General features: G+C 63.9%; 52 protein-coding genes (1 of these 52 cut by a window edge). 22 read left to right on the forward strand and 30 right to left on the reverse strand.

The genetic code is table 11. From position 1 onward, the window contains the following. The first annotated feature begins 524 nt into the window (after nucleotides 1-524). Entirely contained in the window at nucleotides 525-1412 is an 888-nt protein-coding gene (gene rhtA, locus J5M58_RS11375; protein WP_112253260.1) for a threonine/homoserine exporter RhtA, read from the forward strand. 190 nt (nucleotides 1413-1602) lie between these two features. Continuing rightward, the gene (locus tag J5M58_RS11380; RefSeq protein WP_112253261.1) at nucleotides 1603-1884 is read left to right on the forward strand and encodes a hypothetical protein; all 282 of its coding nucleotides are present in this window, start codon (nucleotides 1603-1605) and stop codon (nucleotides 1882-1884) included. A 38-nt stretch (nucleotides 1885-1922) separates the two neighbouring features. On the opposite strand, the gene J5M58_RS11385 is transcribed toward J5M58_RS11380, so the two are convergent. Next, the gene (locus J5M58_RS11385; protein ID WP_207878151.1) at nucleotides 1923-3731 is read right to left on the reverse strand and encodes an aminopeptidase P family protein; all 1809 of its coding nucleotides are present in this window, start codon (nucleotides 3729-3731) and stop codon (nucleotides 1923-1925) included. Between the two features lie 220 nt (nucleotides 3732-3951). On the opposite strand from J5M58_RS11385, the gene J5M58_RS11390 reads away from it, so the two are divergent. Both J5M58_RS11390 and J5M58_RS11395 read left to right on the forward strand, forming a co-directional pair. Beyond that, nucleotides 3952-5070, forward strand: a complete 1119-nt coding sequence (locus J5M58_RS11390) for a DUF3182 family protein (RefSeq protein ID WP_207878152.1) — start codon at nucleotides 3952-3954, stop codon at nucleotides 5068-5070. Then, complete coding sequence (locus tag J5M58_RS11395; protein WP_207878153.1) at nucleotides 5054-5824, forward strand: S9 family peptidase; 771 nt, start codon at nucleotides 5054-5056, stop codon at nucleotides 5822-5824. The genes J5M58_RS11390 and J5M58_RS11395 overlap by 17 nt, the downstream gene beginning before the upstream one ends. Here the strand turns inward: J5M58_RS11395 and J5M58_RS11400 are convergent. Beyond that, nucleotides 5803-6183: an antibiotic biosynthesis monooxygenase gene (locus J5M58_RS11400; protein ID WP_207878154.1), complete on the reverse strand. Its 381-nt coding sequence runs from the start codon at nucleotides 6181-6183 to the stop codon at nucleotides 5803-5805. The genes J5M58_RS11395 and J5M58_RS11400 overlap by 22 nt on opposite strands. 107 nt (nucleotides 6184-6290) lie before the next feature. Beyond that, complete coding sequence (locus J5M58_RS11405) at nucleotides 6291-7274, reverse strand: GlxA family transcriptional regulator (RefSeq protein WP_112253266.1); 984 nt, start codon at nucleotides 7272-7274, stop codon at nucleotides 6291-6293. An 82-nt stretch (nucleotides 7275-7356) separates the two neighbouring features. Here J5M58_RS11405 and J5M58_RS11410 point away from each other — a divergent pair, with 82 nt between their 5' ends. Continuing rightward, nucleotides 7357-7905, forward strand: coding sequence for a cysteine hydrolase family protein (locus J5M58_RS11410; RefSeq protein ID WP_112253267.1), 549 nt, complete (start codon nucleotides 7357-7359; stop codon nucleotides 7903-7905). Between the two features lie 131 nt (nucleotides 7906-8036). Here J5M58_RS11410 and J5M58_RS11415 read toward each other — a convergent pair whose 3' ends face one another. Further along, nucleotides 8037-8600 (reverse strand): helix-turn-helix domain-containing protein, encoded by a 564-nt coding sequence (locus J5M58_RS11415; RefSeq protein ID WP_112253268.1) that lies wholly within the window; start codon nucleotides 8598-8600, stop codon nucleotides 8037-8039. Between the two features lie 83 nt (nucleotides 8601-8683). On the opposite strand from J5M58_RS11415, the gene J5M58_RS11420 reads away from it, so the two are divergent. The 7 genes from J5M58_RS11420 (at nucleotide 8684) to J5M58_RS11450 (ending at nucleotide 15842) form a co-directional block, all read left to right on the forward strand. Further along, nucleotides 8684-9634: a DMT family transporter gene (locus J5M58_RS11420; protein WP_112253269.1), complete on the forward strand. Its 951-nt coding sequence runs from the start codon at nucleotides 8684-8686 to the stop codon at nucleotides 9632-9634. Between the two features lie 150 nt (nucleotides 9635-9784). Then, nucleotides 9785-12700 carry a monovalent cation/H+ antiporter subunit A gene (locus tag J5M58_RS11425; RefSeq protein ID WP_207878155.1) on the forward strand — a complete coding sequence of 972 codons (2916 nt, stop codon included), beginning with the start codon at nucleotides 9785-9787 and terminating at the stop codon, nucleotides 12698-12700. Next, nucleotides 12700-13044, forward strand: coding sequence for a Na+/H+ antiporter subunit C (locus J5M58_RS11430; protein WP_013971840.1), 345 nt, complete (start codon nucleotides 12700-12702; stop codon nucleotides 13042-13044). The genes J5M58_RS11425 and J5M58_RS11430 overlap by 1 nt, the downstream gene beginning before the upstream one ends. Beyond that, nucleotides 13041-14720, forward strand: a complete 1680-nt coding sequence (locus J5M58_RS11435; protein ID WP_112253271.1) for a monovalent cation/H+ antiporter subunit D — start codon at nucleotides 13041-13043, stop codon at nucleotides 14718-14720. The genes J5M58_RS11430 and J5M58_RS11435 overlap by 4 nt, the downstream gene beginning before the upstream one ends. After that, nucleotides 14717-15205 carry a Na+/H+ antiporter subunit E gene (locus tag J5M58_RS11440; protein WP_112253272.1) on the forward strand — a complete coding sequence of 163 codons (489 nt, stop codon included), beginning with the start codon at nucleotides 14717-14719 and terminating at the stop codon, nucleotides 15203-15205. Before J5M58_RS11435 ends, J5M58_RS11440 begins: the two co-directional genes overlap by 4 nt. Then, complete coding sequence (locus tag J5M58_RS11445) at nucleotides 15202-15480, forward strand: K+/H+ antiporter subunit F (protein ID WP_003259015.1); 279 nt, start codon at nucleotides 15202-15204, stop codon at nucleotides 15478-15480. Before J5M58_RS11440 ends, J5M58_RS11445 begins: the two co-directional genes overlap by 4 nt. Beyond that, complete coding sequence (locus J5M58_RS11450) at nucleotides 15477-15842, forward strand: Na+/H+ antiporter subunit G (protein ID WP_207878156.1); 366 nt, start codon at nucleotides 15477-15479, stop codon at nucleotides 15840-15842. Before J5M58_RS11445 ends, J5M58_RS11450 begins: the two co-directional genes overlap by 4 nt. 12 nt (nucleotides 15843-15854) lie before the next feature. Here J5M58_RS11450 and J5M58_RS11455 read toward each other — a convergent pair whose 3' ends face one another. The 13 genes from J5M58_RS11455 to J5M58_RS11515 all read right to left on the reverse strand — a co-directional run bounded on the left by J5M58_RS11455 (nucleotide 15855) and on the right by J5M58_RS11515 (nucleotide 35002). Beyond that, nucleotides 15855-16067 carry a hypothetical protein gene (locus tag J5M58_RS11455; RefSeq protein WP_207878157.1) on the reverse strand — a complete coding sequence of 71 codons (213 nt, stop codon included), beginning with the start codon at nucleotides 16065-16067 and terminating at the stop codon, nucleotides 15855-15857. Beyond that, nucleotides 16064-16534, reverse strand: coding sequence for a hypothetical protein (locus J5M58_RS11460; RefSeq protein ID WP_003259020.1), 471 nt, complete (start codon nucleotides 16532-16534; stop codon nucleotides 16064-16066). The genes J5M58_RS11455 and J5M58_RS11460 overlap by 4 nt, the downstream gene beginning before the upstream one ends. A 406-nt stretch (nucleotides 16535-16940) precedes the next feature. Next, the gene (locus J5M58_RS11465) at nucleotides 16941-17135 is read right to left on the reverse strand and encodes a hypothetical protein (protein ID WP_112253275.1); all 195 of its coding nucleotides are present in this window, start codon (nucleotides 17133-17135) and stop codon (nucleotides 16941-16943) included. A gap of 178 nt (nucleotides 17136-17313) precedes the next feature. Next, nucleotides 17314-17718, reverse strand: coding sequence for a TraR/DksA C4-type zinc finger protein (locus tag J5M58_RS11470; RefSeq protein ID WP_003259022.1), 405 nt, complete (start codon nucleotides 17716-17718; stop codon nucleotides 17314-17316). Nucleotides 17719-18125: 407 nt separating this feature from the next. Next, complete coding sequence (locus J5M58_RS11475) at nucleotides 18126-18899, reverse strand: enoyl-CoA hydratase (RefSeq protein WP_050704987.1); 774 nt, start codon at nucleotides 18897-18899, stop codon at nucleotides 18126-18128. A 13-nt stretch (nucleotides 18900-18912) separates the two neighbouring features. After that, nucleotides 18913-20040, reverse strand: coding sequence for an acyl-CoA dehydrogenase (locus J5M58_RS11480; RefSeq protein WP_025338375.1), 1128 nt, complete (start codon nucleotides 20038-20040; stop codon nucleotides 18913-18915). A gap of 8 nt (nucleotides 20041-20048) precedes the next feature. Continuing rightward, entirely contained in the window at nucleotides 20049-21242 is a 1194-nt protein-coding gene (locus J5M58_RS11485; RefSeq protein WP_207878158.1) for an acetyl-CoA C-acyltransferase, read from the reverse strand. 11 nt (nucleotides 21243-21253) lie between these two features. After that, nucleotides 21254-22021 (reverse strand): SDR family NAD(P)-dependent oxidoreductase, encoded by a 768-nt coding sequence (locus tag J5M58_RS11490; protein ID WP_207878159.1) that lies wholly within the window; start codon nucleotides 22019-22021, stop codon nucleotides 21254-21256. Between the two features lie 13 nt (nucleotides 22022-22034). Next, nucleotides 22035-23681 (reverse strand): acyl-CoA synthetase, encoded by a 1647-nt coding sequence (locus tag J5M58_RS11495; RefSeq protein ID WP_207878160.1) that lies wholly within the window; start codon nucleotides 23679-23681, stop codon nucleotides 22035-22037. Nucleotides 23682-23802: 121 nt separating this feature from the next. Then, entirely contained in the window at nucleotides 23803-28359 is a 4557-nt protein-coding gene (locus tag J5M58_RS11500) for an NEL-type E3 ubiquitin ligase domain-containing protein (RefSeq protein ID WP_112253279.1), read from the reverse strand. Between the two features lie 118 nt (nucleotides 28360-28477). Beyond that, entirely contained in the window at nucleotides 28478-32965 is a 4488-nt protein-coding gene (locus J5M58_RS11505; RefSeq protein WP_207878161.1) for an NEL-type E3 ubiquitin ligase domain-containing protein, read from the reverse strand. 99 nt (nucleotides 32966-33064) lie between these two features. After that, the gene (locus J5M58_RS11510; protein ID WP_207878162.1) at nucleotides 33065-34084 is read right to left on the reverse strand and encodes an AraC family transcriptional regulator; all 1020 of its coding nucleotides are present in this window, start codon (nucleotides 34082-34084) and stop codon (nucleotides 33065-33067) included. 54 nt (nucleotides 34085-34138) lie between these two features. Then, a complete protein-coding gene (locus J5M58_RS11515; protein WP_112253282.1) occupies nucleotides 34139-35002 on the reverse strand; it encodes a LysR substrate-binding domain-containing protein in 864 nt (287 codons plus the stop codon). A gap of 357 nt (nucleotides 35003-35359) precedes the next feature. On the opposite strand from J5M58_RS11515, the gene J5M58_RS11520 reads away from it, so the two are divergent. Both J5M58_RS11520 and phnX read left to right on the forward strand, forming a co-directional pair. Beyond that, a complete protein-coding gene (locus J5M58_RS11520) occupies nucleotides 35360-36466 on the forward strand; it encodes a 2-aminoethylphosphonate--pyruvate transaminase (RefSeq protein WP_112253283.1) in 1107 nt (368 codons plus the stop codon). Nucleotides 36467-36500: 34 nt separating this feature from the next. After that, a complete protein-coding gene (gene phnX, locus J5M58_RS11525) occupies nucleotides 36501-37328 on the forward strand; it encodes a phosphonoacetaldehyde hydrolase (RefSeq protein ID WP_207878163.1) in 828 nt (275 codons plus the stop codon). A 43-nt stretch (nucleotides 37329-37371) separates the two neighbouring features. On the opposite strand, the gene J5M58_RS11530 is transcribed toward phnX, so the two are convergent. Further along, nucleotides 37372-38436 (reverse strand): AI-2E family transporter, encoded by a 1065-nt coding sequence (locus J5M58_RS11530; RefSeq protein WP_112253285.1) that lies wholly within the window; start codon nucleotides 38434-38436, stop codon nucleotides 37372-37374. A gap of 133 nt (nucleotides 38437-38569) precedes the next feature. Between J5M58_RS11530 and yegQ the strand changes: the two genes are divergently transcribed. The 4 genes from yegQ to J5M58_RS11550 all read left to right on the forward strand — a co-directional run bounded on the left by yegQ (nucleotide 38570) and on the right by J5M58_RS11550 (nucleotide 41950). Then, nucleotides 38570-39904 carry a tRNA 5-hydroxyuridine modification protein YegQ gene (yegQ, locus tag J5M58_RS11535; RefSeq protein ID WP_112253286.1) on the forward strand — a complete coding sequence of 445 codons (1335 nt, stop codon included), beginning with the start codon at nucleotides 38570-38572 and terminating at the stop codon, nucleotides 39902-39904. Between the two features lie 106 nt (nucleotides 39905-40010). Then, entirely contained in the window at nucleotides 40011-40439 is a 429-nt protein-coding gene (locus J5M58_RS11540) for a DUF411 domain-containing protein (protein ID WP_112253307.1), read from the forward strand. After that, nucleotides 40439-40876 carry a YqaA family protein gene (locus J5M58_RS11545; RefSeq protein WP_207878164.1) on the forward strand — a complete coding sequence of 146 codons (438 nt, stop codon included), beginning with the start codon at nucleotides 40439-40441 and terminating at the stop codon, nucleotides 40874-40876. Before J5M58_RS11540 ends, J5M58_RS11545 begins: the two co-directional genes overlap by 1 nt. Nucleotides 40877-40951: 75 nt before the next feature. After that, complete coding sequence (locus J5M58_RS11550) at nucleotides 40952-41950, forward strand: alpha/beta fold hydrolase (protein ID WP_112253288.1); 999 nt, start codon at nucleotides 40952-40954, stop codon at nucleotides 41948-41950. A gap of 31 nt (nucleotides 41951-41981) precedes the next feature. Here the strand turns inward: J5M58_RS11550 and J5M58_RS11555 are convergent, their stop codons facing one another. The 6 genes from J5M58_RS11555 to J5M58_RS11580 form a co-directional block, all read right to left on the reverse strand. Further along, nucleotides 41982-42563 (reverse strand): DinB family protein, encoded by a 582-nt coding sequence (locus J5M58_RS11555; RefSeq protein WP_207878165.1) that lies wholly within the window; start codon nucleotides 42561-42563, stop codon nucleotides 41982-41984. Between the two features lie 14 nt (nucleotides 42564-42577). Further along, nucleotides 42578-43684: a cell division protein ZapE gene (gene zapE, locus J5M58_RS11560; RefSeq protein WP_207878166.1), complete on the reverse strand. Its 1107-nt coding sequence runs from the start codon at nucleotides 43682-43684 to the stop codon at nucleotides 42578-42580. A gap of 204 nt (nucleotides 43685-43888) precedes the next feature. After that, nucleotides 43889-45037 (reverse strand): PQQ-dependent sugar dehydrogenase, encoded by a 1149-nt coding sequence (locus J5M58_RS11565; protein WP_207878167.1) that lies wholly within the window; start codon nucleotides 45035-45037, stop codon nucleotides 43889-43891. A gap of 23 nt (nucleotides 45038-45060) precedes the next feature. After that, nucleotides 45061-45378: a hypothetical protein gene (locus J5M58_RS11570; protein WP_207878168.1), complete on the reverse strand. Its 318-nt coding sequence runs from the start codon at nucleotides 45376-45378 to the stop codon at nucleotides 45061-45063. Between the two features lie 226 nt (nucleotides 45379-45604). Further along, on the reverse strand, nucleotides 45605-46570 hold the full coding sequence (gene speB / locus J5M58_RS11575) for an agmatinase (protein ID WP_112253293.1): 966 nt from the start codon (nucleotides 46568-46570) through the stop codon (nucleotides 45605-45607). A 25-nt stretch (nucleotides 46571-46595) separates the two neighbouring features. After that, the gene (locus tag J5M58_RS11580; RefSeq protein WP_207878169.1) at nucleotides 46596-47675 is read right to left on the reverse strand and encodes an extracellular solute-binding protein; all 1080 of its coding nucleotides are present in this window, start codon (nucleotides 47673-47675) and stop codon (nucleotides 46596-46598) included. Nucleotides 47676-47777: 102 nt separating this feature from the next. Between J5M58_RS11580 and J5M58_RS11585 the strand changes: the two genes are divergently transcribed. Then, a complete protein-coding gene (locus J5M58_RS11585; RefSeq protein WP_112253295.1) occupies nucleotides 47778-48668 on the forward strand; it encodes a LysR family transcriptional regulator in 891 nt (296 codons plus the stop codon). 196 nt (nucleotides 48669-48864) lie between these two features. Here J5M58_RS11585 and J5M58_RS11590 read toward each other — a convergent pair whose 3' ends face one another. Beyond that, nucleotides 48865-51291 (reverse strand): TonB-dependent receptor, encoded by a 2427-nt coding sequence (locus J5M58_RS11590; protein ID WP_207878221.1) that lies wholly within the window; start codon nucleotides 51289-51291, stop codon nucleotides 48865-48867. Between the two features lie 226 nt (nucleotides 51292-51517). Beyond that, on the reverse strand, nucleotides 51518-52639 hold the full coding sequence (locus J5M58_RS11595; RefSeq protein WP_207878170.1) for a sigma-70 family RNA polymerase sigma factor: 1122 nt from the start codon (nucleotides 52637-52639) through the stop codon (nucleotides 51518-51520). A 135-nt stretch (nucleotides 52640-52774) separates the two neighbouring features. Here J5M58_RS11595 and J5M58_RS11600 point away from each other — a divergent pair, with 135 nt between their 5' ends. Continuing rightward, complete coding sequence (locus J5M58_RS11600; protein WP_112253298.1) at nucleotides 52775-53257, forward strand: LEA type 2 family protein; 483 nt, start codon at nucleotides 52775-52777, stop codon at nucleotides 53255-53257. 18 nt (nucleotides 53258-53275) lie between these two features. On the opposite strand, the gene J5M58_RS11605 is transcribed toward J5M58_RS11600, so the two are convergent. Further along, nucleotides 53276-53539, reverse strand: coding sequence for a hypothetical protein (locus J5M58_RS11605; protein ID WP_003256287.1), 264 nt, complete (start codon nucleotides 53537-53539; stop codon nucleotides 53276-53278). 129 nt (nucleotides 53540-53668) lie between these two features. On the opposite strand from J5M58_RS11605, the gene J5M58_RS11610 reads away from it, so the two are divergent. Continuing rightward, on the forward strand, nucleotides 53669-53989 hold the full coding sequence (locus J5M58_RS11610) for a YqjD family protein (protein ID WP_112253299.1): 321 nt from the start codon (nucleotides 53669-53671) through the stop codon (nucleotides 53987-53989). A gap of 22 nt (nucleotides 53990-54011) precedes the next feature. On the opposite strand, the gene J5M58_RS11615 is transcribed toward J5M58_RS11610, so the two are convergent. Next, nucleotides 54012-54629 carry a tRNA-(ms[2]io[6]A)-hydroxylase gene (locus J5M58_RS11615; RefSeq protein ID WP_015269630.1) on the reverse strand — a complete coding sequence of 206 codons (618 nt, stop codon included), beginning with the start codon at nucleotides 54627-54629 and terminating at the stop codon, nucleotides 54012-54014. 153 nt (nucleotides 54630-54782) lie between these two features. On the opposite strand from J5M58_RS11615, the gene J5M58_RS11620 reads away from it, so the two are divergent. Continuing rightward, nucleotides 54783-55646, forward strand: a complete 864-nt coding sequence (locus J5M58_RS11620; protein ID WP_207878171.1) for a universal stress protein — start codon at nucleotides 54783-54785, stop codon at nucleotides 55644-55646. 143 nt (nucleotides 55647-55789) lie between these two features. Here the strand turns inward: J5M58_RS11620 and J5M58_RS11625 are convergent, their stop codons facing one another. Then, nucleotides 55790-55993 carry a formate dehydrogenase subunit delta gene (locus tag J5M58_RS11625; protein ID WP_112253301.1) on the reverse strand — a complete coding sequence of 68 codons (204 nt, stop codon included), beginning with the start codon at nucleotides 55991-55993 and terminating at the stop codon, nucleotides 55790-55792. Next, nucleotides 55990-56557: the 3' end of a formate dehydrogenase subunit alpha gene (gene fdhF / locus J5M58_RS11630; protein ID WP_207878172.1), read on the reverse strand. It continues 2315 nt past the right edge of the window; 568 of the gene's 2883 nt are visible here — the last part of the coding sequence; its start codon lies off the right edge, out of view; the stop codon is at nucleotides 55990-55992. Before fdhF ends, J5M58_RS11625 begins: the two co-directional genes overlap by 4 nt.

Consider the following 56557-nt stretch of genomic DNA (forward strand, 5'->3'; position numbering starts at 1 on the left):
AAATGACTATGTGATTTCTCGCATGGCCACTTGTGATGCTGATAATCTTTGTGACTATCAGTCCGTACTCACAAGCACCCACACGAATTGCTTGATTCGATTTGTTAAAGAGCGTTTGGTTAAGAGCTTTTCGTCTCAACCGAGGCGCGCATTCTACGCTTTCCTCATTTGCTGTCAAGCGTTTATTTTGAAGTTTTTTGCGAGAAACTCGTTTAGCTTCAAACACTTGACTCAACAGGGTGGCTGGCTTCGCTTCGCTACCGCGTTGGAGTGGTGCGCATTATAGGGCGGCTTTTCAGGAGGTCAACCTTTGATTTCAATAATTTAGGTTTTTTTTGAAAAGACTGCGTCAGGGCCGCTTGGTGCTCGCCGCAAGCCCCGCAGCGCCTGTGAGATCGAGCGCCGCCCCCGCGGCGCTCGATCTCACAGGCACCGAAAGTACAACGCCATGCACCTTGCCCCCCACCCTCATAATTGCGCACTATATTGCTCACCCCACCCCGCTCAAGGATCGCCGCGCAGAAATGAACACCCAACCCCGCAGCCTGGCCGCTACCTTCTTCCCGATCGGCTTGCTGCTCATCGCCATGGCATCGATACAGTCCGGTGCCTCACTGGCCAAAAGCATGTTCCCCATCATCGGTGCCCAAGGCACCACCACCCTGCGCCTGATCTTCGCCAGCATCATCATGCTGCTGATACTGCGCCCGTGGCGTGTGCGCATGACCCGCAATACCCTGCGCAACGTCATAATCTACGGCATGGCGCTGGGCGGCATGAACTTCCTCTTCTATATGGCTCTGCAAACGGTACCCATCGGCATCGCCGTGGCACTGGAGTTCACCGGCCCGCTGGCCGTGGCGATCTTTTCCTCGCGTCGGCCGATCGACTTCCTGTGGATTGCCCTGGCCATCGTCGGCCTGTTGTTGCTGCTGCCGGCCGGCCATGGCGGGCAGGCTCTCGACCCGGTCGGCGCAGCCTATGCCCTGGGCGCGGGCGTGTGTTGGGCGCTGTACATCCTGTTCGGGCAGCGTGCCGGGGCCGAGCATGGAATCCAGAGCGCCGCGCTGGGTGTTGTGGTCGCCGCGCTGTTCGTTGCTCCCATCGGTATCGCCCACGCTGGCAGCGCATTGCTCACACCCGCCGTGATCCCCATGGCGCTGGGCGTCGCGGTGCTGTCGACCGCCCTGCCCTACAGCCTGGAAATGGTTGCCCTCACGCGCATCCCGGCACGCACTTTCGGCACCCTCATGAGCATCGAACCAGCATTTGGCGCACTGTCCGGCTTGCTGTTCCTGGGGGAGGTACTGACGTTTACCCAGTGGCTGGCTATTCTGGCGATCATTACCGCATCGGTCGGCACCACCCTGTCCATGCGCAAGGAGCCCAGCCCGGCTGTCGCAGCAGACTGATATGAGAAATATTTTCATTTGAGACAGGATTAGTGATTGTAGCGACCCGTCTCGCTGATTAAGCTGTCACAGAATCATCATCTTTACGCTATCTACTGGACCGAACACGGACGCTGGGGAATTTTCAGGACGAACCGAAGCGATAACGACGGGGTCAGACAACTGATCCGCCCCGCATTTAAGGACAGGAATGAAACGTATTTTGCTCATCCTGGCCATCTTGGCTATTGCTGGATGTGCCGCCACGGCCAAGACTGAGGTCAAAAGGGGCAAGAAGGGCCTGCATATCAATTGTTCCGGCCTGTCTTCCTCGTGGGACAACTGCTACAGCAAGGCCGCTAGCTCCTGCAGCACGCGCGGCTATCGGGTCGTTGCACGCTCGGGCGATAGCGATGAAGAACCCGGTGACTACTTGTTCGGTATCAACCCGGCGGGTTATACCAGCCGCAGCATGATCGTCATCTGCAAGTAGAAGAAAGGGCAGCTTTCAAGCTGCCCTTTTCATTTACCTCACAAGGGCGCGGTACGCGCCTCCAGCCAGGCCAGCGCGTCACCCTTGAGCAAGGGCGCCAGGCGCTCGCGCACACTGGCGTGATAACCGTTCAACCAGTCCCGCTCCTCCCTGGTCAGCAGCTCGGGCACCAGGCAGCGGGTGTCGATCGGGCACAGCGTCAGGGTTTCGAATTTCAGGAAGTCGCCGAAGGCGCTCTTGCCGGCCTCGCGGTTGACCACCAGGTTCTCGATGCGCACACCCCACTGCCCAGGGCGGTATGTACCCGGCTCGATCGAGCTGATCATGCCCACCTGCATCGCGGTCTGCGGTGTGGGCGCGGCCTGGTAGGCAATTACTTGCGGCCCCTCGTGCACATTCATGAAGTAACCCACCCCATGCCCGGTGCCGTGGCCATAATCTACCTGGTCAGCCCAGATCGGTGCCCGGGCAATGGCGTCGAGCAATGGCGACAGCACGCCTCGCGGGAAGGTAGCGCGCGACAAGGCGATCATGCCTTTGAGCACACGCGTGCAATCCTGCTTCTGTGCAAGGCTCGGGTTGCCCACCGGCACCATGCGGGTGATGTCGGTGGTACCGCCCAGGTACTGCCCGCCCGAATCGATCAGCAGCAGGCCATCGCCCTCGATGACCGCATGCGACTGCTCGGTGGCACGGTAATGCGGCATCGCGCCATTGCCATTGAAGGCGGCAATGGTAGAAAAACTCAACGACACGAAGCCCGGGCGGCGGGCACGCGCGGCACTCAATTGCTCGTCGACCGTCAGCTCGGTTACCAGCTGACGACCGAGGTTGGCCTCGAGCCAGGCGAAGAACTCGCACAAGGCCGCACCATCCTGCTCCATTACCTGGCGGATGTGCACCAGCTCGTCATCACTCTTGCACGACTTGCTCAGGGTGCTGGGGTTGAGCCCCTCGACCAGTTCCACCTCGGCCGGCAGGTTATCCAGCAGGCCGCAGGTGACCCGGGCCGGGTCGACCAGCAACCGGCTGCCGGCAGGTATGGCGGCAAGGGCCTTGCCTGCTTCGGTGTAGTCGCGCACTTCGATGCCGTCGACCGCCAGCACCTGGCACAGATGGTCATCGAGCTTGTCCTGGCCAACGAACAGAATGGCCTGCTGCTGGCTGATCAGGGCAAAGGCCACGAACACCGGATTATAGGACACATCGCTGCCGCGCAGATTGAACAGCCATGCGATGTCATCCAGGGTGGCGATGAAATGCCAGTCGGCCCCCTTGGCCTGCACGCTCTGGCGCAACTGCGCCAGTTTTTCCGCACGGCTCACCGTGGCGTGCGGCGGCAAATGCTGGTAGACCGGGTTGCCTGGCAGCGCCGGGCGCCCTTCCCAGACCTGGCCCAGCAGGTCCTTGTCAGTCACCAGGCGCGCCCCACGCGCCTTCAGCCGGTCGCCGAGCTGGCGCGCCGAAGCCAGGGCCATGACCGCACCATCTACCGCCACGCTGCCATTGAGCTGAACGTGATCGCCCAGCCATTCCAGCGCGCCAGGCTTGCCCGGCAACAGCTTCATCAGCTCGATGCCACTGCCTGCCAACTCGTGCTCCGCCTGTTCCCAGTAGCGGCTATCGACCCACAACCCGGCAAAATCAGCCGTGACCACCAGCGTGCCGACCGAGCCGTGGAAACCCGACAGCCACTGGCGCCCTTGCCAGTAACCGGGCAGGTATTCGGAAAGATGGGGGTCGGCCGAGGGTACCAGCAAGGCATCGATGCCCTCTGCGGCCATGGCCTGGCGTACCTGTGCCAGGCGCTGCGGCACGCTTTGCCCAAGGATGGTCTGAACGTTCATGCGCTCTCCTGCGGCTACATCACGGTTTATCCAATGCGTCGATAATGGAACAGCCGCCGAAGCCCTGCAATCTTGGCGACCGACACACGGCATGCATTGCCCGCCACGCCCTGCGCATACCGGACATTTCCTCCAGAAGGGTCAGGACCACCGATCAAGTTTCGCTGAACTTCCTCAAAGCACCGGCTTCACACTCAGTACATTCATTGCACACAGGCAAATGACCATGCCCAATGCCGGCGCCCCTAAAAGCGGCGTGGTGCTGCTCGACACCCGCGCGCACACCCCCGACCACGAGCATGCCGTACACCTGAAGCTTGCCGATGGCCTGGCCCGCCTGCTGGGCTGCGCGCACGTGCAACCCAGCCAGCCGCCAAGCGCCACCGATGGCTACTATTACCTGCCCACCGAAACCCTGGTCGATGCCAGGCGCCATGCCGCCTTGGGTATCTGCAGCGAACAGGACCTGTTCGGCGGCCTGGTCGCACACCCATACATGGCAACCAAGGCGATTTCCCACCCGCTGCCGGCAGGGGCCAGTTTCCCGCCGGGCTGGACCGATGCCTTCGCCCGGCAAGCCAGCGACGCCCTGCTGCGCGGCTACACCGTGTTCAGCAAGGCCGATGCGCGCAGCGCCGCACAGCTGTTGCTGGCGGACGGCCCGTTGCGAATCAAGCCGGTACTGGCCTGTGCAGGCCGTGGACAGCAGGTCATCAACACGGCGGATAAGCTGGAACCGCTACTGACCGGCATGAATGACCAGGACCTTGCGCTATGGGGGTTGGTGCTCGAGGAAGACCTGAGCGAAGTGCAAACCTTCAGCGTCGGCCAGGTACGCGTCGCCGGCCTGACCTGCAGCTATCACGGCACCCAGCAACTGACTCGCGACCATCAGGGCACGGAAGTGTATGGCGGCTCCGACCTGGTAGTGGTGCGCGGTGACTACCAGGCACTGCTGCAACTGCCCCTGGACGAGCCGCTGCGCCTGGCCATAAACCAGGCGATGGCTTACGAACAGGCCGCCGAGCAGCACTTCCCCGGCTTCATCGCCTCACGGCGCAACTACGACATCGCCCGCGGCGTGACCCCCCAAGGCCACCTGCGCAGCGGCGTACTCGAACAATCCTGGCGTCTGGGCGGTGCCAGCAGTGCCGAGCTGCTGGCTTTGCAGGCGTTCGCCGACGACCCGGCACTGCAACGGGTGCGTGCCTCTACCCATGAAGTGTTCGGCACTCCCGAACTGCCCGCTGACGCCACCCTCTTCTACCAAGGAAACGACAGTGAACTCGGACAACTCAGCAAATTTGCGCGGATTCGCGAACATGACCATTCAGAGTGAAACCGTTGAACTGCAGGTCGAGGATGACAGCATCGTCGGCACCCTGGTCAGCCCCGGCAGCAAGATGCCGGGCATCCTCTTCGTCCACGGTTGGGGCGGCAGCCAGCAGCGCGACCTGGCCCGCGCCCGGCAAATCACCGGGCTGGGCTGCGTGTGCATGACCTTCGACCTGCGCGGCCACGAAAAAACCGAAAGCCAACGGCTGACGGTCACCCGCGAACAGAACCTCACCGACCTGCTGGTGGCCTACGACCGGCTGGTAAGTCACCCGGCCGTCGATTCCAGTGCCATCGCCATCATCGGCAGCAGCTATGGCGGCTACCTGGCCACCCTGCTGACCCGCGAACGGCCGGTCAAATGGCTGGCCCTGCGAGTACCCGCCATGTACTGGGACGACGAATGGAACCTCCCCAAGCAAACCCTCGACCGGCAACGGCTGAACGCCTACCGCCAGCGACCGCTCGGGCCGTCGGACAACCGCGCGCTGGCAGCCTGTGCCGAGTTCGGTGGCGATGTACTGCTGGTGGAGTCCGAGCAGGACGACTACGTGCCGCACAGCACACTGATGAGCTACCGCTCGGCATTCGTCAGTGCCCATTCGCTCACCCACCGCATTGTCGACGGTGCCGACCACGCATTGTCCAGCGAAGAAAGCCAGAAAGCCTACAGTTCGATCCTGGCGGCATGGGTCAGCGAAATGGTCGTTGGCGCCCGCCTGGACCGCTACCCGCACTACGCGCCCTGGTATGCCTGAGGCTCACCCACCTGGCAATGCAGGCCGCCATCGGCGCCGCGCACCAGGCTGCGCAGGGTCTGATAGGCAGCAAAGTTGACGCCACGGGCCTGGTGCTGGCCAAGCAGTTCGAGAAAAGGTTCCCCGACGAAATACACCGCCGCCGCTGCCCACGCCTGGCGGGACTGCCATTGCAGGTACTGCAGCACCCGGCTGCCGTCGTCGCTGGCCTGGATACTGACACCCTGCAGCCCTTCGCAATGCGCGGCCAACGCTTCACTGCGTGCTACCAGCGCCTGGGCCAACCCCTGCTGGAAGCTGCCGGGCACTTCATATTCGATCATCTGGGTAAACCACAGGGCTTGAGTTGTTGCCGTCATGAACGTTCTCCTGCTGACGGACGCGTACAGCGCGATGCCGAGCAGGGTAAAACCTCAAGTTATGTCAAGGTCAAGCGGTTTTCCGCAACGGGAACACCCGGTACGCCCTAACCGGATACGGCGAAGCGCCGCCGGTAATCACTCGGGGTCAGGCCAGTGATGCGCTGAAATACCTTGCGAAACGCTCCCGGGTCCTGGTAACCGACGCCCCAGGCGATCTGCTCGACATTGCGCCGGGTGAACTCCAGCAAGCGACACGCCCGCCCCACCCTCACCTGCTGGCAGTACTCGGTTGGCCGCAGCCCCGTGGCAGCACGAAAACGCCGCAGGAAGGTGCGTTCCTCCAGCCCCGCGCAGGCGGCCATGCCGGCCAGGTCGGCATCCTGCCCTCCGTTGCCCTGCAACCAGTGCTGTACTTTCAGCACCGCCTCATCGCCATGATCCAGGCGTGGATTGAACACTGCACCGGGCAGCGGCGCCGTGACCGGGTCGACCGCAAGATAGCGGGCAGTTTCCCGCGCCACCGTCGCCCCCATGAAGCGCTCAAGCAAGCGCAAGCCCAGGTCGGTCCAGGCCATCAGCCCGGCCGAGGTGACAATGTCGCCATCGTCCAGCAACGGTTGCTGGGCCTCGACCCGCACCTTGGGGAAACGCTGGGCAAGCGAATGCACGTAGTTCCAGTGGGTACAGGCCGGGCGCCCGTCGAGCAGGCCACTGGCAGCGATGAAGAACACCCCGATGCACACCGATGCCAGTACCGTGCCGTGCCCGTGCAACTGGCACAACGTCGCGCGATGGCGTTCAAGCAGCTCACCTTGTGGTGCCGACTCCAGGCTCGGCGGAATGATCAGCACCCGCAGATCGGATACGGCGACGGGCGGGCTTTCAGGGGCAGGCTGCAATTGCCCCGCCTCGTCCGCCTGCCAGAAGCTGATACGCACCGATGGCAACTCGACGGCCCCAAGTTCCGCAGCCACCCGGTTGGCCACCAGGAACAGGTCGGCCAAGCCATGCACGGCGGCACGCTGCGCGCCTGGGTACAGCAGCAGGCCGATGTCCAGGCTGGCGTGGTTGTCAGTTTTTGCCCGCATAGTGTCGTTCGCGCCAATCCTCAGGTCCGTGCGCACAGCCTATAACTAACGTCATCCAACGACTACTGCCACAGGAGGCAGCATGAGCAAGCAGGCGCTGATCATCATCGACATCCAGAACGACTACTTCCCGGGCGGCAAATGGACGCTCGATGGGGCCGACCAGGCGGCGGACAATGCTGCCCGTCTGCTGGCAGCGGCACGTCAACGGGGCGACCTGGTGGTGCATGTACGGCATGAGTTCGACAGCGCCGATGCGCCGTTCTTCGCGCCAGGCTCGCAGGGTGCGGCCATCCACGCCAAGGTCGAGCCCAGGGCCGGTGAGCCCGTAGTGCTAAAGCACAAGGTGAACGCCTTCCTCGGTACCGACCTTGAGAATACGCTGGACCGGCATGGTGTCGAGGCCCTGACCATCGTCGGCAGCATGAGCCACATGTGTATCGACGCCGCCACCCGGGCCGCAGCCGATCTGGGTTACGAGGTGACCGTGGCGCACGACGCCTGTGCCACGCTGCCACTGGAGTTCGATGGCAAGCGGGTGCCGGCGGCACAGGTACATGATTCGGCGATGGCGGCGTTGGCGTTTGCCTATGCCAAGGTGGTGAAGACCGATGAATTGCTGGATCGCTGATCAGGCTTGAGGTCTGGCGGCGCTTTGCGCCCCATCGCGACGCAAGGCCGCTCCTACAGGGGGTACGCGATCTCCTGTAGGAGCGGCCTTGCGTCGCGATGGGCTGCGCAGCAGCCCCAAAACCTGCTACCTCAAATAACCACATTGCGCACAAATCGCACCGCCACCGCCCCATCGTTGCGATAGGCATACCGGCAATTGCTGGGAAACACCTGGAACTGCCCGACCTGCAGACGATGCTCGACCCCTTCGATAATCAGCGTCAGTTGCCCTTGCGCCACATAGATCTGCTCGCTCCAGCCCTCGGCATCAGCCTCGCTGAAATAGCACTCGCCCGGTGCCAGCGTCCATTCCCACAGCTCCACCTCGCGCCGCGCCACACTGCTGCCCAGCAGCACCGCCCGGCTCTGCGGATGCTCGCCGGCCCAGGCCAACTCTTCGATGCGCCCGGGGTCACGCTGGTCAGGTGCCTGGATCAGGGTACTGAAAGCCACGCCCAAGGCTTCGGCAATCAGGTCGAGGGTAGTCAGGCTGACATTCTTCTCGCCCGCCTCGATCGCCACCAGCATGCGCCGGCTGACACCGGAGCGCTCCGCCAGCGCCGTCTGGCTCATGCCCGCGGCGTTACGCAGGCCGCGTACATTGAGGCTGACATGTTGCAGCACCGATGCCCGGTGCGAGGAATCTTTGTGCACTATATTGCTCACTGGTCGGTATTGCGCAGTATACTGCCCATTTTGCGGCGATTGTGCGCCGCCCCCTCCGAGTGCGCAAGACCATGACCCAGCCCAGCAGCAAACCGGCCCCTGCCATTACCTTTCGCCTGAGCAAGGCCGAACTGGTGCTGGTGTTCATCACCATGCTGTGGGGCGGCACCTTTCTGCTGGTGCACAACGTGATGACCGTCAGCGGCCCGATGTTCTTCGTCGGCCTGCGCTTCGCCGCAGCCGCGCTGTTCGTCGGGGTGGTCTCGGCGCGAGCACTGCCTGGGCTGACCTTCACCGAACTGAAGGCCGGCATGCTGATCGGTGTGTCGATCATGCTCGGCTACGGCTTGCAGACCATGGGCCTGCAAACCATCAGCAGCAGCCAGTCGGCGTTCATCACCGCGCTGTACGTGCCATTCGTGCCGCTGTTGCAGTGGCTGGTGCTGGGCCGGCGGCCCGGCCTGATGCCCAGCATCGGCATCTGCCTGGCGTTCATCGGCCTGATGCTGCTGGCCGGGCCGGAAGGGGGCAGCCTGCACTTCAGCGAAGGTGAACTGGTAACCCTGGTCAGCGCCGTGGCCATTGCCGGCGAAATCATCCTGATCAGCCGCTACGCCGGCCAGGTCGATGTGCGCCGGGTCACCGTGGTTCAGTTGGCGACCGCCTCGCTGCTGGCGTTCCTGATGATCGTGCCGACTCAGGAGCGCATACCTGACTTTTCCTGGCTGTTGCTGGCCAGTGCCGTGGGCCTGGGCGCCATGAGCGCGGTGATCCAGGTGGCAATGAACTGGGCGCAGAAGTCGGTCTCGCCCACCCGCGCCACCCTCATCTATGCCGGCGAACCGGTATGGGCCGGGATCGTCGGGCGCATCGCCGGTGAGCGCCTGCCGGGCGTGGCACTGCTCGGCGGCCTGCTGATCGTGATCGCGGTGGTGGTAAGCGAACTCAAGGTGCGCCGCCCGCGCGAGGTGGTCGAAGCGCGGGAAGTGCAGGATGAAGGCGAACGCCAGGCTGGCCTGTAAAGCCGCCAACTGCGGCTATGCTTTGTAAGAATCTGTTATAAAAAAACAGCTTGTCACAGCCTGTTTGTAGGATTCTGCGACAGCTTGCGTGTTGGTGATCATCCCCTCGGCACGTATGATTCTTTGCAAACTTCTCCAGAATAGGCCGCTATGTCTTTGATAGTGCTATTGCTTCTGCCGTTCGTGGGCAGTTGCCTGGCAGCCGTGCTGCCGCACAACGCACGTAACGCGGAGTCCATTCTCGCCGGGCTCGTGGCCCTGGTCGGCACTGTCCAGGTAGCACTGCTGTACCCTCAGGTCGCCCACGGTGGCGTGATTCGCGAAGAGTTCCTATGGTTGCCCAGCCTGGGGCTGAACCTGGTGCTGCGCATGGACGGCTTCGCCTGGCTGTTCTCGCTGCTGGTGCTGGGCATCGGTACGCTGGTGTCGCTGTATGCCCGCTACTACATGTCACCGCAAGACCCGGTGCCGCGCTTCTTCGCCTTCTTCCTCGCCTTCATGGGCGCCATGCTCGGCCTGGTGATCTCCGGCAACCTGATCCAGCTGGTGTTCTTCTGGGAACTCACCAGCCTGTTCTCCTTCCTGCTGATCGGCTACTGGCACCACCGTGCCGACGCCCGCCGCGGCGCCTACATGGCGCTGATGGTCACTGGCGCGGGCGGCTTGTGCCTGCTGGTGGGTGCCCTGCTGCTCGGCCATGTGGTCGGCAGCTACGACCTGGACAAGGTCCTGGCTGCCGGCAACACCATTCGCCAGCATGCGCTGTACCCGGTGCTGCTGCCGCTGATCCTCATCGGCGCCCTTAGCAAGAGTGCACAATTCCCCTTCCAGTTCTGGCTGCCCCATGCCATGGCAGCGCCCACCCCGGTATCGGCTTATCTGCACTCGGCGACCATGGTCAAGGCCGGGGTATTCCTGCTGGCGCGCTTGTGGCCGGTGCTGTCGGGCAGCGAGGAGTGGTTCTGGATCGTCGGCGGTGCCGGTGCCCTCACTCTGCTGCTCGGCGCCTTCGCCGCCATGTTCCAGAACGACCTCAAGGGTCTGCTGGCGTACTCGACCATCAGCCACCTGGGCCTGATTACCCTGCTGCTGGGCCTGAACAGCCCGCTGGCCGCGGTCGCAGCGGTATTCCACATTCTCAACCACGCCACCTTCAAGGCCTCGTTGTTCATGGCCGCCGGCATCATCGATCACGAAAGCGGCACCCGTGACATCCGCCGCCTCAGCGGTTTGATACGCCTGGTGCCATACACCGCCACCCTGGCCATGGTGGCCAGCGCCTCGATGGCCGGCGTGCCGTTGATGAACGGTTTCCTGTCCAAGGAAATGTTCTTTGCCGAAACGGTGTTCATCAGCTCCAGCGCCTGGGTCGAGGCCACGCTGCCGGTAATCGCCACCCTGGCCGGCACCTTCAGCGTGGCCTATGCCCTGCGTTTCACCGTCGATGTGTTCTTCGGCCCCACTGCGCAGGACCTCCCGCACACCCCGCACGAACCGCCACGCTGGATGCGTGCGCCGGTCGAACTGCTGGTGCTCACCTGCCTGGTGGTGGGCATCTTCCCTGCCCAGTCGGTCGGCCCGCTGCTGGCCGCTGCCGCCCTGCCTGTGGTGGGCGGCACCCTGCCGGAATACAGCCTGGCCATCTGGCATGGCTGGAACGCGCCGCTGGTCATGAGCCTGGTGGCCATGAGCGGCGGTATCGTGCTGTACCTGTTGCTGCGCAAGCAGCTGCGCCTGGGCCGCTTCCCCTACCCGCCGGTGATCGAGCGTTTCAACGGCAAGCGCCTGTTCGAGTACGGTCAGGTGCAACTGATGCTGCTGGCGCGGCGTATCGAGCGCCTGCTCACCAGCCGCCGCCTGCAGTCGCAGCTGTTCATGCTGGTGCTCGCCGCCTTCCTCGCCGGCCTCACGCCCATGCTCTACAGCGGCCTGAGCTGGGGCGATCGGCCGAAGATTCCAGGCTCGGGCGTGTTCGTCGCGTTGTGGCTGATTGCCATCGCCTGCGCCATCGGCGCCGCCTACCAGGCCAAGTACCACCGTTTGGCAGCGTTGATCATGGTCAGCGTCTGCGGCCTGATGACCTGCATCACCTTCGTCTGGTTCTCCGCGCCCGACCTGGCCCTGACCCAGCTGGTAGTGGAAGTGGTCACCACCGTGCTGATCCTCCTCGGCCTGCGCTGGCTGCCGCGGCGGATCGAAGGCGTATCGCCGCTGCCGGGCAGCCTGGAGCGTGCGCGCATGCGTCGCCTGCGCGACCTGCTGCTGGCGGTGCTGGTAGGTGGCGGCATGGCCGTGCTGTCCTATGCCATGCTGACCCGGCCGACGCCGAACGACATTTCCTCGTTCTACCTGAGCCGGGCCCTGCCCCAGGGCGGTGGCACCAACGTGGTCAATGTCATGCTGGTCGACTTCCGTGGTTTCGATACCCTTGGTGAAATCACCGTGCTGGTGGCCGTGGCGCTGACCGTGTTCGCCCTGCTGCGGCGCTTCCGCCCACCGAAGGAAAGCATGCAACTGCCGGCGCAGCAGCGTCAGCTGGCACCCGATGTGGTCACCGACCTGATCAATCCGCGGCATGCCACCGACACCGCACTGGGTTTCATGATGGTGCCCGCTGTGCTGGTGCGCCTGCTGCTGCCGATCGCCCTGCTGGTGTCGATGTACCTGTTCATGCGTGGCCACAACCAGCCCGGTGGCGGCTTTGTCGCCGGCCTGGTGATGTCGGTGGCATTCATCCTGCAGTACATGGTGGCCGGCACCCAGTGGGTCGAGGCGCAGATGAGCCTGCGCCCGCTGCGCTGGATGGGCACCGGACTGCTGTGCGCAACCCTGACCGGCACCGGCGCGATGCTGCTGGGCTACCCGTTCCTCACTACCCATACCGCCCACCTGCACCTGCCGTTGCTCGGTGATGTGCACGTGGCCAGCGCGCTGTTCTTCGATGTCGGTGTGTTCACCGTGGTGGTCGGCTCGACCCTGCTGATCCTCACTGCCCTGGCGCACCAGTCGGTGCGCGCCTACCGCCCGGGCAACCCGGCGAAAACCAGCCAAGCAGGAGCCGCCTGATGGAAGAAGTGATTGCAGTTGCCATCGGCGTGCTGGCCGCCTCGGGGGTATGGCTGATCCTGCGCCCGCGAACTTACCAGGTGATCATGGGCCTGTGCCTGCTGTCGTACGGGGTCAACCTGTTCATCTTCAGCATGGGCAGCCTGTTCATTGGCAAAGAACCGATCATCAAGGACGGCGTGCCCCAAGACCTGCTGCACTACACCGACCCGCTGCCGCAGGCCCTGGTGCTCACCGCCATCGTCATCAGCTTCGCCATGACCGCGCTGTTCCTGGTGGTGTTGCTGGCCTCGCGCGGCCTGACCGGTACCGACCACGTGGATGGCCGGGAGCGTGACGAATGAGTGGCATGAGCCAGTTGATCATCGCGCCCATCCTGCTGCCACTGGTGACCGCGGCAGTGATGTTGCTGCTGGGCGAGAAACACCGGCAGACAAAAGCCCGGCTGAACCTCCTGTCGACTTTCGCCGGCCTGGGCATCGCGGTCAGCCTGTTATTGTGGGTGCGCACCCAGGGCCAGGCGGAATCCATCGGTGTCTACCTGCCGGGCAACTGGCCGGCGCCGTTCGGCATCGTGCTGGTGGTCGACCACCTGTCGGCCCTGCTGCTGACGCTCACCGGGATCATTGCCTTCAGTGCCCTGCTGTTTGCCCGCGCTCGCTGGGATAGTGCGGGGGCCAGCTTCCACGCGCTGTTCCAGATCCAGCTGATGGGCTTGTACGGCGCCTTCCTCACTGCCGACCTGTTCAACCTGTTCGTGTTCTTCGAGGTGCTGCTGGCGGCTTCCTATGGCCTGCTGCTGCACGGCTCGGGCCGCGCCCGGGTGCGAGCCGGCCTGCACTACATTGCCATCAACCTGTTCGCCTCGTCGCTGTTCCTGATCGGCGCCGCGATGCTGTATGGCGTGACCGGAACCCTGAACATGGCCGACCTGGCCCTGAAGATTCCGCTGGTGCCAGAGGCCGACCGTGGCCTGCTGCACGCTGGCGCGGCGATCCTGGCCATGGCGTTCCTGGTCAAGGCCGGCATCTGGCCGCTGAACTTCTGGCTGGTGCCGGCCTATGCCTCGGCCAGCGCGCCGGTGGCTGCGCTGTTCGCCATCATGACCAAGGTCGGCCTGTATGCCGTACTGCGCCTGTGGACACTGCTGTTCTCCGGGCAGGCCGGGGCCTCGGCGCACTTCGGTGGTGAATGGCTGGTATACGGTGGCCTGGTCACCCTGGCGGTGGCGGCGGTGTCGATCCTGGCCGCGCAGCGCCTGGAGCGCATGGCCGCCCTCAGCATCCTGGTTTCGGCCGGCACCCTGCTCGGCGCCGTCGGTTTCGCTCAATCGGCGCTGACCGGCGCGGCGTTGTTCTACCTGGTCAACTCGACCCTGGCGCTGTGCGCGCTGTTCCTGCTCGCCGAACTGGTCGAGCGTTCGCGCTCGGCCAACGAAGCACCGCTGGACGACGAAGAAGACGCCATGCCGCCACCGCTGGAATCACTGCACCCACCCAAGGGCATCAACCTCGACGACGAACAGAAGGTGGTGATCGGCCAGATCATTCCGTGGACCATGGCCTTCCTCGGCCTCAGCTTCATCGCCTGCGCCCTGCTGATCATCGGCATGCCGCCGCTGTCGGGCTTTGTCGGCAAGCTCAACCTGATCAGCGCGCTGTTCAACCCGCAAGGGCTGGGTGTGCCTGCCGAGCAGCCGCTGGGGGCGGCAGGCTGGGGCCTGGTGGCGTTGCTGATCCTGTCTGGCATGGCCTCGCTGATCGCCTTCGGCCGTGTCGGCATCCAGCGCTTCTGGAAGCCTGAGGAACGCCCTTCGCCGGTGCTGCGCCGCTATGAATGCCTGCCCATCGTTATCCTGCTCGGCCTGTGCATCATCCTCAGCTTCAAGGCCGAGCCACTGCTGCGCTACACCCAGGACACCGCTGCCGGCCTGCAGGCCCCCGACGCCTATATCGAAGCCGTGATGGCCGCGCGGCCGATTCCTGGCCCCACCTCGCTTGACGTACAGGTGCAGCCATGAATCGACTGTTCCCCGCACCGCTCTTATCGGTTTCGCTGTTCGCACTGTGGCTGTTGCTGAACCTCTCGGTCAGCCCCGGCAATCTGTCGCTGGCTGCCGCGCTCGGCGTGCTGGCGCCTCTGTTGATGGCGCCACTGCGCCCGCAGCATGCCCATGTGCGACGGCCGCTGGCGATCGCCCGGCTGATTGGCCGGGTCGGTATCGATGTGATCATGTCCAACCTGCTGGTTGCCCGTGGCGTGCTGCGCGCCGGCAAGCAGCCGCCACGCTCTGCGTTCGTGCACATCCCGCTGGCCCTGCGCGACCCGCATGGCCTGGCAGCGTTGTCGATGATTACCACGGTGGTGCCCGGCACGGTCTGGTCCGAACTGGCGCTGGACCGCAGCGTGTTGCTGCTGCATGTGTTCGACCTGGATGACGAGGCGGCCTTCATCCAGCACTTCAAGGACACCTACGAACGCCCGCTTATGGAGATTTTCCAATGACAGGCCTGCTCGCCAATGCTGTCCTCGCCAGCCTGTTCATCTTTGCCCTGGCCATGGCCCTGGCACTTATCCGGCTGTTCCGCGGCCCGTCCGCCCAGGACCGGGTGCTGGCGCTGGACTACCTGTACATCCTGGCCATGCTGACCATGCTGGTACTGGGAATCCGTTATGCCAGTGACACCTACTTCGAAGGTGCCCTGCTGATTGCGCTGTTCGGTTTCGTTGGCTCGTTTGCCCTGGCCAAGTTCCTGCTGCGCGGTGAGGTGATCGAATGACTGAAAACCTGCAACTCCCCTTCTGGCTGGAGCTGGTCACTGCCGTACTGCTGCTGACCGGCAGCCTTTTCACCCTGATCGGCGCCGTGGGCCTGTTGCGGCTGAAGGACTACTTTCAGCGCATGCACCCGCCGGCACTGGCCTCGACCATTGGCGCCTGGTGCGTGGCACTGGCTTCGATCATCTACTTTTCCTGGCTCAAGGAAGCCCCGGTGTTGCACGCCTGGCTGATTCCGATCCTGCTGTCGATCACCGTACCGGTGACCACATTGTTGCTGGCCCGGGCAGCACTGTTCCGCAAGCGCATGGCGAAAGAGCCGGTACCTGAAGAAGTCAGCAGCGGCCGCGATCGAGGCAACTGACAGATCGCGGCCTCACCCTTGGGCAAGGCGCTGCAACTCGCGCCGGACCATGGCCACATAAGGCGGCGGGCCAAGGCGATATAATTCGCCTGCCACCCAGGTCAACCAGGCGCCTTGCAGTTCATCGCGCCTGGCCAGCAAACGCTCGGCCTCGGCCAGGGCATCCGCCTGGTGCTGCCGATGGAACTCGGCACGCGTGGCGGGCACCTCGTCACTGTGGGTCATTCACTGGCCTTGAAGGTGGTCAGCTCACCTTTGCGCCATTTGGCAACCTTTCCGGTCACCGCCTTGAGCAACTTGCCCAGGCCTTCCTGCACTTGCTGCTGCGCAGCGAACACCAGCATCACACCGTGGCCTTCACGGAACACGATGCCTTCGCCTTCGGGCACCGACACGAAGGCATAGTCGCCCACGCCATATACGTTCAGCTTGATTTCACGAAAGCGCATTTCCAGTTTGCCGCCTTCACGGCTGGGCAGTACCGCGGCGCGAAAGTGGTCGCCGACCTTCAGTTCCAAACGTTGCTTGTCATCGACGACCAATGCGCTTTCGGTGTCGATTTCGGCCATGTACAGGCCTTCGGGACTCTGTTCGGTGACATAGACAAAGCGGCCCTGAAACAACTGGGCCAATTTACCGCGCAAGTCGCCCAGGGCGAACAACGCATGGGTATCAAGAGTGCTGACTGCCAATGAAGTAATCCTCAACCGGTTACAACCCGCCCTCACCCAAAGCTCGGTGAGGCACGGTCATTTCTTATCGATAGGCGAAAGAATAATAAAGCGATATGCGAAATGTCTGTGCCCGCTGGCGCTGCAGCGTGCAGGAATCTTTACTCTGGCTTGCCAGATCTGGCCTCGAATACAGGCTTTCGGCATATTCCCAATTCGGGAAGCGTAATGTCTGACAACAAAACCGCCAGAAAAGATGCGGCAGGCAATGCCAGAGCGCACGTGAGAACGGGCCCTGCAATCCATCAGCGCATTACTGGGGGAAGAATATGCACGAAAACACCGAAATTCGTCGAGAGGTAAAGTACATTTCTTACAGGGAACGCCCTGAACAACCCTGCTCACTCGCCGACAGCACTCACGGCGCTCAGGCAGCCAAGCCCTTCTTCAACTGCTGCTGCCAGGCCGCCTGGCACTCCAGCGCCTCTTCACGGGTGGCGAATGCGGTGCCACGGCGTTCGCCATTGACCAGCACTACCCAGCAGTTGCGCACACCCAGCGCCCGTAGTGCGGCAGGCACACCCGAACCAATCATCACGGCTACATCGACCCGGCTATTCATCATTCCCTCCGGAATTTAATTAGCACCCTAACGATAGAGCCATGATACGCCTGCTTACGGCGCGGAAACAGCGCATCCCGGTATAGCAGTGTTACGTACGGGGCAACAAAACCGCAGCCGGCAAGAAACGCAAAAAGCCCCAGGGATCGCTCCGTGGGGCTTGGCACACCGCGCGTGGTTACACCTGGCGCTGATGGCGGTCGAGCTGCTCGTGGCGCTCCTGGGCTTCGATGCAGTACTTGGTGGTCGGGCTGATCAGCAGACGCTTCAGGCCGATAGGCTCACCACTGTCATCGCACCAGCCGAAGCTTTCGTCGGCAATACGGTCCAGGGCCATTTCCAGCTGCGGCAGCAGGCGCTGGTCGCGGTCGATGGCATTCACCAGCCAGCTACGCTCCTCTTCGACCGAAGCCACGTCGGCAGGGTCCGACGGGGTGTCCAGGCCTTCGATGGTGGCACGGCTCAGCTCGATGCGTTCATGGGTTTCGACTTTCATCGCCTGCAGCAGGCCAGCGAAGAAAGCCAGCTGGTCAGCGTTCATGTAGTCATCGGCCGACATGGCCAGCAACTGTTCCTTGGTCATCGATTTCTCTATGAAAAAATGTGCATTTGGGCGATTCCCGGTGCCGCCGACGCCTTGGCATCGGCAGCGGAATTCTTCAAGCGCCAACCGGCACTCTTTTACAGGGGGCGGCAGTCTAAGGCGCCGCGTCGCGTGGAGCAACTGCAATTGGGTGGGAATTTGCTTTCGGCGCTCGGAATCCGCTGGTCGGTGCAAAGAAGATGCTTGGTAGGGGCCGTGGAGTATGGCGGGGAATTGGGTCAGGGCCGCCAGGTGCATGTCTGGAGATTGGGTTAGGGCTATCAGGTGTTTGCCATGACATTTTCAGTGCCTGTGAGATCGAGCGCCGCCCGCGCGGCGCTCGATCTCACAGGCGCCGGACCTCTAAAGGCATGCCCCAAAGGCCCAACGCAAATCCACAACCAGAATCACCGATCCTTGAACTGCGCCTCGCGCTTGGCAATGAACGCAGCCATACCCTCTTTCTGATCTTCGGTAGCAAACGCCGCATGGAACACCCGCCGCTCGAAGCGCACACCCTCGCTAAGGGTGACTTCGAACGCACGGTTGACGCTCTCCTTGACCATCATGCTCACCGGAATCGACTTGCTGGCGATGGTCGCAGCCACCTTCAACGCCTCTTCCACCAGCTCCGCCTGTGGCACGATGCGCGCCACCAGCCCGGCACGCTCAGCTTCCTCAGCCCCCATCAGGCGACCGGTCAGGCACAATTCCATGGCCTTGGCCTTGCCCACCGCGCGGGTCAGGCGCTGGGTGCCGCCCATCCCCGGCAGCACGCCCAGGTTGATCTCTGGCTGACCAAACTTGGCGTTATCCGCCGCCAGGATGAAGTCACACATCATCGCCAACTCGCAGCCACCGCCCAAGGCAAAACCGGACACCGCGGCAATGATCGGCTTGCGCCGGTTGGCAATGCGGTCGGCATCGCTGAACAGGTCGTCAACGTAGATTTGCGGGTATTGCAGCTCGGCCATTTCCTTGATGTCGGCGCCAGCGGCAAAGGCCTTGGCGGAACCGGTCAGCACCACGCAGCCGATGTTCGGATCGCGCTCGAGCTGGTCCAGCGCCTGGTTGATCTCGCCGACGATCTGCGCGTTCAACGCGTTCAGCGCCTGCGGGCGGTTGAGGGTGATCAGGCCGACCTTGCCGTGGATGTCCAACAGGATGGTTTCGAATGCCATGCAGTCTGCTCCTTCAAAGATTGCGCGCAATGACCATGCGCTGAATGTCGCTGGTGCCTTCGTAGATCTGGCAAACCCGAACGTCGCGGTAGATGCGCTCCAGCGGGAAGTCACTCAGATAGCCATAACCGCCCAGGGTCTGCAAGGCGTCCGAACAGACCTTTTCGGCCATTTCCGAGGCAAACAGCTTGGCCATCGACGCTTCAACCAGCGCCGGGCGCCCGGCATCGCGCAGCGCGGCGGCGTGCAGCACCATCTGCCGGGCCACGGCAATCTTCGTCGCCATGTCGGCCAGGCGGAAGGCCACCGCCTGGTGCTCGATCAGCGCCTTGCCAAAGCTCTGCCGCTCGTTGGCGTAGTCACGCGCCACCTCGAACGCCGCGCGGGCCATGCCCACCGCCTGCGAGGCGATGCCGATACGGCCGCCTTCGAGGTTGGCCAGGGCGATCTTGTAGCCCTCGCCTTCGGCACCCAGGCGGTTGGCCACCGGCACGCGCACATTGTCGAATACGATCTGGCAGGTGTCGGAGGCGTGCTGGCCGAGCTTGTCCTCGACCCGCGCCACTTGGTAGCCCGGCGAATCGGTGGGCACGATGAAAGCACTGATGCCGCGCTTGCCGGCGTCCGGGTCGGTCACGGCGAACACAATCACCACCCCGGCATTCTGCCCGGAGGTGATGAACTGCTTGCTGCCATTGAGCACGTAGTGGTCGCCATCCAGACGTGCACGGGTCTTCAAGCTGCTGGCGTCAGAGCCGGCCTGCGGTTCGGTCAGGGCAAAGGCACCGAGCATCGCGCCGCTGGCCAGCGGGGTGAGGAACTGCTCTTTCTGCTGCTCGCTGCCAAAGCGCAGGATCGGCACACAGCCCACCGAGTTGTGCACGCTCATGATGGTCGAGCAGGCGCCGTCACCCGCGGCGATTTCCTCCAGGGCCATGGCATAGGCCACGTAGCCGGTGTCGCTGCCGCCCCACTGCTCCGGCACCAGCATGCCGAACAGGCCCAGCTCGGCCATCTCCTCGATGGCCTCCTTCGGGAAGCGGTGTTCCTTGTCCCATTGTTCGGCAAACGGCTTCAGGCGCTCCTGAGCAAAGGCGCGAACCGCGTCGGCGATCTGTTGTTGCTCGTCAGTTACCAGCATGGTTCACCTCAGTACAGGCATTCGACAGCCATGGCAGTGGCCTCGCCGCCGCCAATGCAGATGGCCGCCACACCACGGCGCAGGTTGTTCTGGCGCAGGGTCGACAGCAGGGTCACCAGGATGCGCGCGCCGGAAGCGCCGATCGGGTGGCCGAGGGCGCAGGCGCCGCCATGGATATTGACCTTGTCATGCGGCAGGTCGAGGTGCTTCATGGCCGCCAGGGTGACCACGGCGAAGGCCTCGTTGATCTCGAACAGGTCGACCTCGGCCAGGTCCCAGCCAGTGCGTTTCATCAGTTTGTCGATGGCACCGATCGGTGCGGTCGGGAACAGTGCCGGGGTGTCGGCAAAGGCGGCATGGCCGTGGATCACCGCCAGCGGCTTGAGGCCGCGCTTGTCGGCTTCGGAACGGCGCATCAGCACCAGCGCCGCAGCGCCGTCGGAAATCGAGCTGGAGTTGGCGGCGGTCACCGTGCCGCCTTCGCGGAAGGCCGGCTTGAGCTGCGGGATTTTGTCCAGGCGTGCCTTGGGCGGCTGTTCGTCGTCCTTGATGACGCGTTTCTCTTTGCCTTCGGTGACCTCGACCGGCACGATCTCGGCAGCAAAGCGACCGCTCTTGATAGCGTCCTGGGCGCGGGTCAGCGAGGCGATGGCGAACTGGTCCTGGGCTTCGCGGCTGAAGGCATTGGCCTGGGCGCAGTCTTCGGCAAAGGTGCCCATCAGGCGACCTTTGTCGTAGGCGTCTTCCAGGCCATCCATGAACATGTGGTCGATGATCCTGCCGTGGCCCATGCGGTAGCCGCCACGGGCCTTGTCCAGCAGGTAGGGCGCATTGGTCATGCTTTCCATGCCACCAGCCACCACCACATCAGCGGTGCCGGCCAGCAGCAGGTCATGGGCCATGATTGCCGCCTGCATGCCCGAACCGCACATCTTGTTCAGGGTGGTACAGGTGGTGTGCTTGTCCAGGCCGGCGCCCAGCGCGGCCTGGCGCGCCGGTGCCTGGCCCTGGCCGGCCGGCAGCACGCAGCCGAACAGCACCTGCTCGACACTGGCAGCATCGATGCCGGCGCGCTCCACGGCACCACGGATGGCGGCGCTGCCCAGCTGCGGCGCGGTCAGGCTCTTGAGGTCGCCCTGCAGGCCGCCCATGGGCGTGCGCACGGCGCTTACGATAACGATCGGGTCATTGGCGAGGGTCATGTTCGCTCTCCTTACTTGGCAGCCATGCGCAGTGCACCGTCGAGGCGGATCACCTCGCCGTTGAGCATGCTGTTCTCGATGATGTGGCGGGCCAGCGCGGCATATTCCTGCGGGCGACCCAGACGCGGTGGGAATGGCACGCCGGCGGCCAGCGAGGCGCGTACTTCCTCGGTCATGCCGGCCATCATCGGCGTTTCGAAGATGCCCGGGGCGATGGTCATCACACGGATGCCGAAGCGCGCCAGTTCGCGGGCGGTCGGCAGGGTCAGGCTGGCGATGGCGCCCTTGGAAGCCGCGTAGGCGGCCTGGCCAATCTGCCCGTCATAGGCGGCGATGGACGCGGTGTTGATGATCACCCCGCGCTCGCCGTCCTCACCGGTAGCCCCTTCGGCCATGGCTGCGGCTGCCAGGCGCAGCAGGTTGAAGCTGCCGATCAGGTTGACGTTGATGACCTTGGCGAAGCTGGCCAGGCCATGCGGGCCCTGCTTGCCCAGCACTTTTTCGGCACCGACGATACCGGCACAGTTGACCAGCCCGTGCAGGCTGCCAAAGGCGTTGACAGCCGCATCCACTGCCGCGTGGGCGGCCTGCTCGTCGCTGATGTCGGCCACCGCGAAGCGGGCATTGTCGCCCAGCTCGCGTGCCTTGGCTTCGACGGCCTGGGCATTGAGGTCGACCAGCATGACCTTGGCGCCGGCCTCGACCAGCATCTGTGCGGTAGCAGCACCCAGCCCGGAGGCAGCGCCGCTGACGATGAAGTGTTTGTTGGCTATTTGCATGATCGGTTTCCTTTCAGGCGCTGGCAGGGGTGGCCTGTTGCGCTTGTTGTTTGGCGACTTCCTGGTTGCGCAGGATGAAGCGTTGCAGCTTGCCGCTCGGGGTCTTGGGCAGCTCGCTGACGAATTCGATTTCCCTTGGGTAGGCATGGGCGTACAGGCGCTGGCGTACGTGCTGGCGCAAAGCCTCTTCAAGCTCGGCGCTGCCCTGGTAACCGCTGGCCAATACCACGAAGGCCTTGATCAGCTCGGTGCGTTCCGGGTCCGGTTTGCCAATCACCGCCGCTTCGATCACCGCCGGGTGCTCGATCAGTGCGCTTTCCACATCGAACGGGCCGACCCGGTAGCCGGAGGTGGTGATCACATCGTCGCTGCGGCCGACGAAGCTGATGCTGCCGTCCTGGTTCAGTTCGACGGTGTCGCCGCTGAGGTAGTACTTGCCGACGAAGGCTTTGGTCGGCAGGCCGTGGTAACCCGCGAACCAGCACAACGGCGACTGCTCGCGGTCGACCGCGAGGATGCCCGGCTGGCCGGCAGGCAGTTCGTTGCCCTGCTCGTCCAGCACCACGATGCGGTGGCCGGGGATGGCGAAACCGGCCGAGCCCAGGTGTACCGGGTGCTGCAGGCCATGGTGGTTGCACAGCACCATGCCCAGTTCGGTCTGCCCGTAGTGGTCGTGGATGGTCACGCCCAGTTCGTCGGCGAACCAGCGGATCACTTCCGGGTTGAGCGGTTCGCCGGCACTGCTGACCACCCGCAGGCGGCCCTTGATCGGTGCCGAGAAATCCGGCCCGGCGGCAATCAGCAGGCGGTACGCGGTGGGCGAGCCGGCCAGGTTGGTGATGCCCAGCTTGTCGATCACCTGCGCGCAGCTTTCAACGCTGAACGGGCCGTCGTAGAAGGTGGTGGCATGGCCCAGCGACAGCGGGCCGGTGACCGCGTAATACAGGCCATAGGCCCAACCCGGGTCGGCCAGGTTCCAGAAGTTGTCCTCGGGGCGCAGGTCGATGGCATCGCGCATGTAGCCCTGGAACGCGACGATGGCACGCAGCGGCACTTCCAGCGGTTTGGCCGGGCCAGTGGTGCCGGAGGTGAACATCAGCAGGAACGGGTCGTTGCCCGAGCGCATGACCGGCTCGCATACGTCTGCGGCACTGTCCAGACACTGCTGGAAGTCCAGCTCGCCGCTGCGGGCCTTGACAGTGATGATGGTCGGGCAGGCGTGCACATCGTCCAGCTTGGCGCGGTTGTGGCTGTCGGTGACGACCACGCGGGCGTGGGACTGCTCAAGGCGATGTTCGATGGCCTTGGGGCCGAACGCGGTAAACAGTGGCTGGTACACCGCCCCGAGACGCCAGGTGGCGAGGATGGTGACCAGCAGCTCGGGAGTACGCGGCATCAGTCCGGCGACCCGGTCGCCGGCGCCTACGCCATGCTCCCTGAGCACCGTGGCGAACCGCGCAGCCTGGTCCTTGAGCTGATCGAAGCTGTATCGTGCGCTGTTGCCATCACGGTCTTCCCAGACCAGCGCCAGCTTGCCGGTACCGGCGTGGCGGTCGCAGCATTCGACACAGGCATTGAGGGCTTCAAGGCTACCCTGCAGCGCCGCCGCAACAGCCTGGTCATGGTCAAACGTACGAGCGGCCTGAGCGTAGTCGCGCATCGTCGAACTCCTGGTTTGTTGTTTTTGTTAACCATCGGTTCGACGATATTCGCGCTGCCCGGGCGCGGCGACAATGGCCAAAGCTGTCAATATGGATGACCGGTTTGGCCGTTTGGGCGCGTCAGACCGGCCGCGCCAGCGCTTCTCTGGTCAGGCGCAAGTTCAGCGCGGCAAGCGCCCGTGCGCGGGCTTGCTGAAGGTTTCGCGCCTGCTGCAGATAGCCAGGGTCACCCAGCGCGGCGGCAGCACTGCGCTGCGCCTGCCCTTGTGCTTCCACAGCCTGCCATTGTTCGAGGAAGTCGTCCTCGACCGCGCTGTAGAGCGATGGATGAAGTGCCCGCAAGGACTTGATCCAGAACCCGAGCTTGCTGATGAATGCAGGTCGCTCCTCGCTGGCTTCAGCTGTAAGCACCGAAACATAGGCCGCGTCCAGGTCTGCCGGGCTAACCTCGACCATGTGCGCAAAATAGGTGCTGGTGGGCTGACCGAGCAGATTGAGACGCTGCGCCAGCCCCACCCGATAAGCCAGGCTGACCTCCACCTCCTCCTCGTCGTGCTCACCTTGCTCCCAGCGGCCATCTGCATACCTTGCGTCCATGTTCGCGCGGGCGAGCTTTTCGACCTGGTCCAAGCGGAACAGGCGCCGAGCGAGCATCAGGCGTTCCTTGGCAGTTGCGCCGGGTTCACCGTTGTGGGTGAACTCGGCCACATGCATACCCACCTCCAACTGACTGAAACAATGCGCTACGCTGTCGGCACAAGTACGCGGGTCGGCCGCCAAGTCGAACAGGTCCCTGCGCACCCGGGCATCGCCCTTGGCTGCTGCCACCACCCTCCATACCCTTCGCCCGGTCTCCTGCGGCGCTGCCCTGAAATCGGCGCTTTCCACCAATTCGTCGAGCAGCCCGAAAAATGCATCGCTGTCCGCTTCGATGCGCAGCGCATCCCACAGCGCTTCATGGGCTTGACGCTGGTTGTCATCGAGCGTGCCCAGCCAGGTGTTCTTCGATACGACGGGCTCCAGCTCGACCAGCGTCGGCTGGCCGGGGTGCGCAGGGTTGCGCAGTTGGTCCATCACTTGCTCCGACAATGGGTTGCCAGACAGGATAAGCAGCTGGCGCCGCGGCACTGGTGAATCGATGAGTGCTTGCGGCAGGTCGGTGATCTGGTTGTTACGCATGTCGACATAGGTCAGCTGTTCACAAAGTTCTAGCCCTTCGGGCATTGCCGTCAGGCCAACGCGGCGCAGGCTCAGGGTTTCCAGGCTATGTAGAGCTCCCAACTGCAGAGTCACCGCGCCCAACGGGTTATCGCTGAGCTCGAGGCTGCGCAGTTCGCCGAGGCCAGCCAGCACCGCCGCCTGGTCCTCGTCCAGGCGAATCTGATTACCGGCAAGGTTCAGCTCGCGCAGCTGGCCGAGGTTCTCCAAGCCGGCAGGCAGTGCATGCAGATCGTTGTAGGCAAGGTTGAGTACCTGCACATTGGGGAAGAACGACAGGAAATCCTCAGGCAGCGCCGGCAGGCGCAGGTTGACCAACACCAACTGGTCGATGTGGCCAAAATCCGTGCCGGCGGGCAATTCGGGCAGCTCGCCCAGAGGAATGGAGATCAGAGAAACGTTTGCCTGCCTGCCGCCCTGCGGCCGGGCCGCCAAACGGAAGGTCTCCATTCGCCACGCCCGCTGAAATTCGATGCTGGCTTGCAGGCGATGATCACGCACATGTCTATTGGCATGCCGCGCCCAGGCATTGAGGCGCTGGGACAGCTGATCGTATTCCAGCTCCAGCCGCAGTACCGAGCTGAACGGTGACGCGCTGTGCTGGTAAAGCAAATCGATGTAATGCTCGGCCTGCACTTCATTCAAGCTCGGATAAAGCGCGAGGATCCTGCGGCGTAACACGCACTCAGGCGAGTCCAGGCACGACAGCACCGGGCCGAGCGGGTAGCCGGCGCGGCCATCGCCGAGCCGCTGGAAGGTGGCGCCAAGCGGCCTGGCTTCACGCCAGCCTAACAAGGCCAGCTGTTCCTTGGGTTCAGATGGCAGCCAGGCCTGTATCTGCGCGCGGATGCGCTGCGGCGCATCGTCACCCAGCCAGCCCAGCCGACGGCAGTAGGCAGGGGAAAGGCAGGCCGCGAGCACTTCGAACAAGCCTTGCGGCTGCGCGACATCCAGGTCGCTGCGCCTGCCAGCGTCGTCATACAGCTCGAAGCGCCCCGCTGACCAGACCATGTGCAGCCTTTGCGGCGGCTTGCCAAATGCCGGCAGCAAGCGCTCGAGTACCGGGCTGCTGGACGAGCGCTCATGCAGCACCAGGTCGGTCTGGTCGGCAGCGAGCCCCTGACGTTGCAACAGACGAAATACCAAAGTAACGGCATCATGGCTGTAGCTGTCACGCAAACACAATGCCTCGCGCAGGCGGGTCAGCCGAGCACGCTGCTGCTGCAGCCGCGCCTGTTGAGCCAATACCAGCGGCAGGCGCGAACTGCTCTGCATGCTTGCTCGCATTTCGCTGGTGGCCGTTCTGAGGATATCCGACGCATAGGCTTTGGGCAGTTGCGGGAAATGGCGAGCGAACAACGGCCACAACGGCTCTTCGCGCAGGTATCGCTCAGCAAAATGATCCAGCATGGCAGGGCGCAGTTGGCCGGCCTGGTCGCTCGCGGCATCCACTGGCGCACCCAGTTTCTGGCTACACCAGTTGAGCCGATCGGCAAAGGCCGCGCCTTCAGCCGAACCGTCAAAAAAGGCTTGGTTCTGAGTATGCACCGCGAACCGCTCGAGGGTGTCGCGCAGCGTCACCGGTAACGGTCGGGATTCGACCACCAGCCGACGCAACCCCGCCTCGTCTGTGCCCGCAACCAGCAGTATCTGCGCCACCTGCTCGGCTGACAGGGTTCTGGCCGCCGGCCACAGGCGTGTGAGCAAGTACGCGCTCCCTTGCCATTGCTGTGGCCGGTCCAGGCTCAGCCACCAGCCGCGTTCGCCATTACTGCGCAGCAGCGGGCCGAATGCTTGCGGGCCATCCGGGTGCAGCAAGCGCCACGCGCCCTTGCTGTCCTGATACACGCCGTAAAATTTCCCATCGTTGTGCCACCATAATTCACCGGCACCGCTGAACAGCCCGTCGTGGCGTTCAGTCATCTCAACATCAGGGTCTGCTTGTCGATACGGCGCCAGATCGGACAACCAGAGTTTCTCCTGCCCCTGCTCAGTGATAACGGGTTCGAGCGTCTCGACAAAAACGCTACGCGCCGTGTAGGCCGCCACGGACGCCACCCCAAGCGTTGCAACCGCGCCAGCCACCTCCAGCAAATGCTGCAAGGCTTCGTGCTGGTGACCTTGGGACCAGTCGCTGACGCCTTCGTACACATGCCCCAACACTTGCCTGGCCATGTCTGCCAACAGCAAGGTGCCCACCACAGGCACGAACAAACCGGCCAGGGTCAGCAGACCGATGCCGGCGTTTTTCAGTGCGGTCAGGCGCACCGCAGCCGCTTGGCTATCCACGCGAGCCGAGGGAACCGCCACAAACATCGCGTCGTTCTTGATACGACGCGCCTGCCAGCGGGCCATATCGATGAACCACTTACCATCGGTTTTCGACCGGCCAGGCTGCAAGTCTGGCTGGGCATCACTCAAGCGCACAGCCAACAAAGCCTGGAAACCCGCCCGATCATGCAAAGCGATGCGCTGCAGCAAAGCATGCTGAAATGCCACTTGCGCCAGCTCACGGACCAGAGCTTGCTTGACAGCGCCCCAATCCGCAAAACGACGTAACGACGCTGACGCCGCGCCGGGGAGGTAAATGATCACGCCTTTGAGACGATCAGGCGGCCCCACCGGGAAATCACTCTGCCGCCGGATCGGCTCGCGCAACTCGAAGGCCAGGGCGCCGTCGACCCGTTTTCCCAGAACCTTTAACGCCCCGGTGTCAACGACCAGCCCCTCGGCATGGAGTGCTGGCTTGTCTTGGCAAATCAAGCTTAACGCCATGCCATCGGCACTGTTGAGCTGCCCTTTCAGGCAGGCCAGCTCGATGGCGAGTGCCAGCTCCTGGCGTTTGTCTTGCGCCAGCGCATCGACGAAGGCTGGGCCCAGTACCCGGGCAAGATGCGCCTGGTAAGCGGCCCCGACATCGACTTCCCGGCAGACGGCGACCAGATCATCGATTCGGTCGGTCAATATGACGGGCGCTTGCTGGCCCGCAGCCTGTGGCCCGAGCACTGCGGTCTGGTTGGCGAAAGACTCGCCTGCAGTAAAATTTTGCAGCAGTTTTTGCAGCAACGGCTGCTGGACGAAACGTGTTTCGAAGTCTGGCGGAAGCAAACCCGGAATGGGCTCGAATGGCCGCTGGCTGACATGAATGCGCGCTTCTCGCCAGACGGCGGTATCCAGCTCGATCACCTGCCCCAGCCGGCTTGCAATGGCTGGTTGAAGCAGACCTTTCGCGAATTCCCCAAGCGGTTGCAACTGGCCGCTATAACGGGCCATCTGCTTCTGGCTTTGCAAATGCGCAGTCACACAGTCATGCAAGCGCCTGACTTGTTGCGCACTGGCTTTGGCAAGCCACTCGGGCAAATGACTGGCAATGAAGCCATTGCCAGGGTAAGAGGAGGCGCGGAGCGCCTTTGCGGGACACATAGGCAGAGCCCTGTCTGGTTGAAGGGCCATCACCATGATCAGCCAGCCTCGGTACAGACAGCAGGAACGCTTGCCTCTGGGCAGCAACCATCTCGGGCAAGCGTCCTGGGCGAGATACGAATTTCACTCTCCTGCGCGATCGATAGCAGGGCGATCAGGCGCCGTGGTCAGGCCTGGCTTGCAATATTTCCTTGGTAAATTCCACAACCAACCTGTAGCGGTCCGAGGTCCGCCTGTATTCAAGCTCATCCCATTCAGCCTGAGGTGCCTGCGCGCCGGCGCCCTGCTCCGTCTGAGCGGACAATGCGTTTGCCTGCTGCGCATAGTGCGTATCGAGCTCCTCGAAGCGCTGCTGATTCTGGCTTTCCACCCAACCGCTCCAGAACGGTTGCAACGCGAGAAACTCGGCCTGCGCCTCTACGGTCTCGCTTTCGCGGACGAATGCGCGCGCTGCTTCCAGCTGAGCTGGGGTAACATTGGCCAGATCGCCGTACCTGAATGACGAGGGTTGCCCTGGCAAGCCCATTTCCTGCGCCAATGCCACGCTGTAGGCGAGCTTGACCTCTATCGGGTCTACCTGTTGGTGCAGGCTCTCGCGCGTGGCAATGTCCATGCGTGCGAACCTTTGCAACCTTTCCAGCCGGAACAAGCCAAGCCCCAGTTGCAACAAGCCATCCTGCTGGACGTCGGTGGCTCGGTTGGTCTGGGCGATCAGGGCTTGCAGATGCATTTCGCTGAAGCGTTCGGCAATGCTGTCGGCGCAGGTCGTCCTGTCTTCGGCGATGGCTGTCACCTGGCCTGCAAGCTCGGCATCTTCATCCATCGCCTCGAGCAGCCCCCACACCTGCAGTGTCAGATCGGCTCGGTGCCTGTGGTAGTCCTTGGTGTTCTGCAGCGCCTGCAAGATATCCAGCACACGCGCACGGCCCGCCACGCCGAACACACGGTCCCAACGATCACGCTGCACCTGGGTGGCGGCCTCGCCCAGCCACAGCTGGCGAGCCGGGACTTGCGCCATCGGTGCGGCTTGTGGGTGCGCCAAATGGGCCGGCGGAGCATGCAATCTGGCCAACTGCCGTGCAGGAATGGCGTTGTTCTGCACCTGAAAAGCCATACGAAACTCATACGGCATTTGCATGATCGCCTGTGGCACCTCGGTAATCTGGTTACAGCGCAGATCCACCACGGTGAGCAGGGCACATTGTTCCAGCCCTGTGGGCCATTCCACCAGGCTGCAATGGCGCAGATGCAGCGCTTGCAACTGCGGAGCCGAGTTGAAACGCAGTGCCAGGCGCCGCAACGGATTGGCGCTCAGGTCCAGCACGGACAGATGCTGTAACCCGCTCAAGGTTTCGCTTCCCATTTCGCCCCACTGGATGCGGTTATAAGACAGTTGCAAGTTTTCCAGGTTGGCCATGTGCCGCAGCCCGGCGGGCACCCGGCGCAGGTGGTTTCTGGAAAAATTCAGCCTGCGCACTTCTCTGAAGCAGCTGAAGAACTCGTTAGGCTCCACGACCAGCGGCGTATTGATCATCACCAGCGTGGTCACGAAATGGAAGTCGAGGGCCTCTGCCAGTTCCGGCAGGCTGCTGACCTGAAAGCCGCTCAGGTCAAGAATCCGCCCACCCAGTTCGGCATGCATCGTGTCGAGGGGCAATTGCCGGCGCCAAGCCTGGCGTAACCGGGCTGCAAACAACCGCCGCGGCCCCGCCTCGTTGCCCCTGGCATACGAAACCCATCGGCCTAGACGGTGGTTGAGCAGGCGAAAATTTTCTTCCTCGGCAAGCATCGCTGCGAACGGGTCTTCGCTGCGGTTGATCCTGTCCAGGTGTTCATCGATTTCTGCTTCTCTCGCACCATGGTAAAGGCTTCTGAGCCGCGCGCGCAGTTGGCCCACATAGCCCTGTTCGGTAGACTGCTGACCGCCCAGAGGGTAACCCACTCGCCCGTCAGGCAAGCGCTGCCCGGGGTTGAACCAACCTGGCTGCTCTCGCCAGCCGAGCCGCCTGAGCAACTGCGTACGCGTCGTCGGTATTGCCTTGGTAATCAGTCGGCGCAGCGCACCGGCCGGGTTCGCGGGGTCAAGCTTCAACCGGCTTTGCTGTCCGGGTGACAGCGTGGCAACAACCGCCGCGAAGATGTCGTCTGGTGCATCCACCTCTTTATCGAGCAACGCGCCTCGATGATCATACAACTTGAATTGCCCCTCGGCGTGCACCAGTACTACCCCGGCCTCTGCAGGTGCTTGCAAGTTGAGGATCGCGATCAGGCGGCCCGACGCGCTTTTTGCGCGCAGCTCCAGCCGCTGCTGGAAAGACCAGTTGGCCAGGTGTGGTAACAGCTGCATCAGCAGCTCGCCGCTTTCGTCACTGTAAGCGTTGCGCAGCAGCAGGCCTTGTTGAGCCCGGCTCAGCCTGGCCAGCTGCAGCAACGCTCGGGCTTTTTCGGCGACCGGCAGCGGCAGCCGCTGCAACAGCTCGATCTGCTGCCGGGTTTCGCCAGTGACCGAGTGAGCCAACTCCAGAGCATAGCCCACAGGCAACCCTGCAAAGTCACGCATGACTACGCCTGCAACGCGGTCCTCCGTGGTCGCTTCCTGGGTCAGGTGGGCAAACAGTTCCGCGCGCAATGTCGAGCTGTGTTCGACAACCGCAGCAGCCAGGTCGGCGTCCTCGACGCCGGCAAATTGCGGACGTTGCCGGCAGTACTGGAGGAGTGCTGGATCCGCCCCAGCCTCGGCGGCGCCGAGCGCGGCAAAAAACATCTCGATGCGCCGATCCGCCTCGAAGCGGCGCAAGGTATCACGCAGGTTGGCTGGCAAGGCGCGGTTATCAAGGACGATACCGCGCAGCTCGTCCAGGTCACTGCCTGCTACTCGCAATATTGCTTCGGCACGCTGTGAGTCCAGTGGCTGTGCCTGCGGCCACAGCCGGTTGAGCATCTGCGCTGGATCGCTCCAGGCTGCGAGGCGCTCTTGCGGCAAGTGCCAAAAGCGCTCCCCGTTGAAATCGACTGCAGGCCCATAGGCTTCACTGCGCAGTGGATGACGCAAGCGCCAGCCGCCACCCACGTTCGGCTGGTGCACCTCATAGTAATCATCAGCGATGCGTAGCCAGTGCCGCTGACCGGTGCTGTAGAGGCCTCGCTCATCCAGCAACGCATGTTGCTCCAGATCACAGGCATACGCCGTCAGATCATTTTGCCAGAGACGTGCGCCTCCACCTTCGAGGCTGACCGGCACCAGGTCGTCGACGAATGTACTGCGCTGTAACAGCCGTACCACAGCCCCGGCACCCGCCACCGCGCCGGTGGTGATGGCTACGCCCGCAGCAATCTGCGCAACGCCAAGCAAATGTTCAAGTGCCTCGTGGTCATGCCCCTCGGCCCAGTCGGCCATCCCTTCATAGGTATGGGAACAAACCTGGCGCAGCAAGTCGGCCAGCAATGCTGCCCCCACCAGCGGAATGAAGAATCCGGCGAGGTTGGCCAGGTTCCAACCGGCCGAACTCCAGGTCGCCAGGCGCTCCTGACTGGCCTTGGCGTCGGCATCAGCGGTGGGCACCAAAAGCAGCCGCGCATCATCTTTGGCCCGATCGATCAGCGCCGCTACCCAACGCTCGCCAATGGCGCCATGCCCCGCCTCGCCTTCCACTTCAAGATCGGGTTCAGCATCTGCCAGGCGCAATCCCAGTTGATCAAGAAACGGCTTTCGCTCGCGCAGGGCTATGCGTTGGCTGAATGCTGCCAGGGGCTCCGGCGTCGATAACTGGCGGACCAGCGCCTGCTCAAGGGCCAGCTTCGAGTCATAGCGGCGCAACGGATGATCGGAGCCATCTGCCAGGTACAGGATTACCCCTTGATCACTGTCATCGTGGCCGCGCAACTGTATGTACAGCGCCTCGTGCACGGTATGGCCGAGCATGCTCAGCAAGCCAGGATACGCGATCAATGCGGGAGCGGGATCCTGTGGTGCCCTGGCACTGGGCGCGAAACAGGCATCCAACGCTGCTTTCACTGTCGCGTCGATCTGCCCGCGCAAGAGCGCGACCTGCGCGGCAAGCCGCAGCGCGGCGAGTTTGTCACCGACCAGTACCGCCCGGTGGCGTCTGAAGTTGTCGGTGAGCAAGGTCTGATACCTGCCACCCGCATCCAGGCTTCGGCAGGCAAACACGAGCGAATCGATATCCTCGGACACCAGCGTTTGCGTGACAGGATCGTAAAGGCCACTGCCATCCAGCGGGGTGGCGCCTTCGGCGAAGTTCTGCATCAGGCGCAACAAGGCAGGGCCTTCCTTGTAGGTGTATCGCAGGTGCGGCAGCGAGACACCCAGCAGCTCCACTCCCTTGTCTCGCCACTGCAGCTTGCTGAGTGATTTGCCCGCTGGCAGAAACCGGCTCAGGGCCCGGGCGAACTGGGTTGCGGCAAACTGCTGCACTGGGGCGACCGCTTGCGTCGCATCCTTCACTCGCTTCTGGCTGGCCTTGTGCGCGTCGAGCAGGCGGCGTAGTTCGCTGATTTGCCCCACGGATGCTTCTTTTAGCCAGTCTGGCAAGCGCTGCTGGATGAAACGGTCGGTGGCCCGTTGCTCATCCTCCACGGTGTATGCGAGGGGCTTTTGCGAAACGGCGGCAAACTGGCGCATGGGCTGTGCTCTGATCGGCGGAAAGAGACGCACAATCTTTCATCGAAGCGCCCTGCCGGTCAGGGGGAACTACCTCACCCGCTAGCCTTCAACAGCCCGTCAACGCCTGCCGCGGGCCTGGGTCTGCTCGCGATATTGCCCAGGGTTGCAGCCAAACCATTTGCGAAATGCCTTGTAGAACGAGCTGCTGTCGGCAAACCCCAGGCGCTCGGCAATTTCAACCATGCCTGGCTGTGGCTGGCTCAACCAGGCAATGGCGAGCTCGCGCCGGACGCTGTCTTTAAGGCCTTGATACGACTGCCCTTCTTCAGCCAGGCGACGGCGCAAGGTGGAAGGTGACAAGCACAGACGCCTTGCCAGGCTGTCGCTGTCGGGCCAACGGCCAGGGTCCAGGCCCAATAGATCGCTCCGGATACGCAGGCCCAGGCTGGCTGGGTCACGGTATTTCACCAGGATATTGCCCGGCGCTTCGGCAAGAAAGCGCTGCAGCTCTTCTTCGGTACGACGCGGCGGCTGGTCGAGGCCGTCTGCCGCCATTACCAGCCGGGTCAATGGCCGCTCGAAGTGCAGGTTGTCCGAGAACATCACGCGATAGTCTTCGCAAAATGGCGGCGCGCTGCAACGCAGGTCGATGGCCAGTATCGGAATGCGTCGCCCGGCCAACCAGCACGCAACACCATGCACGATCATCCAGAAGGTGAAATAGGTAAACGCCCGGCGGGGTTGATCGCGGGGTTCGTTGATCACGATCTCGGCCAAGCCCTGCTGACGCACCAGGGCCGGTTGCAGGTCCTGCAGCATCAATGACAAAAAGGCCAGGGCCGTTTCCAGACCGGCGCCGAGGGTAGGTTGCGCCATGCTGGCCCGGCACATGAACGCCAGGCTGCCATTGCGCAAGCCGCGCGGGTCCATGGCAAAAAACTCATCGTTGCAACGCCGCGCCAGCAGGCGCCAGAGCCGGGCATAGGCCTGCGCCCCAACGCGCGCATCCGGCTGGTGCAACTGGTCGGCGTCGATACCGGCGCGCGTCAGCAACCCCCTGTCAGGCTCGCCGGCCGGGCAGGTTTGTAAAAGTGCCTCACGCACCAGGTGCATGGAGATGGTGTCTTTTTCGCTCATCGGCCGTCCCGTCGGCTTGATCTCGGTAGTTACGGCCACCTTGGGCAACCGCCATCAGAGTGTTGCCGCCAGCCCCAGAAAAGCCTGGATCAGGCGCAGTTCCCGGCGCCGCTCCAGGCAGCCGACCAGGTGCTGGTTGACCAGCCCCTGCCCGGCCAGGGGCCGGGCGACCACCCGCGGGTCACTGGCGACCTCGGTGGACGAAACCACGCCAATGCCAAGTTCCGCTGCCACTGCCTCGGTGACCGCTTCGCGGCTGTCCAGCTCCAGCAGTACGCGCGGCTGCACCGTCGCCGCCAGGCAGGCCTTGTCGAACGTGCGGCGGGTAGTGGAACTGGGCTCGCGCAGTACCATGATCTGCTGATGAAGCGCTGTCAGCGGCAGGTCGCCCTGCTCTGCCGCCCAGGCATGCCCCACTGGCAGCAAGGCACACAGGCGTGACTGGCAAAGGCTCTGCAAATGCAAGCCCTTGCGCGGTTCGATCTCGGTCAGCACGGCGACATCGGCATGTTCACCGAGCAACGCGGCCAGGGTTTCCTGGGCATTGCCCAGCCGCAGATTGACGGTGATACCCGGGTAGCGCTCGCGCAGTATTGCCAGCATCGGCATGACCCGATGCGGGCCGTCGGCGGCCACTTCCAGACGCCCGGTCAGTAGTTGCCGGTTGGCTTCGAGCATGGCTTGCGCTTCGTCGGCGAGGCTGAACATGGCCCGCGTGATGGCTGCCAGGCGGGTGCCCTCTTCTGTCAGCTCCACCCGGCGGGCCGTGCGCCGCAGCAAGGTAATCTGATAATGCTCCTCCAGCGCCTTGATGTGACCGGTCACCGCCGGCTGGCTGATGAACAGGCGTGCGGCGGCGCGGGTAAAACTGCCTTCACGGGCTACCGCGTCGAAAGCACGCAACTGGAACAGGTTCATGGACATAGGCCTGGCTAATGCTCGAATTGTCTGCGAGCAATTTGACTGATGAGGGCGTCAGCTAGCAAGGGCAATCAGCGAAGGCATGTGTGGCCAGGTACCAACTGCTTCTCGAATGAGCGCGATAGCACGTATGACAGGTGGACCGGTAAACGTGGCCAGTTGCTTCTGACTGGCCAGGCAGGCAGGTGCTGCGCGATGAAATCGTCGAGGGAAACAGGCGTAAAGCAGAGGAACGCGGGGCCATTTATCGGCACGACTTATAGCTCGGATAACAACAAACAATTTGATTGATGACAGCGCCAATTGCAACCTAGGCCCCGTAGTTTCAGCCCACCGCTTGTGAGGAATAACGGAATGAGCAACGCCCCGATTCTGCTGACTCCCGGTCCCCTGACCACATCAATCCGCACCCGCCAAGCCATGCTGGTGGACTGGGGCTCCTGGGACCGCGACTTCAACCAACTGACTGCCAGTGTCTGCGAGCAACTGCTGGCCATCATCGATGGCAGCGCCAGCCACCACTGCGTGCCTCTGCAGGGCAGCGGCACCTTCGCCGTGGAAGCCGCGATAGGCACCCTGGTGCCACGTGATGGCAAGGTTCTGGTCCTGATCAATGGCGCTTATGGCCAGCGCCTGGCAAAGATCTGCAAGGTACTGGGCCGCAACTACAGCACCTTCGAAACCGCCGAAGACCAACCGACCACCGCCGCCGACGTCGACCGCCTGCTGGCCGCCGACCCGACCATCACCCATGTCGCGCTGATCCACTGCGAAACCAGCACCGGTATCCTCAACCCGCTGCCCGAGATCGCCCAGGTGATCAAAGGCCACGGCAAGCGCCTGATCATCGACGCCATGAGCTCGTTCGGCGCACTGCCGATCGATGCCCGCGCGATCCCCTTCGAGGCGCTGATTGCCGCCTCCGGCAAATGCCTGGAAGGCGTACCCGGCATGGGCTTCGTGTTCGCCGAGAAAACCGCCCTGGCCGCCGCCGAAGGCAACGCCCACTCGCTGGCCATGGACCTGCACGACCAGCACGCCTACATGGCCAAGACCGGCCAGTGGCGCTTCACCCCGCCAACCCACGTGGTCGCTGCCCTGCACGAGGCGCTGCAGCAATACAACGAGGAAGGTGGCCTGCCGGCGCGCCACCAGCGCTATGCCGACAACTGCAAGACCCTGCTCGACGGCATGGCCGCCATCGGCCTGCGCAGCTTCCTGCCTGCCGAGATCCAGGCGCCGATCATCGTCACCTTCCACGCACCGAAGGATCCCCGCTATCAGTTCAAGGACTTCTACGAGCGGGTCAAGGCCAAGGGCTTCATCCTCTACCCGGGCAAGCTGACCCAGGTGGAAACCTTCCGTGTCGGCTGCATCGGCGTGGTCGGAGCCGATGGCATGCAGGCTGCCGTGAATGCCGTGGCCGAAGTGCTGCGGGAAATGGAAGTGCTGGATATCTGACCCTTTGCCCACCCAATTTCAGGAACACGCGCACATGAACTACAGCAACCCAACACAGCTGCAAGCCGCCATCCTCGACTGGGCCGGCACCGTGGTCGACTTCGGCTCCTTCGCCCCGACCCAGATCTTTGTCGAAGCCTTTGCCGAATTCGATGTGCAGGTGTCCATCGAAGAAGCCCGCGGCCCGATGGGCATGGGCAAGTGGGACCACATCCGCACCCTGTGCAATGTGCCGGAAATTGCCGAGCGCTACCGCAAGGTGTTCGGCCGTACCCCGACCGACGATGATGTCACCGCGATCTACAACCGCTTCATGCCGCTGCAGATCGAGAAGATCGCCGTGCACTCGGCACTGATCCCCGGCGCCCTGGACACCCTCACCGGGCTGCGCCAGGACGGCCTGAAGATCGGTTCTTGCTCGGGTTACCCGAAGGTGGTGATGGACAAGGTGGTGGAGCTGGCCGCGCAGAACGGCTACGTGGCCGACCATGTTGTGGCCACCGACGAAACCCCGAACGGCCGCCCATGGCCGGCCCAGGCCCTGGCCAACGTGATTGCGCTGGGTATCGACGATGTGGCGGCCTGCGTGAAGGTCGACGACACCGTGCCGGGCATCCTCGAAGGCCGCCGCGCCGGCATGTGGACCGTGGCCCTGGTGTGCTCGGGCAATGCCCTGGGGCTGACCTGGGAAGGCTACCGCGCGCTTAGCGCCGAGAAGCTGGAAAGCGAGCGCCAGCGCATCCACGCCCTGTTCGCCGGCTCTCGACCGCACTATCTGATAGACACCATCAACGAACTGCCCGAAGTGATCGCCGACATCAACCGGCGCCTGGCCCAGGGTGAGATGCCGCAAACATCCTGACCCGGCCACTGGGGCCGCTTTGCGGCCCCATGAAGGCCCACCCCTACTCCGGCAACTGCACCTGGGGCTTGGTCGCCGCGAAGATCGCCCAGCTCGACACAAACAGCGCCGCGATCAACGGCCCGATCACGAAACCGTTGAGCCCGAACACCGCCAGCCCGCCCAGCGTCGACACCAGAATCAGGTAGTCCGGCATGCGCGTGTCCTTGCCCACCAAAATCGGCCGCAACAAATTGTCCACCAGGCCGATCACCAGCACGCCAAACGCGGTCAGGATCACCCCCGACAATATCGCCCCGGTCAACAGGAAATACGCCGCCACCGGTGCCCACACGATCCCTGCCCCTACCGCCGGCAGCAGCGACAGAAACGCCATCAGCACCGCCCACACCAGCGCACTCGGGATATCCAGCACCCAGAAGATGAAACCGCCCAATGCCCCCTGGGTAATGGCCACCAGCACGTTGCCTTTCACCGTCGCCCGCACCACACGGTTAAACTTCAACTGCAAACGGCGCTTCTGCTGCTCGGGCAGCGGCACTGCCAGACGCACCTGGCGGGCCACCTCCGCGCCTTCGCGCAGGAAGAAGAACAACAGGTACATCATGATGCCGAAGCTGATCACGAACTCAAACGTTCCCTGACCGAAGTTGAACGCCTGGCTGGCCAACACCTGGCTGCCCTGGGTGGCCCACTTGCTGATCTTGTCGCGCAGCCCGTCGAGGTTGCCCATGCCCATGCTGTCCAGGCCCTGCTGGGCAAACGCCGGCAGCATCTCCTTGCCGCGCTCGACATAACCGGCAATGTCCAGCTCCCCGTGCTCGATGCGCTGGTACAGGGCGGCTCCCTCCTGCACCAGCAGCGCGCTGGTGATGATCACCGGCAGGATCGCCACCAGCAGGCACACCAGCAAGGTGGTCGCTGCGGCCAGGTTGCGCCGGCGGCCGAAACGCAGCAGCAGGTGGCGCTGCAGCGGGGCGAACAGGATGCCGAGTATCACCGCCCAGAAGATCGCACCGTAGTACGGCAGCAGGATCCAGATGAAAGCTATGGTCACCAGCGCCAGCAGTACTGCCAGGGCTTTGTTCTGCAGGGCGGTCTGGTTCATTGCGGGTCCTCGCATGGCTTATGCGTTATTAGTGCACCGCACCTGGGCAAAAGTGCCGCCATTCCCTTGATGCAAATCAATACGCGCCGTGTCTGCCAACCCTAGCATCCGCGCCTTTCGCTCCGGTGCGCACATGACCCTTATCGCCAAGCCCGAACTGCTGGCCCCCGCCGGCACCCTCAAGACCATGCGCTACGCCTTCGCGTATGGCGCCGACGCGGTCTACGCCGGCCAGCCACGCTACAGCTTGCGGGTGCGCAACAACGAGTTCGACCATGCCAACCTGGCCCTGGGCATCCAGGAGGCGCATGCCTTGGGCAAGCGCTTCTACGTGGTGGTCAACATTGCCCCGCACAATGCCAAGCTCAAGACCTTCCTCAAGGACCTGGCACCAGTGATCGAGATGGCACCGGACGCGCTGATCATGTCCGACCCAGGCCTGATCATGCTGGTACGCCAGCACTTCCCGCAGATGCCGGTGCACCTGTCGGTGCAGGCCAACACGGTCAACTGGGCCAGCGTGCAGTTCTGGCAGCAACTGGGCCTGAGCCGGGTGATCCTGTCGCGCGAGCTGTCGCTCGAAGAGATCGAGGAAATCCGCCAGCAGGTGCCGGACATGGAGCTGGAGGTGTTCGTTCACGGTGCCCTGTGCATGGCCTACTCCGGCCGTTGCCTGCTGTCGGGCTACCTCAACAAGCGTGATGCCAATCAGGGCACCTGCACCAACGCCTGCCGCTGGAAGTATGACGCCACCCCGGCCACCGAGAACGCCAACGGCGACATCGTGCGCGAAGTGCAGCCGACCCTGGGCCTGGGCGCCCCCACCGAGCAGGTATTCCTGCTGCAGGAAAGCAACCGCCCCGGTACCGAAATGCCGGCGTTCGAAGACGAGCACGGCACCTACATCATGAATGCCAAGGATCTTCGCGCCATCCAGCACGTCGGGCGCCTGGCGGCCATGGGCGTGCACTCGCTGAAAATCGAAGGCCGCACCAAGTCGCACTTCTACTGCTCCCGTACCGTGCAGTCATACCGCCAGGCGATCGACGACGCGGTGGCCGGGCGGCCATTCGACCGCGCCCTGATGGACAACCTCGAATCCCTGGCCCAACGCGGTTACACCGAAGGCTTCCTGCGCCGCCACGTGCACGACGAATACCAGAACTACCAGCGCGGCAACTCGGTGTCCGAGCGCCAGCAGTTCGTTGGCGAACTGACCGGGGTGCGCGTCGACGGCCTGGCCGAGGTCAAGGTGAAAAACCGCTTCGCCGTGGGTGACCACCTGGAGCTGATGACCCCGCGCGGCAACTACCACTTCGACCTGCACCGCCTGTGCGACCGCCAGCAGCAGGCCATCGAGGTGGCTCCGGGTGACGGCCACGTGGTGTACCTGCCGATTCCGGAGCAGGTCACGCTCGACTACGCCTTGCTGATGCGCGACCTCGGCACCGACGAGGCGGCCAGCTGACAAACCTGTAATGTGCGCCTCAGGTACCTGACAGGTGCCAGCGGCGAACATCGTGCAAGCCGCTTACGCTATGCTGCTGAACTACCGCTGGAAGGAGTGCTTCACCATGCTGCGCAAACACTTGCTGACCCTGGGCCTGCTGGCCGTCACTGGCCTGGCCCAGGCCGCCGAGACCATCGACGTCTACCGCGACCCCAACTGCGGATGCTGCAAGGCCTGGATCAGCCACTTGCGCGACAACGGTTTCACCGTGAACGACCATGTCGAGCCGAACATGAGCGAGGTGAAGCAACGCCTGGGCGTGGCGCCACGCCTGGCGTCGTGCCATACCGGGATGATCGACGGCAAGTTCGTCGAAGGCCACGTGCCGGCCGAGCAGGTGCGCCTGCTGGCCAAGCGCAACGACCTCAAGGGCCTGGCCGTGCCGGGCATGCCCATGGGCTCGCCCGGCATGGAAATGGGTGACCACAAGGATGCCTACCAGGTCATCGGCGTGACCCAGGACGGCAAGGACACCGTGGTCGCCAACTACTGATGCTCAGCCTTTGGGCGCTGTTCCTCAGCGCCTTCGGTGCCGCCACCCTGCTACCGCTGCAATCGGAGGCCGTGCTGGTCGGCCTTTTGCTGCGCCAGCCCGAAGCCTGGACCACCCTGCTGCTGGTGGCTACCCTGGGCAATGTGCTGGGCTCGGTGCTCAACTGGGTGCTGGGGCGGGCCATCGAGCACCTGCGCGACAAGCGCTGGTTCCCGTTCAGCCCTGCCCAGCTAGAGCGCGCGCAACAGCGCTACCAGCGCTGGGGGCAATGGTCGCTGCTGCTCAGCTGGATGCCGGTGATCGGCGACCCGCTGACGCTGATCGCGGGCATCATGCGTGAGCCGTTCTGGCGCTTCCTGCTGCTGGTGACCCTGGCCAAGGCCGGCCGTTATGGGGTGCTGGCGATGATTACCCTGGGCTGGTTTCACGCCTGGTAACACCTTTCACGTTCCGCGTGGTCCACTGGCTGTTACAGTCGCCCCTTCCTACATGGCCCTACACGGAGTGCCCCCATGCTGCGCGCAACCGCCCTGGCCCTGGCCTGCCTCGCCGGCAGTTCGGCCATCGCTGCCGAATCGCCCACCTATGGCCCCCAGCTAGAGGGCTTCAGCTACCCGCATCCGCTCAAGCATTTCGACTTCAAGACCCAGGGCCAGGCCCTGCAGATGGGCTATATGGACGTACCCGCCCAGGGCCAGGCCAACGGCCACAGCGTGGTGCTGATGCACGGCAAGAACTTCTGCGCCGCCACCTGGGAAACCACCATCGATGCCCTGAGCAAGGCCGGCTACCGGGTCATCGCCCCCGACCAGGTCGGCTTCTGCAGCTCCAGCAAACCAGCCCATTACCAGTACAGCTTCCAGCAACTGGCGAGCAACACCCATGCCCTGCTCGAACAACTGGGCGTGAAGCAAAGCATCGTGCTTGGCCACTCCACCGGCGGCATGCTCGCCACCCGCTATGCGCTGATGTACCCGCAGCAGGTAGAGCGCCTGGCGATGGTCAACCCCATCGGGCTGGAAGACTGGAAAGCCCTGGGCGTGCCCTACCGCACGGTGGACCAGTGGTATGCGCGCGAACTCAAGCTGGATGCCGAAGGCGTGCGCGAGTATGAGCGCAAGACCTACTACGCCGGGCGCTGGAAGCCGGAGTACGAGCGCTGGGTGCAGATGCTGGTGGGCCTGAACAAGGGGCCAGGGCATGAAGCGGTGGCGTGGAACTCGGCGCTGATCTACGACATGATCTTCACCCAGCCGGTGTACCACGAATTCAAGGACCTGCAGATGCCCACCCTGCTGCTGATCGGTGACCAGGACACCACGGCCATCGGCAGTGATATCGCGCCGCCAGAGGTGAAAGCGAAGCTGGGCAAGTATGCAGAGCTGGGGCCGCAGGTGGCCAAGCTGATTCCCAAGGGTGAGCTGATTACCTTTGAAGGCATGGGGCATGCGCCGCAGATCGAGGAGCCGGTGCGGTTCAACCGTACGCTGGTGGAGTGGTTGGGCAAGTGAGCCAATAGGCGGGGGGCCGCTTTACGGCCCCCTACACTTTCCAGACCTGCTCCTCTGTCCAGCCCAGCTCGGCAAAGTCCACCGCCCGCAACCCTGCCTCTTCTTCACAGAAAAACTCATCCAGCTGCGGCGGCCTCACTGCCGTGTCACTGAGCATCGCATGCACCTGCCCACGGTGATGCACCTGGTGCTCGAACAGGTGCGCCAACAGCCGCAGCCGTTGCTCGCGCTGCACCCGCTCGGGGCGCACGATGCTCACATAGCGCCCCAGTTCACCATCGCGCAGGCCGCGACAATAGGCGATCAGCCGGTGGTCGGCCTGGGCCTGTTCGGCATGCAGGTCGGTGCAGGTGGCAAACGGTTGTTCCGGCTCGAAGAAGCCCTCGCCGTCGGCGTCGGGCCGCTCGCCACGCTGCTCGCACTCGAGCATGTGCAGGTAGAACCAGTCCACCGTCAGCAAGTGGTTGAGGGTAGCTTTGATCGAGGGGAAAAAGCTGCAGCGGGGTGCGACGAATTCGTCCTGGGTCAGTTGCAGGCAGGCCTTGTACAGCCGGTGGTTGGCCCAGCCATTGTTGTAGGCCTGGGTCAGCAGATGATGCGACAACGGCTCCATGGTTCGGCTCCTTTTCAGGCGAAGCGTTGCAGTTGCATCTCCCGTAGCCGGCTCAGGGTCCGTTGGTACGGGAACGCCAGATACCCTTGAGTGTAGAGGGCATCCAGCGGTACCTGGGCCTCCAGGTACAACGCCACCCGCCGGTCGTAGCATTCGTCGACCAGGGCAATGAAGCGGCGCACCGCGTCGTCCTTGGGCGACAGCACCGGCAGCTCGCGGTCGCCCGCCACCACCCGCGCCGCAGCATCCTCGGTGCCCCGGGCAATGCGCCCGGCCCGCTGCTCCCCACCCAGCGTCGGAATGCCCGACACCAGAATGGCCGGGAACCGGTCGCACAGGGCCATGAACTCCATGGCTGCCAGCGGCTGCTCGCACAGGTCGGTGAAGCGGCACCAGATGGCCTGCGCGCTGCGCCGCACCACCTGCACCTGCCGGGAGCCGATCGCCAAGGGCTGGTCTTGGCCTGCATCGCCGGGGCTGAGCTGGCGGAACACCTCGTCCAGCTGGCTGGCCTGCCCCGCTTGCGCCACCCAGTAACGCTGGCGCTCGGCGCCGGGGTGCAGGCGGTGGTCCTGCTCGCCGGCTACCGGCAGCACCTGCATGTGCCGCTGGATGGCGGCAATGGCCGGCAGGAAACGCTCGCGGTTGAAGCCGTCGCGGTACAGCTGCTCGGGTGGCTGATTGGACGTGGCGACGATCACCACGCCTTGGTCGAACAATACCTGGAACAGGCGGCCGAGGATGATCGCGTCACCGATGTCGTTGACGAACAGTTCGTCGAAGCACAGCACGCGAATCTGCCCGGCCAGTTCCCCGGCCAGCGCCAGCAGCGGGTCGGCAGTGCCGTTGAGCTGAAACAGGCGCTGGTGGACCCAGGCCATGAAGTGGTGGAAGTGCTGGCGCCGGCTGGGTACCCGCAGGCAGCGGTGAAACTGGTCCATCAGCCAGGTCTTGCCCCGGCCGACCGGGCCCCACAGGTAGATACCCTGGGTTGGGCGGCCCTGTTCGAGGGCCTGGAAGCAGACCTGCAAGGCCTCGACAGCGCAGGCCTGGGCAGGGTCGGCGACATAGCCCTGGGTGGTCAGGGCCTGCTGGTAGAGGGAGTGGGGATCGATAGCCATGCGGCATTCTACACGGCTGACACACCGCGGACCTTGTGGGAACAACGGTATTACCCAAATTCAAAAGGCTGCGGCGATCCCTGTGGGAGCGGGCGTGCCCGCGAACACGGGCGAAGCCCGTGCCATCCACCGCGGCGCCTGCTTCGCGGCGGTTCGACGCCTCGACACGCCCGCTCCCACAGGGGCCGCGTACAACAGTGGTGATCAAGCGTCGCCCAGGCCTACCTTGAGCAGCGCGCCGTCCTTGTCATCGGTCAGCACATACAGGTAACCATCCGGCCCCACCCGCACATCGCGGATACGCGACTTCAACTCACCCAGCAAACGCTCTTCATGCACCACCTTGTCGCCATCCAGCTGCAGGCGGATCAGCTCCTGGGTGGCCAGCGCGCCAATGAACAGGTTGTGGCCCCAGGCCTTGAACGTGGGGCTGTCGTAGAAGGCCATGCCGCTGATACCCGGCGACTTCTCCCACACATGGTGCGGGTCGACCATACCCTGCACATGCTTGCCCTTGGCCTCGGGGATCGGCAGAAGCGAGTAGTTGATGCCGTGGGTCGCAACCGGCCAGCCGTAGTTCTTCCCGGGCTCGGGAATGTTGATCTCGTCGCCACCGCGCGGGCCGTGTTCGTGGGTCCACAGCTTGCCGGTCCACGGGTTGAGTGCGGCGCCTTGCTGGTTGCGGTGGCCGAACGACCAGATCTCCGGCCGTACGTTGTCCTTGCCGACGAAGGGGTTGTCCCTGGGCACTTCGCCGTCCGGCAAAATACGCACGATCTTGCCTTGCAGCTTGTCCAGGTCCTGGGCAGTCGGGCGCTGGTTGTTCTCGCCGAGGGCGATGAACAGGTAACCGTCGCGGTCGAACACCAGGCGCGAGCCGAAGTGGTTGCCCTCCGACAGCTTGGGCTGCTGGCGGAAAATGACGTTGAAGTTTTCCAGCCGGGCGCGGTCCTGGGACAACTGGCCACGGCCGACCGCCGTGCCAGCCTTGCCGTCACTGCCCTCTTCGGCGTAGGACAGGTACACGGTACGGTCCTTGGCGAACTCCGGCGACAGCACCACATCCAGCAGGCCGCCCTGGCCCTCGGCCCAGACCTTGGGCACACCGCTGATCGGTGGGCCGACCTTGCCTTCGGCATTGACCACCCGCAAGTTGCCGGCGCGCTCGGTGACCAGCATGTCCTTGCCACCCGGCAGGAACGCCAAAGCCCAGGGGTTGCGCAGGCCGTCGGCCACTGTGCTGACGGTCAAGGTGCCTTCTTCACTGCGCAGCTGCTGTTCGGCCGCCGCCTGCGCCAGCAGGGGCAGGAGTGCGGCGGCGGTCAGGGTTACAAGCCAGGGTGCTCGAAGCATGCAGGATTCCTTTCGTAGGGCGCTCATGGCGCGCGCGGGTTGTCGCGAGGTGGTCGGGTGGGCTCCAGGCTCGGGGTTTGCTGCTGGCGGCGCAGGTTGTCGCCGTTGCCAATGCCGCGGTTGTCCAGGGTGGGCGTGCGCTGGTATGGGTCGGTGGATGGGCCGCGCACGGGAGGTGCGGCCGGCATGCTGCCCTGGCGGCTGTTGGGGTTGGCGCGCTGGATCGGGCTGTTATAGGGGTTGTTGTTGCCGGCGGCGAGTTGCACGGGCAGCTCCGGGGCTGCTTGCGCGGGCAACCACAGCACCAGGCCGAGGGCCAGGATGGGCAATGTCGGGGTCATGCTTCACCTCCTGTACGAGAATGCCGCGCCTGGTGGGTTTGATAGCCTAAGGCGCGAAGGGTTCGCGGCAAAAGTGTGAATGCGGGTGGAGATGATTCCTGATGTTTCAGTATGGGCCCTGGGGGCTGCTTTGCAGCCCATCGCGACACAAGGCCGCTCCTACAGGGGTATGCGATTACCTGTAGGAGCGGCCTTGTGTCGCGATGGGCTGCAAAGCGGCCCCAGGTTACTGGCCCTTGTCCACCTTGTGCCGCGCCGCATACAGGCACAGCATTTCCATCGCCAGGGTGGCCCCCGCCAGCGCGGTGATATCGGCATGGTCATAGGCTGGCGCCACCTCCACCAGGTCCATGCCCACCAGGTTGATGCCGCGCAGCCCGCCGAGGATCTCCAGCGCCTGCACCGTGCTCAGCCCGCCGCACACCGGTGTGCCGGTACCGGGCGCATAGGCCGGATCGAGGCAGTCGATATCGAAGGTCAGGTACACCGGCCGCTCGCCCACCCGCTGGCGAATCGCCGCGATCACCGCCTCGGTGCCCTGCCGATGCACCTGGCGGGCGTCGAGGATGGCAAAGCCCTGGCTGTCGTCATTGGTGGTGCGCAGGCCGATCTGCACCGAGCTGGCCGGGTCCACCAGGCCTTCGCGGGCCGCATGCCAGAACATGGTGCCGTGGTCGATGCGCTTGCCTTCCTCGTCCGGCCAGGTGTCGCTGTGCGCATCGAAGTGGATCAGCGCCAGCGGGCCATGGCGGCGGGCATGGGCCTTGAGCAGCGGGTAGCTGATGAAATGGTCGCCGCCCAGGGTGAGCATGGCGCAGCCTGCTTCCAGAATATGCGTGGCATGGGCCTCGATGCTGTCCGGTACTGACTGCGGGGTGCCGCTGTCGAAGGCGCAATCGCCATAGTCGATCACCGCCAGGTGGTCGAACGGGTCGAACGCCCACGGCCAGTGCCGGGCCCAGGCCTGCTGCACCGAGGCGGCGCGAATCGCCCGTGGGCCGAAGCGCGCACCGGGGCGGTTGCTGGTGGCAGTATCGAACGGCACACCGCTGACCACCACATCGACACCACGCAGGTCGCGGCTGTAACGGCGGCGGGAGAAACTGGTAATGCCTGCGTAGGTACTTTCCGCAGCGGTGCCATAAAGGCTGTCGCGGGTGATGGCCTGGTCGTTGTTTGCGGCTTGCTCCACGGTCGGGCTCCTTTGTCGTTATTGGTTACTGGCGGCTGCGGAACGCGGTCCACAGGCGGTTGCGCTGGCGCAGGTCGGCCAGGGCCATGCTGCGGTCGGCATACAGGCGCTGGCGTACTGCGGCCGACGGGTAGATGTCCGGGTCGTTGCGTACCGCTTCGTCCACCAACGGCGTGGCCGCCTGGTTGGCGTTGGCGAAGAACAGCGTGTTGGTCAGCGCGGCCACCGACTCGGGCTTGAGCATGAAGGCGATGAACGCCCGCGCGGCCTCGGGGTGCGGGGCGTCCTTGGGAATGACCAGGTTGTCCTGCCACACCAGCGTGCCTTCGCGGGGGATGCGGTAGATCAGCTCGAACGGTTTGCCGGCACGGCGCGCCTGGTCGGCGGCCATCGCCGCATCGCCGTTGTAGGTCAGCGCCAGGCACACGCTACCGTTTGCCAGGTCGCTGATCTGCCGGCCATTGGCGACGTAGCTGATCGACGGCTGCAGCTGGCTCAGCAGGTTCTGCGCGGCGGCCAGGTCGTCCTTGTCTTGGCTGTAAGGGTCCTTGCCCAGGTAGTTCAGGGCCACGCCGATCACCTCCTGGGGCGAGTCGGGCATGGCGATGCCGCAGTCCTTCAGCCGGCTGGCGTACTCAGGCTTGAACAGCAGGTCGAGGCTGCCCAGCGGCACATCCCCCAGGCGTTGGCGCACAGCCTCCACATTCACCCCCAGGCCCAAGGTGCCCCAGGTGTAGGGCACGGCATGGCGGTTGCCGGGGTCGGCCTCGGCGAGCTTGGCCAGCAGGTCCTTGTCGAGGTTGGCATAGCCGGGCATGGCCTGGGGGTCGAGCGGCTGCAGGGCGTTGGCCTTGAGCGCCCGGGCCAGCACCGCCGACGACGGCACCACCACGTCATAGCCGCTGCCACCGGTCAGCAGCTTGGTTTCCAGCACTTCGGTGGTATCGAAGGTGTCGTAGCGCACCTTGTAGCCGGTTTCCTGCTCGAAGCGCTGGAGAGTTTGCGGGGCGACATAGTCGGCCCAGCTGTAGAGGTTGACGACCTTTTCTTCGGCCTGCAGCGGCAAGGCCAGGACCAGGGACAGCAGGCACAACGATCGACGCATGGCGGACACCTCGGCAAATGGGTGGATGCCGCGAGCATGCCAGCCGGGTTACATTGCTGAAATGGCAAGTTTGCAAAGCTGACATTCATCAGGAGCAATGTAATGCTCGGACAAGTGCATGACCCCGACCTGCACCTGCTGCGGCTGTTCGTCACTGTAGTCGAGGCCGGTGGCTTCAGCGCCGCGCAAGGGGTGCTGGGCCTGAGCCAGCCCACCATCAGTCAGCGCATGGCGCAGCTGGAAGCGCGGCTGGGTTACCGCCTGTGCAGTCGCGGCAAGGGCGGTTTTCACCTGACGGAGAAAGGCACGTTGTTGCTGGACGCCGCCCGTGGCTTGTTGCTGAACATCGAACAGTTTCGCCAGCAGGCCAATGGCGTTGCCGGGCGGCTGCTGGGGACCGTGCGCCTAGGCATGGCGGAGAACCAGGACAAGGCGGTGAGCCTGAAGCTGGCGGCGGCCATTGCCGCGTTTCGCAGGCGCGAGGAGGCGGTGCAGCTGGAGCTGATCAGTGCGCCGCCGGCGGAGCTGGAGCGGTTGTTGCTGGAGCAGCGGTTGGATTACGCCATCAGCTACTTTTCCGGCAACCAGGCAGCCTTCGATTACCAGCCGCTGTTCGAGGAACGGCAACGGCTGTATTGCGGCAAGGGCCATGTGCTGTTCGGTGAGGCTGGCGTTGGGCGGGAGCGGTTGTCGGCGATGGACCAGGTGCGCCATCCGTACCGGTTTTTAAAGGGCGGCGAGCCGTTCCAGAGCCAGCGCAGCATGGCGGTGGCGGAGCAGATCGAGAGCGTGCTGACGTTCATTCTGTCGGGGCGGCATATTGGTTATCTGCCGTGCCACTGCGCGCAAGCGTGGGAGGCTGAGGGGCTGCTGTGGGCGCTGAACCCTGGGCTGGACTTCGTGGTGCCGTTTACCCTGGCCAGGCACCGGGCGCAGGTGGTTGGCGAGGCACAGCAGGCGTTTGCGCAGGATTTACTGGCGGCGTTTGCCTGACCGGGCCTCTTCGCGGGTAAACCCGCTCCCACAGGGACCGCGACTTCCTCAGGCATGTGCGGTCTCTGTAGGAGCGGCCTTGTGCCGCGAAAGGGCCGCAAAGCGGCCCCGGCAATATGTGCTGCAAAGCTGAAATCCTGGGGGCGCTTCGCACCCCTTTCGCGACACAAGGCCGCTCCCACAGAACCGCGCAGGCTCAGTAAGCCATGCTCCAGGTCAGGGTGTAGGTACGCCCGCGCCCCTGGTAGTCATACAGGTACGCCGGCCCGTAGGTCGGCGAGTAGAACAGCGTCGCACGCTGCCCCCAGACCGTGCTGTACTGCTTGTCCAGCAGGTTCTGGATGCCGGCGCTGAAAGTACCGAAGCCGGTGTCCTGGCTGCCCAGCAGGTCGAAGGTGGTGTAGCCGTCGATCTCGTGGTCGGCATCGTCCTTCAGGCTGAAGGCATGGTTGGCCTGCAGCCGTGCACTGCGGCCATCGCCCTTCCAGCCGACGAACGCGGTAGCCTTCGACAACGAGGCATAGCGGGCATCGCGCTTGATCCAGCCGCCATCAGCATCTTCTTCCTCGGAGCGGGTCAGGTGCAGGGTGCCACCAGCTTCCCAGCCGGTCTGGAAGTGCCGGGTCAGTGCGCCTTCGAAACCGAAGTCACGGCTCTTCTGATCTTCCACATTGATGGTCAGCGTCTGCGAGTCGACGTTGATGATCTTGTCCGACCAGATGTAGTACAGCGCCGCCTGGGCATCCCAGTCCAGGTCGGCATAGCGCCAGCCCAGTTCCACCTGGCGGCTCTTGATGCCGGCCAGCGGGTTGTCGGCCACGCTCAGCCCGGGCTTGCCGTAGTACTTGGCCGGATCGGGCAGGTCGAAGCCTTCGCCGTAGTTGGTCCATACCTGGTGGCCATTCTTGAAGTCGTAGATGGCACCGACGTTGAACAGGTTGACCTGGTAATCGTTGCTGCCGCCCGGCACACCCTTGAAGTCGCTGACGTCCACATCCATCTGCTGGCGCCTGGCGCCGCCGGACAGGGTCAGGTTATCGGTGGCATGCCAGTCCAGCTGGGCGTATACCGACACGCCATCGACCCGGTAGCTGGGGTAGCGTGCGGCCTTGCTGTCCTTTTCCAGCTCCAGGCCACCCGACTCGGACGAAGTCTGGGCGTTGAAGGTGGTCTGCTCGGCGTTGAAGCGCTCGCGGTCCAGGTCGACGCCGTAGGTCAGCTTCAGCGCGTCCCACTGCTTGGCGAACAGGCCCTTGAGGCTGGTGACTTCGAAGTTCTGCTGCGAGGCGGCAAAGTACACCCCGCGCGAACCGGTGGGCGTGGCGCGGTTGTAGTACGGGAACGGGTAGAAGTTGTCGTCTTCCTTGCGGTACGAGGCCTGCAGGTAGAAGTCCTGGCCCAGCACGTCGGTGTGGTGGTAGTTGGCGTTCAGCAGCAGGCGCCGGGTGCGTGGCTCCAGGTCCGACGAGTAGCCACTGCGCAGTTCGGCATCTTCCAGGTCGGATGGGGCGTTGTAGTTCAGGTTGGGGAAGTAGATGCCGGTACTGCCGTGGTTGCCCGAGTCATAGTACTGGGCCAGCAGGTCGAGGCTCTGCTGGTCGTTCAGCTGCATCCCCAAGGTGCCGAGTACGTCGATGGTGCGGTTGTACTGCAGGTCGGTCTGGGTGTTGTCGATGAAGATCTGGTCGCCGGCGCCATCGTAGAAGGCTTCGTTCTGCTCGCCGGAAACCCCCAGCCGGGCGTTGAACCGCTCGTTGCCGCCACTGATCGACTGGGCGAAGCGGGTGGCCAGGTCGTCGCTGTTGTTGAAGCCGCTGCTGGCACCGAGCTGGGTCTCGAAGCGCGCCGGGCCGGGTTCGCCCTTCTTGGTCACGATGTTGATGATGCCGCCGGTGGCGCCGCCACCGTAGATGGCGCTGGCGCCAGACAGCACTTCGACGCGTTCGACGTTGAACGGCGAAATGCTGTCGAACTGGCGTGACAGGCCGCGCGAGCTGTTCTGGCTGACCCCGTCGATCATCACCAGCACGTTGCGCCCGCGCATGTTCTGGCCGTAGTTGGTACGCCCTTCCGGCGCCAGGTCGAGGCCTGGCACCAGCTTGCCGATGGCTTCCTTCAGGCTGACGCCGCTGTCGATCTGCTCGCGCAGCTGCTGCTGGTCGACCACCCACACGGTGCCGGGGATTTCGCTGATCGCGGTGCTGGTGCGCGAGGCCACGCTGACCTCGATCGGCTTGAGGTTGACCGCCTGCGGCGCGGGGTCGACCTTGCGCAGGGTTACCGTGCGGGCATCGCTGAATTGCCAGCTCATGCCGCTGCCGGCCAGCAACTGCTGCAGGGCCTGCTCGATGCTGTAGCTGCCTTGCAAGGCCGGGCTGGCCTGGCCGGCGACATCGCCGGTGGTGTACAGCAGGTGCAGGCCGGCCTGGTCGGCGAACGAGGTCAGGGCCTGATCCAGCGGCTGGGCCGGCAGGTCGAGCTGGACCTGGCGGGCCTGGGTCTGCGCCTGTTCGGTGGCGGGCGAGGCAAACGCCTGCAGCGGACCGACCAGCATGGCCAGGGCACTGCAGGACATCAGGGCATGGTGAAGCGGACCGCGGCGGCGGTGCAAAGGCTTGAGCATCAGAGGCACGAATGAGCTTCCTGACAAGTCGTAAATGAGAATTGGTTGCTGATCAGTCCCACTACGACGATCTGGCTGGCAGGAACTTGCAGTGCAAGATAAAAAAATTTTCTTGTGCCGGCCTTTTCGCGGCTGAAGCCGCTCCCACAGGAATCTCCACAGACTTCCAGACCTGTGCAGTATCTGTGGGAGCGGCTTCAGCCGCGAAGAGGCCGGCACAGGCGAATCAATGAACCACGGCCAACCACGGCAGGTAGGTCACCTTCAGCCCATAGCGCTGCTCGAGGGTGCGCAACAGGGCCTCAGGTTCATCGAGGTCGAATACCCCGCTCACCTCCATCGCCGCCAGCTTGCCATCCGACAGCACGATCCGCCCATGCCGATAACGCTCCAGCTCCGCCAGCACCTGCCCCAGCGGCTTACCGTTGAAGATCAGCTTGCCGCGCTGCCAGGCCAACTGCGTGCCGGCATCGGCCGTTATTGCCAGTTCATGCGCGCCAACCTTGGCTTCGCCACGAGCCAATACCACGCTGCCATCGCGACGCACGCTGAAGGTGGCCGCGCTCCCCTGCACCCGCTCACCAGCCGTATCGACCACAAAGGGCCGTGAATCATCGGTGGTCTCGAACAAGGCCTCACCAGCCTCCAACACCACCCGCCGCTCATCGTCGCTGAACACCACGCTCAGGGCACTGGCACTGTTCAGCGTCACCCGGGTGCCATCGGCCAGGGTGATCACCTGTCGCTCGCCGACCCCGGTGTGGTAATCCGCCAGCAGCACCGGCGCCTGCTGCCAACCCGCCACAGCAACGGCCAACACCAGTGCAGCCGCCACCCCAGCCTGTTTCAGCCAGTTACGGCAATGGCGCAAGGCCTGGCCGATGTATTTTGCCACCATGCTCTCGGAAACCCCCAGGCGCTGCGCGATCTGCGCCTGGGTCAGGCCGTCGACGCGGTTGAGCAACAGCGCCTGGCGGGCATTGTCGGACAGCTGCAGCAGCGCCTGGTCGAGGATCTGCAGGCGCTCCCGGGCCAGCAAGGCCGCCTCGGGGGCCGGTGCCGGGCAGGCGACCTCACCTGCCCGCTCGCTGTCGTCGTGGCTGGCGGCAATGCGCTGCTCGCGGCGCAAGGCATCGATCGCCAGGTTGCCGGCGACGCGGAAGATGAAACTGCGCGCGTGTAACACCGGCACCGCCTGCTGGTCGATGCTCACCAGCCTGAGGTAGGTTTCCTGCGCGACGTCGGCAGCGCGCTGGCGGTCGCTCATGCGCCGGGTCAGGAACTGCAGCAGGTCGTCGTAGTGCTCCTGGAAACTTGCCAGCAAGCCCGGCGCGGGAGAGGTCAGCATGGGTTTGGGAACGGCCAGTAGGAGAAGTTATCGGGCGTTAATGAGAAACAGTATCTTTCATCTGGAAGGAGACTTTCAACGCCGACGCGTATTTGCCACACTGCCCATTCGCCCAATCTTGCAAGGTCGCTCCCCATGGCTGCCCGTCTGCACCGCTACGCCCGCCTGTTTCTGGTCCTGCTGCTGGCCTTCGGCCTGGGAGGCTGTGCGCTGTTCCAGGCACGCGACCCGGTCAATATCAGCGTGATCGGTATCGAGCCGCTGCCCGGGCAGGAGCTGGAACTGCGCATGGCGGTGAAGATGCGGGTACAAAACCCCAACGAGGCGCCGATCGACTACAACGGCATCGCCCTGAACCTGGAAGTGAACGGCCAGCCGCTGGCTGCCGGGGTCAGCGACCAGCAGGGGCACATCGGCCGTTATGGCGAAGCAGTGGTCGTGGTGCCGGTGAGCATCACGGCGTTTTCCTTCCTGCGCCAGGCCTATGGGCTGGGCCAGGCGGGCTCGTTGCAAGGCCTGCCCTATGTGCTGCGCGGCAAGCTGGCCGGCGGGCTGCTGGGGACCGTGCGTTTTACCGACGAGGGCAAGCTGGACCTGCCCAAGGGCACTTACTGGTAAGCGCCTGGCAGAGTGAGATCAGCGGCTGGCGCTGGCTGCGGCCATCAGCTTGTTGACTTCGCTGCGCACCATGTTGGCATATTCGGGCGGCGACATGCCATCCAGCTCGGCACGCACCCACTCGGCCCATTTGCCTTTGCGCCGTGGTTTTTCGGCGATCAGCCGCGCCGCTTCGCCCTTGGCCTTGCCCAGGTTGTTCTGCCACAGTTCGAACAGCCGGGCCTTCTCTGCCTCGATCTGCGCCCGTTCCTCGAAGCTCATGTTGGCCAGATTGAAACTCATGAAGGTACCTGCAAGTTTGAAAATGGCCGCTATCTTACACCCAGGTATTGCAACAGCCCAAAGCCGCCGCAACTTTCCCGACGCGCCGGCATCCATTGTTCAAGCCACACCATCGACGAGGACGAGTTCATGGCCCGGAAAAAAGCCGCGCTGGCCGACAGCGATCAGATCAAGGACCAGGTATTCAGCGAACTGCAGGCGCTGATCGAAGAATCGGAAAGGCTGCTGAACGACAGCGCCGCCCTGGTGGGTGACGAGGCGGAAACCCTGCGCGCGCAGGTAAGCCTCAAGCTACGCCAGGCGCGCCATGCCGCCGACAAGGTGCGCAGCAAGGCGCAACCGGTGATGGACGCTACCCAGGACTACATCGGTGGCCACCCGTGGCAGACCGTGGCCATTTCCGCAGGCCTCGGGCTGGTGGTCGGCCTGCTGCTGGGCCGCCGCCACTGACACCTGGGCCGCCTGGCGCGAGTCAGGCGGCCTGCGCCATCGGGATACCGCTGTGGAAGCGCAGCTCCTGGTCCGGTGACTGAATCAGTTCCACCTCTGCTGCGCGCACCAGTTCCACCCGGCGGGCGATATCTGCCTCTTCACCGTAGTTGTGCGCCAGTTTCAGGTAACCCTGGTAGTGGCGCGCTTCGCTCTTCAGCAGGCCGTGGTAGAAGCGGCCCAGCTCCTCGTCCAGGTGCGGTACCAGCGCGGCAAAGCGCTCGCAGCTGCGCGCCTCGATGAACGCCCCCACCACCAGCGTATCCACCAGCTTGACCGGCTCGTGGGCGCGCACCAGCCGCCGCAGCCCCGACGCATAACGCCCCGCCGACACCGGGCGCAGCGGCACGCCACGACGCTTCATCAGGCGCAGCACCTGCTCGTGGTGCACCAGCTCCTCGCGGGCAAGGCGCGACATCATGTTGATCAGGTCGAGGTGGGTGTTGTACTTGGCGATCAGGCTCAGGGCGGTGCTGGCAGCCTTGAATTCGCAGTTCTTGTGGTCGATCAGCAGGGTTTCCTGGTCGGCGAGCGCCGCTTCGATCCAGGCGTCTGGTGTCGGGCAACCAAGAAAGGCGTCGATTTCGGGGATCAGGGACATGACGTGCAACCACACAGGACAGGCAGGGCCGGCGATTATACCGGCGGCGGCGGGCGGCGCCAGTGACTATGCTTGATGTACATCAAGCGCCAGCGGGGGAAGCGCCGACTATAGTCAGGCATTGGTCGCCACCTTTGAAGGGAGCTAACGCCCATGCAAGCCGTCCGCAGCATCCTCGTCGTCCTCGACCCAGAGCACGCCCACAGCCGGGCGCTGACCCGGGCCAAGCTGATCGCCGGCCTCACCGGCGCCCGCCTGCACCTGCTGATGTGCGACAAAAGGCACGATCACAGCGCGCTGCTGAGCCTGCTGAGCAGCCAACTGCATGATGATGGCTATGACAACGTTACCCATGAACAGGCCTGGCATGACACCTTGCATGAATCCATCATCGCTGTGCAGCAGGCCGAGGGCTGCGAGTTGGTGATCAAGGAACACCGCCCGGACAACCCGCTGAAAAAGGCCCTGCTCACCCCCAGCGACTGGAAGCTGCTGCGCCAGTGCCCGTGTGCCGTGCTGATGGTCAAGAGCGAGCGGCCGTGGACCGGCGGCAAGGTCCTGGCCGCGGTGGATGTCGGCAACCAGGATGAGGACCACCGCCGCCTGCATGCCAGCATCATCGACCATGGTTTCGAGATTGCCGAACTGGCCAAGGGTGAGTTGCACGTCATCAGCGCCCATCCGTCGCCGATGCTGTCGGCATCGGACCCGGTGTACCAGCTGAGCGAGACCATCGAAAAGCGCTACCGCGAGGCTTGCAAGGCGTTCCAGGCAGAGTACGACATCAGCGAAGACCGCCTGCATGTGGCCGAAGGGCCTGCGGATGTGCTGATTCCGCATACCGAGAAGAAGCTGGACGCGGTGGTGACGGTGATCGGCACGGTGTGCCGCACGGGGATTTCCGGGGCGTTGATTGGTAATACCTCGGAGGTGGTGCTGGATGCGCTGGAAGGGGATGTGCTGGTGCTCAAGAGCGAGGAGGCAATTGCCCACCTGGCGGAATTGGCCCGCGGTTGAGTTTGCCTTCCTCAGGAGGACACATGATTCCTTGAAATTGCAGGGCCCCTGTGGGAGCGGGTTTACCCGCGAAAGCGGCGGTGAGTCCAACGACGCATTCGCGGGTAAACCCGCTCCCACAGGAGATTTCTTACAAGAAATCTCTAGGCCAACGCCTCTTGGACCTTCGGGTCCAGCCCTTCTCCTGCATTGGCCTCGATCCATTGCGCCAGCTGCCGACGCATCGCCGGCGTCCAGAAGCTCTGCAGATGCTGGCGTACCCCTTGCACCGCCAGCGCCCGGTCTGGCTCGCTGTCGAAGTAATGGGCAATCTGGTTGGCCATCTTGACCAGGCTCTCACTGCTCATCGGCGCACCTCGGCTTTTTCCGCAATACGGCGCTCCTTCAGCAAGCGCTGCTGCTCGTCACTGAAGTCCTGATAGCGCTTCTGCCACTGCGAAGGCTGGAACACTTTCACCACCTCCACCGCCGTCACCTTGTACTCCGGGCAGTTGGTGGCCCAGTCGGAGTTGTCGGTGGTAATCACGTTGGCCCCCGACTCGGGGAAGTGGAACGTGGTGTACACCACGCCCGGCGCTACCCGTGCACTGACCTTGGCGCGCAGCACCGTCTGCCCGGCGCGGCTGCCGATACCGACCCAGTCACCGTCCTGGATGCCACGGCTCTCGGCATCGGTCGGGTGAATTTCCAGGCGGTCGGCGTCATGCCAGGCAACGTTGCCGGTACGCCGGGTCTGGGCGCCGACGTTGTACTGGCTGAGGATGCGGCCGGTGGTCAGCAGCAGCGGGTAGCGGTTGTTGACCTTCTCTTCGGTGGGCACGTAGCCGGTGAGCATGAAGCGCCCCTTGCCACGTACGAACTGGTCGATGTGCATGGTCGGCGTGCCATCCGGCGCTGCGTCGTTACACGGC

The organism is Pseudomonas sp. 32_A (genome assembly GCF_017490905.1).
Lineage (GTDB): Bacteria > Pseudomonadota > Gammaproteobacteria > Pseudomonadales > Pseudomonadaceae > Aquipseudomonas > Aquipseudomonas inefficax.

Coding starts and splice junctions, on each gene's coding strand:
- rhtA (WP_112253260.1), top strand. CDS start 525: ATGAACACCCAACCCCGCAGCCTGGCCGCTACCTTCTTCCCGATCGGC.
- J5M58_RS11380 (WP_112253261.1), top strand. CDS start 1,603: ATGAAACGTATTTTGCTCATCCTGGCCATCTTGGCTATTGCTGGATGT.
- J5M58_RS11385 (WP_207878151.1), bottom strand. CDS start 3,731: ATGAACGTTCAGACCATCCTTGGGCAAAGCGTGCCGCAGCGCCTGGCA.
- J5M58_RS11390 (WP_207878152.1), top strand. CDS start 3,952: ATGACCATGCCCAATGCCGGCGCCCCTAAAAGCGGCGTGGTGCTGCTC.
- J5M58_RS11395 (WP_207878153.1), top strand. CDS start 5,054: ATGACCATTCAGAGTGAAACCGTTGAACTGCAGGTCGAGGATGACAGC.
- J5M58_RS11400 (WP_207878154.1), bottom strand. CDS start 6,183: ATGACGGCAACAACTCAAGCCCTGTGGTTTACCCAGATGATCGAATAT.
- J5M58_RS11405 (WP_112253266.1), bottom strand. CDS start 7,274: ATGCGGGCAAAAACTGACAACCACGCCAGCCTGGACATCGGCCTGCTG.
- J5M58_RS11410 (WP_112253267.1), top strand. CDS start 7,357: ATGAGCAAGCAGGCGCTGATCATCATCGACATCCAGAACGACTACTTC.
- J5M58_RS11420 (WP_112253269.1), top strand. CDS start 8,684: ATGACCCAGCCCAGCAGCAAACCGGCCCCTGCCATTACCTTTCGCCTG.
- J5M58_RS11425 (WP_207878155.1), top strand. CDS start 9,785: ATGTCTTTGATAGTGCTATTGCTTCTGCCGTTCGTGGGCAGTTGCCTG.
- J5M58_RS11430 (WP_013971840.1), top strand. CDS start 12,700: ATGGAAGAAGTGATTGCAGTTGCCATCGGCGTGCTGGCCGCCTCGGGG.
- J5M58_RS11435 (WP_112253271.1), top strand. CDS start 13,041: ATGAGTGGCATGAGCCAGTTGATCATCGCGCCCATCCTGCTGCCACTG.
- J5M58_RS11440 (WP_112253272.1), top strand. CDS start 14,717: ATGAATCGACTGTTCCCCGCACCGCTCTTATCGGTTTCGCTGTTCGCA.
- J5M58_RS11445 (WP_003259015.1), top strand. CDS start 15,202: ATGACAGGCCTGCTCGCCAATGCTGTCCTCGCCAGCCTGTTCATCTTT.
- J5M58_RS11450 (WP_207878156.1), top strand. CDS start 15,477: ATGACTGAAAACCTGCAACTCCCCTTCTGGCTGGAGCTGGTCACTGCC.
- J5M58_RS11455 (WP_207878157.1), bottom strand. CDS start 16,067: ATGACCCACAGTGACGAGGTGCCCGCCACGCGTGCCGAGTTCCATCGG.
- J5M58_RS11465 (WP_112253275.1), bottom strand. CDS start 17,135: ATGAATAGCCGGGTCGATGTAGCCGTGATGATTGGTTCGGGTGTGCCT.
- J5M58_RS11470 (WP_003259022.1), bottom strand. CDS start 17,718: ATGACCAAGGAACAGTTGCTGGCCATGTCGGCCGATGACTACATGAAC.
- J5M58_RS11475 (WP_050704987.1), bottom strand. CDS start 18,899: ATGGCATTCGAAACCATCCTGTTGGACATCCACGGCAAGGTCGGCCTG.
- J5M58_RS11480 (WP_025338375.1), bottom strand. CDS start 20,040: ATGCTGGTAACTGACGAGCAACAACAGATCGCCGACGCGGTTCGCGCC.
- J5M58_RS11485 (WP_207878158.1), bottom strand. CDS start 21,242: ATGACCCTCGCCAATGACCCGATCGTTATCGTAAGCGCCGTGCGCACG.
- J5M58_RS11490 (WP_207878159.1), bottom strand. CDS start 22,021: ATGCAAATAGCCAACAAACACTTCATCGTCAGCGGCGCTGCCTCCGGG.
- J5M58_RS11495 (WP_207878160.1), bottom strand. CDS start 23,681: ATGCGCGACTACGCTCAGGCCGCTCGTACGTTTGACCATGACCAGGCT.
- J5M58_RS11500 (WP_112253279.1), bottom strand. CDS start 28,359: ATGGTGATGGCCCTTCAACCAGACAGGGCTCTGCCTATGTGTCCCGCA.
- J5M58_RS11505 (WP_207878161.1), bottom strand. CDS start 32,965: ATGCGCCAGTTTGCCGCCGTTTCGCAAAAGCCCCTCGCATACACCGTG.
- J5M58_RS11510 (WP_207878162.1), bottom strand. CDS start 34,084: ATGAGCGAAAAAGACACCATCTCCATGCACCTGGTGCGTGAGGCACTT.
- J5M58_RS11515 (WP_112253282.1), bottom strand. CDS start 35,002: ATGAACCTGTTCCAGTTGCGTGCTTTCGACGCGGTAGCCCGTGAAGGC.
- J5M58_RS11520 (WP_112253283.1), top strand. CDS start 35,360: ATGAGCAACGCCCCGATTCTGCTGACTCCCGGTCCCCTGACCACATCA.
- phnX (WP_207878163.1), top strand. CDS start 36,501: ATGAACTACAGCAACCCAACACAGCTGCAAGCCGCCATCCTCGACTGG.
- J5M58_RS11530 (WP_112253285.1), bottom strand. CDS start 38,436: ATGAACCAGACCGCCCTGCAGAACAAAGCCCTGGCAGTACTGCTGGCG.
- yegQ (WP_112253286.1), top strand. CDS start 38,570: ATGACCCTTATCGCCAAGCCCGAACTGCTGGCCCCCGCCGGCACCCTC.
- J5M58_RS11540 (WP_112253307.1), top strand. CDS start 40,011: ATGCTGCGCAAACACTTGCTGACCCTGGGCCTGCTGGCCGTCACTGGC.
- J5M58_RS11545 (WP_207878164.1), top strand. CDS start 40,439: ATGCTCAGCCTTTGGGCGCTGTTCCTCAGCGCCTTCGGTGCCGCCACC.
- J5M58_RS11550 (WP_112253288.1), top strand. CDS start 40,952: ATGCTGCGCGCAACCGCCCTGGCCCTGGCCTGCCTCGCCGGCAGTTCG.
- J5M58_RS11555 (WP_207878165.1), bottom strand. CDS start 42,563: ATGGAGCCGTTGTCGCATCATCTGCTGACCCAGGCCTACAACAATGGC.
- zapE (WP_207878166.1), bottom strand. CDS start 43,684: ATGGCTATCGATCCCCACTCCCTCTACCAGCAGGCCCTGACCACCCAG.
- J5M58_RS11565 (WP_207878167.1), bottom strand. CDS start 45,037: ATGCTTCGAGCACCCTGGCTTGTAACCCTGACCGCCGCCGCACTCCTG.
- J5M58_RS11570 (WP_207878168.1), bottom strand. CDS start 45,378: ATGACCCCGACATTGCCCATCCTGGCCCTCGGCCTGGTGCTGTGGTTG.
- J5M58_RS11580 (WP_207878169.1), bottom strand. CDS start 47,675: ATGCGTCGATCGTTGTGCCTGCTGTCCCTGGTCCTGGCCTTGCCGCTG.
- J5M58_RS11585 (WP_112253295.1), top strand. CDS start 47,778: ATGCTCGGACAAGTGCATGACCCCGACCTGCACCTGCTGCGGCTGTTC.
- J5M58_RS11590 (WP_207878221.1), bottom strand. CDS start 51,291: ATGCTCAAGCCTTTGCACCGCCGCCGCGGTCCGCTTCACCATGCCCTG.
- J5M58_RS11595 (WP_207878170.1), bottom strand. CDS start 52,639: ATGCTGACCTCTCCCGCGCCGGGCTTGCTGGCAAGTTTCCAGGAGCAC.
- J5M58_RS11600 (WP_112253298.1), top strand. CDS start 52,775: ATGGCTGCCCGTCTGCACCGCTACGCCCGCCTGTTTCTGGTCCTGCTG.
- J5M58_RS11605 (WP_003256287.1), bottom strand. CDS start 53,539: ATGAGTTTCAATCTGGCCAACATGAGCTTCGAGGAACGGGCGCAGATC.
- J5M58_RS11610 (WP_112253299.1), top strand. CDS start 53,669: ATGGCCCGGAAAAAAGCCGCGCTGGCCGACAGCGATCAGATCAAGGAC.
- J5M58_RS11615 (WP_015269630.1), bottom strand. CDS start 54,629: ATGTCCCTGATCCCCGAAATCGACGCCTTTCTTGGTTGCCCGACACCA.
- J5M58_RS11620 (WP_207878171.1), top strand. CDS start 54,783: ATGCAAGCCGTCCGCAGCATCCTCGTCGTCCTCGACCCAGAGCACGCC.
- J5M58_RS11625 (WP_112253301.1), bottom strand. CDS start 55,993: ATGAGCAGTGAGAGCCTGGTCAAGATGGCCAACCAGATTGCCCATTAC.